At 46.8% G+C, this 57671-nt stretch carries 46 protein-coding genes and 1 riboswitch (2 of these 47 cut by a window edge); of the genes, 18 read left to right on the top strand and 28 right to left on the bottom strand.

Features of this window, described 5'->3' with window-relative positions:
- The 4 genes from K5Q99_RS02010 to yfaE form a co-directional block, all read left to right on the top strand.
- Positions 1 to 79, top strand: partial view of an HAD family hydrolase gene (locus K5Q99_RS02010; protein WP_220775874.1) — the 3' end only. 593 nt of this gene lie to the left of the window's left edge; only the last 79 of its 672 coding nucleotides appear in the window; its start codon lies beyond the left edge, outside the window; its stop codon occupies positions 77 to 79.
- Positions 80 to 603: 524 nt separating this feature from the next.
- Positions 604 to 2892 carry a class 1a ribonucleoside-diphosphate reductase subunit alpha gene (nrdA, locus tag K5Q99_RS02005; RefSeq protein ID WP_220590317.1) on the top strand — a complete coding sequence of 763 codons (2289 nt, stop codon included), beginning with the start codon at positions 604 to 606 and terminating at the stop codon, positions 2890 to 2892.
- Positions 2893 to 2975: 83 nt separating this feature from the next.
- A complete protein-coding gene (nrdB, locus tag K5Q99_RS02000) occupies positions 2976 to 4106 on the top strand; it encodes a class Ia ribonucleoside-diphosphate reductase subunit beta (RefSeq protein ID WP_106650583.1) in 1131 nt (376 codons plus the stop codon).
- A gap of 37 nt (positions 4107 to 4143) precedes the next feature.
- Positions 4144 to 4578, top strand: a complete 435-nt coding sequence (gene yfaE, locus K5Q99_RS01995) for a class I ribonucleotide reductase maintenance protein YfaE (RefSeq protein ID WP_106651827.1) — start codon at positions 4144 to 4146, stop codon at positions 4576 to 4578.
- Between the two features lie 37 nt (positions 4579 to 4615).
- Here the strand turns inward: yfaE and K5Q99_RS01990 are convergent, their stop codons facing one another.
- Positions 4616 to 5098 carry a YciI family protein gene (locus tag K5Q99_RS01990; RefSeq protein ID WP_220775873.1) on the bottom strand — a complete coding sequence of 161 codons (483 nt, stop codon included), beginning with the start codon at positions 5096 to 5098 and terminating at the stop codon, positions 4616 to 4618.
- A gap of 149 nt (positions 5099 to 5247) precedes the next feature.
- On the bottom strand, positions 5248 to 7266 hold the full coding sequence (locus K5Q99_RS01985; RefSeq protein WP_220775872.1) for an NADPH-dependent 2,4-dienoyl-CoA reductase: 2019 nt from the start codon (positions 7264 to 7266) through the stop codon (positions 5248 to 5250).
- A gap of 165 nt (positions 7267 to 7431) precedes the next feature.
- Between K5Q99_RS01985 and sppA the strand changes: the two genes are divergently transcribed.
- Both sppA and ansA read left to right on the top strand, forming a co-directional pair.
- A complete protein-coding gene (gene sppA, locus K5Q99_RS01980; protein ID WP_220775871.1) occupies positions 7432 to 9279 on the top strand; it encodes a signal peptide peptidase SppA in 1848 nt (615 codons plus the stop codon).
- A 137-nt stretch (positions 9280 to 9416) separates the two neighbouring features.
- A complete protein-coding gene (gene ansA / locus K5Q99_RS01975; protein ID WP_006086774.1) occupies positions 9417 to 10430 on the top strand; it encodes an asparaginase in 1014 nt (337 codons plus the stop codon).
- 132 nt (positions 10431 to 10562) lie between these two features.
- Here ansA and K5Q99_RS01970 read toward each other — a convergent pair whose 3' ends face one another.
- From K5Q99_RS01970 to K5Q99_RS01920, 11 genes are all read right to left on the bottom strand, one after another.
- Positions 10563 to 10844 carry a YeaC family protein gene (locus K5Q99_RS01970; protein ID WP_106650587.1) on the bottom strand — a complete coding sequence of 94 codons (282 nt, stop codon included), beginning with the start codon at positions 10842 to 10844 and terminating at the stop codon, positions 10563 to 10565.
- Positions 10841 to 11158: a zinc ribbon domain-containing protein gene (locus K5Q99_RS01965; protein WP_220775870.1), complete on the bottom strand. Its 318-nt coding sequence runs from the start codon at positions 11156 to 11158 to the stop codon at positions 10841 to 10843. Before K5Q99_RS01965 ends, K5Q99_RS01970 begins: the two co-directional genes overlap by 4 nt.
- Positions 11159 to 11170: 12 nt before the next feature.
- The gene (locus K5Q99_RS01960) at positions 11171 to 12298 is read right to left on the bottom strand and encodes a M14 family metallopeptidase (RefSeq protein WP_220775869.1); all 1128 of its coding nucleotides are present in this window, start codon (positions 12296 to 12298) and stop codon (positions 11171 to 11173) included.
- 225 nt (positions 12299 to 12523) lie between these two features.
- Entirely contained in the window at positions 12524 to 13204 is a 681-nt protein-coding gene (gene ssoR, locus K5Q99_RS01955; protein ID WP_220775868.1) for a response regulator transcription factor SsoR, read from the bottom strand.
- A gap of 261 nt (positions 13205 to 13465) precedes the next feature.
- Positions 13466 to 15985, bottom strand: a complete 2520-nt coding sequence (locus K5Q99_RS01950; protein WP_220775867.1) for a TonB-dependent receptor plug domain-containing protein — start codon at positions 15983 to 15985, stop codon at positions 13466 to 13468.
- Between the two features lie 994 nt (positions 15986 to 16979).
- Positions 16980 to 17984 (bottom strand): Holliday junction branch migration DNA helicase RuvB, encoded by a 1005-nt coding sequence (gene ruvB / locus K5Q99_RS01945; protein WP_006081741.1) that lies wholly within the window; start codon positions 17982 to 17984, stop codon positions 16980 to 16982.
- A gap of 44 nt (positions 17985 to 18028) precedes the next feature.
- A complete protein-coding gene (gene ruvA / locus K5Q99_RS01940) occupies positions 18029 to 18646 on the bottom strand; it encodes a Holliday junction branch migration protein RuvA (RefSeq protein ID WP_106650592.1) in 618 nt (205 codons plus the stop codon).
- Positions 18643 to 19164, bottom strand: a complete 522-nt coding sequence (gene ruvC / locus K5Q99_RS01935; RefSeq protein WP_006081743.1) for a crossover junction endodeoxyribonuclease RuvC — start codon at positions 19162 to 19164, stop codon at positions 18643 to 18645. Before ruvC ends, ruvA begins: the two co-directional genes overlap by 4 nt.
- A 119-nt stretch (positions 19165 to 19283) precedes the next feature.
- Entirely contained in the window at positions 19284 to 20030 is a 747-nt protein-coding gene (locus K5Q99_RS01930; protein WP_220775866.1) for a YebC/PmpR family DNA-binding transcriptional regulator, read from the bottom strand.
- Positions 20031 to 20338: 308 nt separating this feature from the next.
- Entirely contained in the window at positions 20339 to 22117 is a 1779-nt protein-coding gene (aspS, locus tag K5Q99_RS01925) for an aspartate--tRNA ligase (protein ID WP_106650594.1), read from the bottom strand.
- Positions 22118 to 22301: 184 nt separating this feature from the next.
- A complete protein-coding gene (locus K5Q99_RS01920) occupies positions 22302 to 25112 on the bottom strand; it encodes a diguanylate cyclase domain-containing protein (RefSeq protein WP_220775865.1) in 2811 nt (936 codons plus the stop codon).
- Positions 25113 to 25262: 150 nt separating this feature from the next.
- Between K5Q99_RS01920 and cmoA the strand changes: the two genes are divergently transcribed.
- From cmoA to K5Q99_RS01900, 4 genes are all read left to right on the top strand, one after another.
- Positions 25263 to 25994 carry a carboxy-S-adenosyl-L-methionine synthase CmoA gene (gene cmoA / locus K5Q99_RS01915; protein ID WP_220590329.1) on the top strand — a complete coding sequence of 244 codons (732 nt, stop codon included), beginning with the start codon at positions 25263 to 25265 and terminating at the stop codon, positions 25992 to 25994.
- On the top strand, positions 25991 to 26983 hold the full coding sequence (gene cmoB, locus K5Q99_RS01910) for a tRNA 5-methoxyuridine(34)/uridine 5-oxyacetic acid(34) synthase CmoB (RefSeq protein ID WP_220775864.1): 993 nt from the start codon (positions 25991 to 25993) through the stop codon (positions 26981 to 26983). The genes cmoA and cmoB overlap by 4 nt, the downstream gene beginning before the upstream one ends.
- A 294-nt stretch (positions 26984 to 27277) precedes the next feature.
- Positions 27278 to 29137, top strand: a complete 1860-nt coding sequence (locus K5Q99_RS01905) for a M3 family metallopeptidase (RefSeq protein WP_220775863.1) — start codon at positions 27278 to 27280, stop codon at positions 29135 to 29137.
- A gap of 203 nt (positions 29138 to 29340) precedes the next feature.
- Positions 29341 to 30249 carry a LysR family transcriptional regulator gene (locus tag K5Q99_RS01900; RefSeq protein WP_220775862.1) on the top strand — a complete coding sequence of 303 codons (909 nt, stop codon included), beginning with the start codon at positions 29341 to 29343 and terminating at the stop codon, positions 30247 to 30249.
- Between the two features lie 40 nt (positions 30250 to 30289).
- Here K5Q99_RS01900 and K5Q99_RS01895 read toward each other — a convergent pair whose 3' ends face one another.
- The 8 genes from K5Q99_RS01895 to K5Q99_RS01855 all read right to left on the bottom strand — a co-directional run bounded on the left by K5Q99_RS01895 (position 30290) and on the right by K5Q99_RS01855 (position 41851).
- Positions 30290 to 32770, bottom strand: coding sequence for a putative metalloprotease CJM1_0395 family protein (locus K5Q99_RS01895; RefSeq protein ID WP_220775861.1), 2481 nt, complete (start codon positions 32768 to 32770; stop codon positions 30290 to 30292).
- Between the two features lie 5 nt (positions 32771 to 32775).
- Positions 32776 to 33039, bottom strand: coding sequence for a chemotaxis protein (locus tag K5Q99_RS01890; protein ID WP_113940374.1), 264 nt, complete (start codon positions 33037 to 33039; stop codon positions 32776 to 32778).
- A gap of 102 nt (positions 33040 to 33141) precedes the next feature.
- A complete protein-coding gene (thiH, locus tag K5Q99_RS01885) occupies positions 33142 to 34257 on the bottom strand; it encodes a 2-iminoacetate synthase ThiH (protein ID WP_220775860.1) in 1116 nt (371 codons plus the stop codon).
- Positions 34254 to 35018 carry a thiazole synthase gene (locus tag K5Q99_RS01880; RefSeq protein WP_220775859.1) on the bottom strand — a complete coding sequence of 255 codons (765 nt, stop codon included), beginning with the start codon at positions 35016 to 35018 and terminating at the stop codon, positions 34254 to 34256. Before K5Q99_RS01880 ends, thiH begins: the two co-directional genes overlap by 4 nt.
- 1 nt (position 35019) lies before the next feature.
- The gene (gene thiS, locus K5Q99_RS01875; protein WP_220775858.1) at positions 35020 to 35223 is read right to left on the bottom strand and encodes a sulfur carrier protein ThiS; all 204 of its coding nucleotides are present in this window, start codon (positions 35221 to 35223) and stop codon (positions 35020 to 35022) included.
- Between the two features lies 1 nt (position 35224).
- The gene (locus K5Q99_RS01865; RefSeq protein WP_373316991.1) at positions 35225 to 38005 is read right to left on the bottom strand and encodes a ThiF family adenylyltransferase; all 2781 of its coding nucleotides are present in this window, start codon (positions 38003 to 38005) and stop codon (positions 35225 to 35227) included.
- 2 nt (positions 38006 to 38007) lie between these two features.
- Complete coding sequence (gene thiC, locus K5Q99_RS01860; protein ID WP_246604359.1) at positions 38008 to 40149, bottom strand: phosphomethylpyrimidine synthase ThiC; 2142 nt, start codon at positions 40147 to 40149, stop codon at positions 38008 to 38010.
- Between the two features lie 201 nt (positions 40150 to 40350).
- A riboswitch (TPP riboswitch) is annotated at positions 40351 to 40449 on the bottom strand.
- Positions 40450 to 40615: 166 nt separating this feature from the next.
- The gene (locus tag K5Q99_RS01855; RefSeq protein ID WP_220775857.1) at positions 40616 to 41851 is read right to left on the bottom strand and encodes a hypothetical protein; all 1236 of its coding nucleotides are present in this window, start codon (positions 41849 to 41851) and stop codon (positions 40616 to 40618) included.
- 507 nt (positions 41852 to 42358) lie between these two features.
- Between K5Q99_RS01855 and trhA the strand changes: the two genes are divergently transcribed.
- Entirely contained in the window at positions 42359 to 43042 is a 684-nt protein-coding gene (gene trhA / locus K5Q99_RS01850; RefSeq protein ID WP_106650605.1) for a PAQR family membrane homeostasis protein TrhA, read from the top strand.
- Positions 43018 to 43104, top strand: coding sequence for a pentapeptide repeat-containing protein (locus K5Q99_RS22850; protein ID WP_373316990.1), 87 nt, complete (start codon positions 43018 to 43020; stop codon positions 43102 to 43104). Before trhA ends, K5Q99_RS22850 begins: the two co-directional genes overlap by 25 nt.
- Before the next feature lie 55 nt (positions 43105 to 43159).
- Here K5Q99_RS22850 and K5Q99_RS01845 read toward each other — a convergent pair whose 3' ends face one another.
- The 3 genes from K5Q99_RS01845 to K5Q99_RS01835 all read right to left on the bottom strand — a co-directional run bounded on the left by K5Q99_RS01845 (position 43160) and on the right by K5Q99_RS01835 (position 45532).
- Positions 43160 to 43723, bottom strand: coding sequence for a tRNA-uridine aminocarboxypropyltransferase (locus K5Q99_RS01845; protein WP_106650607.1), 564 nt, complete (start codon positions 43721 to 43723; stop codon positions 43160 to 43162).
- Between the two features lie 188 nt (positions 43724 to 43911).
- The gene (locus K5Q99_RS01840) at positions 43912 to 44442 is read right to left on the bottom strand and encodes an NUDIX hydrolase (protein ID WP_106650608.1); all 531 of its coding nucleotides are present in this window, start codon (positions 44440 to 44442) and stop codon (positions 43912 to 43914) included.
- 283 nt (positions 44443 to 44725) lie between these two features.
- Positions 44726 to 45532 carry a tRNA (adenine(22)-N(1))-methyltransferase gene (locus K5Q99_RS01835; RefSeq protein WP_220775856.1) on the bottom strand — a complete coding sequence of 269 codons (807 nt, stop codon included), beginning with the start codon at positions 45530 to 45532 and terminating at the stop codon, positions 44726 to 44728.
- 255 nt (positions 45533 to 45787) lie between these two features.
- Here K5Q99_RS01835 and K5Q99_RS01830 point away from each other — a divergent pair, with 255 nt between their 5' ends.
- Positions 45788 to 47896 carry a glycoside hydrolase family 97 protein gene (locus K5Q99_RS01830; RefSeq protein ID WP_220775855.1) on the top strand — a complete coding sequence of 703 codons (2109 nt, stop codon included), beginning with the start codon at positions 45788 to 45790 and terminating at the stop codon, positions 47894 to 47896.
- A 174-nt stretch (positions 47897 to 48070) separates the two neighbouring features.
- Here the strand turns inward: K5Q99_RS01830 and K5Q99_RS01825 are convergent, their stop codons facing one another.
- Positions 48071 to 48220, bottom strand: a complete 150-nt coding sequence (locus tag K5Q99_RS01825; protein ID WP_220775854.1) for a hypothetical protein — start codon at positions 48218 to 48220, stop codon at positions 48071 to 48073.
- Between the two features lie 50 nt (positions 48221 to 48270).
- Here K5Q99_RS01825 and K5Q99_RS01820 point away from each other — a divergent pair, with 50 nt between their 5' ends.
- Both K5Q99_RS01820 and K5Q99_RS01815 read left to right on the top strand, forming a co-directional pair.
- Entirely contained in the window at positions 48271 to 49203 is a 933-nt protein-coding gene (locus K5Q99_RS01820) for an AraC family transcriptional regulator (protein ID WP_220775853.1), read from the top strand.
- Between the two features lie 37 nt (positions 49204 to 49240).
- Positions 49241 to 49690, top strand: a complete 450-nt coding sequence (locus K5Q99_RS01815; protein WP_220775852.1) for a carboxymuconolactone decarboxylase family protein — start codon at positions 49241 to 49243, stop codon at positions 49688 to 49690.
- Between the two features lie 102 nt (positions 49691 to 49792).
- Here the strand turns inward: K5Q99_RS01815 and K5Q99_RS01810 are convergent, their stop codons facing one another.
- The 3 genes from K5Q99_RS01810 to K5Q99_RS01800 all read right to left on the bottom strand — a co-directional run bounded on the left by K5Q99_RS01810 (position 49793) and on the right by K5Q99_RS01800 (position 52326).
- A complete protein-coding gene (locus tag K5Q99_RS01810) occupies positions 49793 to 50800 on the bottom strand; it encodes a class I SAM-dependent rRNA methyltransferase (RefSeq protein ID WP_220775851.1) in 1008 nt (335 codons plus the stop codon).
- Between the two features lie 213 nt (positions 50801 to 51013).
- On the bottom strand, positions 51014 to 51883 hold the full coding sequence (locus K5Q99_RS01805; RefSeq protein WP_220775850.1) for an alpha/beta fold hydrolase: 870 nt from the start codon (positions 51881 to 51883) through the stop codon (positions 51014 to 51016).
- A 149-nt stretch (positions 51884 to 52032) separates the two neighbouring features.
- Complete coding sequence (locus K5Q99_RS01800) at positions 52033 to 52326, bottom strand: YciI family protein (protein ID WP_113940359.1); 294 nt, start codon at positions 52324 to 52326, stop codon at positions 52033 to 52035.
- A 551-nt stretch (positions 52327 to 52877) separates the two neighbouring features.
- Here K5Q99_RS01800 and K5Q99_RS01795 point away from each other — a divergent pair.
- The 3 genes from K5Q99_RS01795 to umuD form a co-directional block, all read left to right on the top strand.
- Complete coding sequence (locus K5Q99_RS01795; protein WP_220775849.1) at positions 52878 to 54551, top strand: MFS transporter; 1674 nt, start codon at positions 52878 to 52880, stop codon at positions 54549 to 54551.
- A gap of 149 nt (positions 54552 to 54700) precedes the next feature.
- Positions 54701 to 57277, top strand: a complete 2577-nt coding sequence (locus K5Q99_RS01790) for a glycoside hydrolase family 15 protein (protein WP_220775848.1) — start codon at positions 54701 to 54703, stop codon at positions 57275 to 57277.
- Positions 57278 to 57472: 195 nt separating this feature from the next.
- Positions 57473 to 57671, top strand: the 5' portion of a protein-coding gene (gene umuD, locus K5Q99_RS01785; RefSeq protein WP_220590351.1) for a translesion error-prone DNA polymerase V autoproteolytic subunit. Its footprint extends 221 nt past the window's final position; only the first 199 of its 420 coding nucleotides appear in the window; its start codon is at positions 57473 to 57475; its stop codon lies off the right edge, out of view.

Genomic DNA, 57671 nt, shown 5'->3' with positions numbered 1-57671 from the left:
ACCATCGCAGTGGCCTGCCCACGCGCATTTTGCCAGCCCTACTGAGTTACATCAGGCATTAGCCGACGCATTCGCCTGAAAACTCACCCATAAAACGGTTAACAAACTTCACTTTTGCACTCGAAGATAAACCTTTTACAAAAGTGACTATGCAGACGCACATATGTATGTTTGCCTGATTTTTACCTGCGAATAAAATCAGGCAGCGAAAGGTCGGCGGATAAAAGATCGGCACTTGTGCGCGATCGCGATCTAAAGAAAAGATCGCCTAAAAATCCCCCATGAGTGCGACACGCTAACCTGAAATTGAGCTTCAAGGTTAGTCGTTACTAACGCTAAGGCTTATCCTCAACTTATCCACAAGATGTCCCCTGAATTCAGACTTGCAAATAGGGTCAAACCTCACTATCTTGTATCCCAGATAATTTAAAACACCATATCTTGTGTATAGGTAGCAATCAGACACACTAGAAGCTCGCCGCTTAATTGACTCGTTTTCAACCAGTCAGCAGTATTTAAGGGACGGTTATTGATTGTTTTACAAGGATACGTACGGTGAACTTGCTCACCTAAATAGATATAAGAACCAAGGCCTATCTCCAAATGAATAGCACTATGACAGTCACAAAACGCTGTGGCGATCGTGAGAATATCGATCTCGAAAAAATACACCGCGTAATTACTTGGGCAGCCAAGGGATTAAAAAACGTTTCTGTTTCTGAAGTTGAACTTCGCTCGCACCTACAGTTTTTCGATGGCATCCCAACCGAAGCCATCCATGAAACCATTATCAAAGCGGCTGCGGATTTAATTTCTCCAGAATCACCGGACTATCAGTTCCTCGCCGCCCGTTTAGCGGTGTTTCATTTGCGTAAGAAGGCCTTCGGTCAATTCGAGCCGCCAGCATTGTATACCCACGTGACGAAATTAGTTGAGCTTGGCAAGTATGACATGCACATTCTGCAAGATTACAGCCGCGAAGAACTCGACGTGATGGATACCTATATCGACCATTGGCGCGATATGGACTTCTCTTACGCAGCGGTAAAGCAGCTTGAAGGCAAATATTTAGTTCAAAACCGTGTGACACACGAAATCTACGAGAGCGCGCAGTTCCTCTACATTTTGGTCGCGGCCTGTTTGTTTGCCCGTTATCCAAAAGAAACGCGCCTGAAATACGTTAAAGATTTCTATGACGCGGTATCGACCTTTAAGATTTCGCTGCCAACGCCAATCATGGCTGGTGTGCGCACGCCAACACGTCAGTTCAGCTCTTGCGTACTGATCGAATGTGGTGACAGCTTAGATTCAATCAACGCGACAGCTTCGTCGATAGTGAAATACGTCAGTCAACGTGCGGGTATCGGTATTAACGCTGGTCGTATTCGCGCCTTAGGTAGCCCAATCCGTGGTGGTGAAGCCTTCCACACCGGTTGTTTACCTTTTTATAAGTATTTCCAAACCGCAGTTAAGTCTTGCTCTCAAGGCGGCGTGCGTGGTGGTGCTGCGACCCTCTTCTACCCGATTTGGCACTTAGAAGTCGAATCTCTGCTGGTATTGAAAAATAACCGCGGCGTTGAAGATAACCGTATCCGTCACTTGGACTACGGTGTGCAGTTGAACAAAGTCATGTATCAACGTCTGATCAAGGGCGAAAATATCAGCCTGTTTAGCCCATCAGATGTACCTGGTTTGTACGATGCGTTCTTTGAAGATCAAAATGAATTCGAACGTTTATATGTGCAATACGAGCAAGACAGCAGTATTCGTAAGAAAACCATAAAGGCAGTTGAGCTGTTTTCACTGATGATGCAAGAGCGCGCCTCAACCGGCCGTATCTACATTCAGAACGTGGATCACTGCAACACCCATAGCCCGTTCGATTCTAAAGTCGCGCCGATCAGACAATCTAACCTGTGTCTTGAAATCGCCCTGCCGACAAAACCATTGAACAACATCGATGATCCTAATGGTGAAATCGCGCTTTGTACGTTGTCAGCACTCAACTTAGGTTCAATCAAAGAATTATCTGATATTGAGCCATTAGCCGACCTCGCGGTACGCGCACTGGATAATCTGCTGGATTATCAAGATTATCCTATCAAGGCAGCACAACTTGCCTCGATGAATCGCCGTACCTTAGGTATAGGCGTAATTAACTTTGCTAACTACTTAGCGAAAAATGGCATGAAGTATTCCGATGGCAGCGCGAACGATCTGACCCACAGAACCTTCGAAGCCATTCAGTTTTATTTACTGAAAGCCTCGATGAACTTAGCCAAAGAGCAAGGTGCGTGTCCGTTATTCCACGAGACCACGTACGCTCAAGGTATTTTGCCAATCGATACTTATAAACGTGACCTAGATAAAATTTGTGCCGAACCATTGCACTTAGACTGGGAATCACTGCGTAGCGATATCAAGCAATATGGCCTGCGTAACTCGACGCTGTCGGCATTAATGCCATCAGAAACCTCGTCGCAAATCTCCAATGCGACCAATGGTATCGAACCACCGCGTGGCCTTATCAGCGTAAAATCGAGCAAAGACGGTCAGCTAAAACAAGTGGTACCTGATTTCGATACGCTGAAAGATAGCTATGAATTACTATGGAAAATGCCAAGTAATGATGGTTACTTACAGCTAGTGGGCATCATGCAGAAGTTCGTTGACCAAGCGATTTCGGCTAACACTAACTACGACCCTTCACGTTTTGAAGGCCGTAAAGTACCGATGCAAACTCTGCTGAAAGATTTGCTCAATGCTTACAAGTTAGGTGTGAAAACGCTTTACTACCATAACACTCGCGATGGTGCATCGGATTCACACGATGACATCACCAATTTAGAGAAAGAAGACGACGGTTGCGCCGGCGGCGCGTGTAAAATCTAGTCTTTAACGTTAACGCGGCTCTTACAAATAAAAAGTATAGGGATCCCGATTGAGTGGATCCCTATCCATTGGAAAATAGCACCATGGCCTACTCTACCTTCTGTCAAACACCCAACGATGCCACCCGTGAACCTATGTTTTTAGGTCAATCGGTCAACGTGGCTCGTTACGATCAACAAAAATATGAAGTGTTCGAAAAACTGATAGAAAAGCAGTTATCTTTCTTTTGGCGACCGGAAGAAGTAGACGTCAGTCGCGATAAGATTGACTACGGTGCATTGCCCGATCATGAAAAACACATCTTTATTTCGAATCTGAAATACCAAACCCTGCTCGACTCGATTCAAGGTCGCTCGCCCAATGTGGCCTTTTTGCCACTGGTGTCGCTACCTGAGTTAGAAACTTGGATTGAGACTTGGTCTTTCTCTGAGACGATTCACTCGCGTTCATATACCCATATCATTCGCAATATCGTTAACGATCCGTCAGTGATCTTCGACGATATCGTCGTGAACAAAGAAATCTTAAGCCGTGCGACCGATATCGCCGCTTACTACGATCACTTAATTAAATTAACTCAAGTGTTCCACTTACTCGGCGCGGGGACCCATGTTATTGATGGCAAAGAAGTCATAGTCAATACCCGCACCCTGAAAAAAGCCTTGTACCTGTGCATGATGTCAGTCAACGCACTAGAGGCAATTCGTTTTTATGTTAGCTTTGCCTGCTCCTTTGCCTTTGCTGAACGTAAACTGATGGAAGGTAACGCGAAAATCATTCGCCTTATCGCCCGTGATGAAGCACTGCACTTAAACAGCACTCAGCATATTTTAAGCATTATGCAAGGTGGTAAAGACGATCCTGAAATGGGTGAAATTGCCGCAGAATGCCAACAAGAAGCCTTCGATTTATTCTTCAAGGCAGCAGAGCAAGAAAAAGAATGGGCAAAATACCTGTTCAAAGACGGCTCTATGATAGGTTTGAATGAACAGATCCTTTGCCAATACGTTGAATTTATTACTAACCAACGCATGAAGTCGGTGAATCTGCCGCAACCTTATCCTGAAATAACCAATCCATTACCTTGGATGAAAAACTGGTTAGAAAGCGATGCGGTGCAAGTCGCGCCTCAGGAAGTGGAAGTATCTTCATACTTAGTCGGTCAAATCGACTCAGCGGTTGATGGCGATGAATTCCTCGACTTCGATCTCTAAGACGCTCAAAAGTGACGTTAAAAATGGCATTACAACAGTGACATCGAAAAAACGGCCACAAAATCTGTTCGCGAAGGCGCCAATCGTGCGCCTTCAAGGTCAACCTGTGTTGCTCTTTACCGAGCAACAAGGCACCTTGCTGCAAGCGCTCGAAGCCAAAAAAGTCAAAATCTTCTCAGAATGTCGCAACGGTTTCTGCGGTGCCTGCAAAACACGCGTCATCAGCGGAAAAGTCAGCTACTTAAACGAACCCTTAGCCGAACTCAAACATGATGAATGTTTGCCCTGCTGCTGTGTACCAACCGAAGATTTAGAGCTGGATCTATCACCTGAAGGGGCAGCTGTCGTCACCTATGCAGCCAAAGGGTCACAACACATGGGCCGCAAAGGCCATTCACCAACACAGAGCGCTATATCCCACGGTTCAAAGCCGCAAATCTCGCCAACATTCATCGAAGTGTGCGAAAAATAACCTCTGAGTCTGATAGGGGCTAATTGATCCTCGCGGTTTAAATGTCTTTTTTCGCCATCACCCTATGCAGCTCATTGACCTCAGTCAGCGCCGCACTGCCATACCAAGGTAATAATTCCAGCACTAGACTGCCCGCTTGAATTGCAGGATCGGTTTCCGTTAAGGCTTTTGCCTCTTCAACCGTAGTAACGTCAAAGACATAAATACCGCGTAATTCGCCATCGTGTAAAAAGGGCCCCGCCAGCACTAATTTGCCCTCATTGGCAAGGCGGGTGATATTGTCCAAATGCGCCCTTTGCAATTGTTCGGCCTGTGCCTGTGTTCTATCCCGATTAGGGCCCCGCTTTAAAAAAGCCATTACATAGTGCTTCATATCGTATTCATCGGCACCAGCATTTTTAGCACGCTGCTCGTCAAACGGTGGAGTACTGTGGGCCGAAAAACTCACCATTAATCCCCATAATAGGCAAGTGATAAGGCTGATGGTGATCTTAGCGTTAAAGACAGTGTTAAGCTGCATAGCGGTTCCCTCTGCGTGGGTTATGGGCGAGTTATGTTGCTTAATTTAAGCATTTAAACCTTAGCGTATTTGCGGCAACTATGTTGAAAGGCAATAAAAAAGCCTGATTAAGACTCAGGCTTTAGATGCTATATGGGCTTTTAAAATGACTATAAACGCATCGCCAGTTCGGCGCCTTGGCGAATCGCCCGTTTAGCATCAAGTTCTGCGGCGACATCGACACCGCCAATTAAATGCACTGGCATGCCTGTCGCTTTCATCTCATCCACCAAAGTGCGATTCGATTCTTGGCCAGCGCAGAGGATAACATTATCCACTGGCAATACTTCTGCTTGCTCGCCAACGCGAATATGTAAACCCGCGTCATCAAACTTGTCGTAACTCACGCCTGTTTTCATCTTCACATCATGTTGCTTAAGCACAAGACGGTGGATCCAGCCGGTGGTTTTACCTAAGCCCTTGCCCATCTTCGACGTTTTACGTTGCAGTAAATAGACCTTACGATGATCGGTATTGTCGGATTGAGGTTCTGTTAGGCCGCCCGCATGCTGGTAAGTTTTATCTATGCCCCACTGTTGCAGCCATTTATCTGGGTCCAAGGTGCTAGATTGGCGCTCACATAAGTAATGCGCCATATCAAATCCGATACCGCCAGCACCAATCAAGGCTACTGTATTACCGACAGTCACTTCACCCGAGAGCACTTTTTGATAATCGACCACCCGTGGGTCATCAAAGCCGGGTAAGACTAAATCACGCGGCACAACGCCTGACGCTATCACTACTTCATCAAATTTTTCGGTCGCCAATACGCTGGCATCGAGGCGAGTGTTTAATCTCAGCTCCACCTTATGCAGCTTAATTTGATTGATAAAGTAACGGATAGTCTCGTTAAACTCTTCCTTTCCTGGGATTTTACGGGCGAGATTAAACTGTCCACCCACCTCGGATTTCGCTTCAAACAAGACAACATCATGGCCACGCATGGCGGCATAAACAGAAAATGCCATGCCCGCAGGACCTGCGCCCATCACCGCGATACGTTTTTTATTGGCTGTAGGTAAGAAGTTGATTTCAGTCTCATAACAGGCACGAGGATTCACTAAACAGGTTGCGCGCTTGAGGGAAAAGGTATGATCAAGACATGCTTGGTTACAGCCAATACAAGTGTTAATCAGCTCTGGTGTGTTCGCCGCGGCTTTATTGACAAACTCAGGATCGGCAAGAAAAGGCCTTGCCATCGACACCATGTCAGCTTGACCAGAAGCAATAATCTGCTCGCCGATTTCAGGGGTGTTAATGCGGTTCGTCGCAATTAAGGGCACAGAGACAGATTGTTTGAGCTTTTCAGTTACCCACGCAAAGGCACCGCGGGGCACACTCGTCGCAATGGTCGGTACACGCGCTTCATGCCAACCAATACCGGTATTTAGAATGGACACGCCAGCTTGCTCTAACCACTGGGCGAGCTGCACCACTTCATCCCAAGTTGAGCCATTATCCACCAGATCGAGCATAGATAAACGGAAGATAATGATGAAGTCTTTACCGACTTTTGCCCGTATCGCGTTAACAATCTCAATCGGGAATTGCGCCCGCTTTTCAAACGCACCGCCCCATTCATCGGTGCGGGTGTTGGTGCGCGCACTAACAAACTGATTGATCAAATAGCCTTCAGATCCCATCACCTCAACGCCATCGTAACCGGCTTTCTTGGCAAGAGCGGCTGAGCTGGCGTAATCCTTAATGGTCGAACGCACTTGACGGCTGGACATGGCAGACGGCGTAAAAGGTGTAATGGGTGATTTAATTTTGCTCGGTGCTTGGGAAAAAGGATGATAACCGTAGCGGCCCGCATGCAAAATTTGCATGCAGATCTTACCGTCGGCCTCATGCACCGCCTGCGTGACCACACGATGCTTACCGACTTGCCAAGGAAAACTCAGCTGACAGGCATGGGGCGTAAGGCGGCCACGAAGATTAGGGGAAATACCACCCGTAACAATCAAACCCACACCGCCCAGAGCGCGTTCTTTGTAGAACGCTGCCAGTTTCTCAAATCCGCCCTTTTCTTCTTCCAAACCTGTGTGCATTGAGCCCATAAGCACGCGGTTTTTGAGCTGGGTAAATCCCAGATCTAAGGGTTCTAATAAATGGGGAAACGACATTCAAACATCCTTTTAAAACAAGTGATTTAAATCAGCATACCTTGAGTCAAATCTAAGCTCAACCGTTGGATCGAGGCCATTAGTCAAAATCCTTTACAATTGTGTTTAGCCTGTAGCGCCATTTTCAGTTAGCATTGGCAGATTGGACTTATAAAGGAGTGGCAGATGTCCGCTAACCCATCGTTTTTCAAGAGAATATGTTTGTTTATTTGGCACACACTGAACGGGACGCGTAAACTTATCCTCAATCTGATCTTTTTTGGCATCTTAGCCGCCATTATCATCTCCATTGGCAGCAGCGAAGATATCCAAGTTGAAGATAATTCAGCACTGGTGCTTAATCTGGCTGGTTCGATTGTCGATCAGAAACAACAGGTCGATCCCTTAGAAGCCGCATTCAAGCAAGGCAATAATGGCAATGCCGATGGGGAAATCCTGCTCGCCGATGTGCTATATGTGATTGATAATGCCGCGCAAGATCAAAGGATAAGTACCCTAGTACTTGATCTAGCCGATCTCAAACGTGCCGGGATCAGTAAGCTGCAATCTATCGGAGATGCACTTAACCGCTTTAAAGAAAGCGGCAAAAAAGTGGTCGCCATCGGTAATTACTACGAGCAAAATCAATATTTCCTCGCCAGTTTTGCCGACACCATTTACCTCAATCCCCAGGGCGGCGTGTCGCTTGATGGCCTGAGTATGTACAACCAGTACTTCAAATCGGCCTTAGATAAACTCAAAATTAAAGCGCATATTTTCCGCGTAGGGACCTTTAAATCCGCGGTTGAACCCTACATGCGTGACGATATGTCCGACGCCGCTCGCGAAGCCAGTAGCGCACTTTTAACCGATGTATGGCAAAGCTACACCCAGACAGTCGCTGGTAATCGCAATATTGAGCCTAACTCGCTGGTGCCCGATGCAAGCACTTATTTGGCAGAGCTCGATAAAGCTAATGGTGACTCTGCTACAATGGCCATCAACATGAAATGGGTCGATAACTTAGCTACGACGGAAGATTTTCGTCAAACCATGCTAGAAACCGTTGGCAAAGCCAGCAGTGGTGACAGTTTCAAGCAAGTGAGTTTTTACGATTATTTAACCTTAGTGACGCCATTGCCAAGCTTTGTTGAACAAGACAGTGTCGGCATTATTGTCGCAAGTGGCACGATTCTGAATGGTACTCAACCTGCGGGCCAAATTGGCGGCGAAAGCACTGCCGAGCTGTTACGTAAAGCGCGTTTTGATAAACACGTTAAAGCCTTAGTACTGCGTGTCGATAGCCCTGGCGGTAGCGCCTTTGCCTCGGAGCAAATTCGTCAAGAATTACTGGCACTTAAAGCAGCGGGTAAACCTGTCGTCGTCAGCATGGGCAGTTTAGCGGCTTCAGGAGGCTACTGGATTTCGGCCAGTGCCGACTACATCTTCGCAACGCCAACTACGCTTACGGGCTCGATTGGGATCTTCGGCATGATCACCACCTTTGAAGATTCTCTGGCCAGTATAGGCGTGCATACCGATGGCGTATCAACCTCTGAATGGGCAGGATTGTCTGTGACACGCACGCTGTCACCGCAAGTTGAAGCGATTATCCAACGTCATATTGAACGTGGCTATTTAGACTTTATCTCGCTGGTCGCCAAAGAACGTAAAATGACCATAGAACAAGTCGATAAGATTGCCCAAGGCCGTGTTTGGAGCGGAAAAAAAGCCCTTGAGCTTGGCTTAGTCGATGAACTGGGTGATTTAGATGAGGCGATTGCTAAAGCCGCTAAACTCGCTGATATGACACTATTTGATACCCGCGTTATCGAACAAGAACTGACACCCGAGCAACGCTTTATGCAACAGATGTTTGCCTCAGTATCGAGCTACCTGCCCGCCTCACTCAGCCAGTCATCGATGTTAGAGCAAATGCTAGCGCAATGGACCAGCAGCTTAAAAACGTTAACCTCTTTTGATGATCCAAATAACGTCTACATCTACTGCGATACTTGCAACATGATGAACTAAATCTGCCAGCGTCTAGGTTGCAGCTCGCAACTTCAAGATGATGACAAAGACAAAGCCCGGATCTCCGGGCTTTTTTATTGGGTTTATGTCAGTTAAATCGTATAATTCGGCCACTTGAAGCTAAGAAAACGACAAGAATGACTAAACGCTCCATTTATGTTGCCTATACAGGCGGCACCATAGGTATGCAAAAAACCGATAACGGCTTCGTCCCCGTTGCGGGATTCCTGACTCAGTGCGTGCAATCTATGCCCGAGTTTTACCATGAAGAAATGCCGACATTCGTGATCCACGAATATTGCCCACTTATCGACTCTTCCAATATGGCGCCGACTGATTGGCAGATGATCGCTGATGACATACAAGCTAATTACGATAAATACGATGGCTTTGTGATCCTCCATGGCACAGATACCATGGCGTATACGGCTTCAGCGCTGTCGTTTATGCTGCAAGGCTTGTCAAAACCTGTGATAGTAACGGGCTCACAAATTCCCCTCGCCCAACTGCGCTCAGACGGACAAACCAATTTATTAAATTCACTCTATATTGCGGCGAATTATCCGGTCGCAGAAGTGTGTTTATTCTTCAACAACAAACTCTTTCGAGGTAATCGCTCGACGAAGGCCCATGCCGACGGTTTCGATGCTTTTGCTTCGCCTAACTTCCCGCTACTGCTAGAAGCTGGGATCAAAATCAATCTGCGCGCAGGCAAAATCACCGTTGCCAACGATACCCCATTGGAAGTGGCGCATATTAGCCCGCAGCCTGTCGGTGTGGTGACCTTGTATCCAGGGATCTCGACCCAGATTTTTGAGAACATTCTGCAGCAGCCGGTTAAAGCCCTCATACTACTGACATTTGGTGTGGGTAACGCGCCGCAGGATGCGGCCTTACTCAAAACCTTAAGGCAAGCGGATGAACGCGGCATAGTGCTGGTGAATCTTACCCAGTGTTTCCAAGGTAAGGTGAATATGGGCGGCTACGCCACGGGTAATGCGCTCGCTAAAGCTGGCGTGATCAGTGGCGCCGATATGACCATAGAAGCAGCCTTAGCTAAACTGCATTATTTACTATCTAAAAATTTGCAGCCAGCCGAAATAAAAGCGGCCATGTTGCAAAATCTAGTCGGTGAACTGAGCATAGATTAACGCCATAGTCTTTAAATATTTCCCTTATTGCTCAATCACTTGTCCCGTCCTAAGATAGGTAACAAAAAAGCCCATTTAATATGGGCTTTTTGAGTTTAACTCAGATTAAACGGCGTCAAACTAATGAGTAAGTTACAAATCTTGTACTTTAAACTCGGCAATTGACTCACCGCGGAATTGCTTTTTCAGCTCAGCTTTAGACAGTTCATTGATTTTACCGTCAGGCGCAATTGTGAAATGCTCAGTTTGCTCAAGCTTTCGGGCTTGATACAACATCACGACCTGCAGGGTAGAATCACGCTGCGCTTCACTTAGCACAGTGCCATCTTCCCACTTACCCAGCTCTGCTGCACTACGAAGCCTTTCATAGACTTCAATGGGCATTTGATCGATCACTTGATTAATATCTGTCATACACTTTTCCGCTTATGTAACACGATTCTGACTCGTGTGATGAGATAACCCACAAAACCAAACACGAAGCATATTCCGGCAATGTTCGCCCGCATACCTTCGGCAGGTTCACCACCCCAAAACCAAATCACCACGCCTGCAATAAACAAGGTCATAGCAACAAAACTCTGGTTCATTAAGCTGCTGGACTTTTGAATATGACTAATGCACGTTAAGGACTCATTGTCACCATTGGTGCTCGCTTGACAATGGGGACATGAAGGCGCCTTACTCGACATCCGCTTGCGACACACTGGACATTCAATTAATGCCATATCAGCCTCGCCCTAACGTAACTTATCAACAACGGCGAGAATGGCAATAAGCGATGCTTCACCTAAATAAATACTGCGCTCTGGCGACCAACCCACAAAAGGATCGGCCAGATTGTTATTGTCTTTAAAAGGCATTTCGAGGGTATTGGATAAACACTCGAAGGTCTGAGCGACCCAATTAGAGGCAACCGTTAGATTCGCTTGGCCTGGCTCGTCTTTGTCATAGCCAAACTGAGTTTGGAAATCGGCACTGGCTAAGGTCAATGCTTGGCTGAAATCAGCTTGCAGCTGCGCCAGCTTATCATTGTGGGCAGGCACGCCCTCGCAACCCGCTAAAAATACATAAGGTAAGCCTTCATCGCCGTGGACATCATAAAACAAGTCGACACCGGTTTGCTGCATCTTGTTGACGACGTGGTACACCTCGGGACTCTTTTCTAAACTCGGCGTTTGCCACTCGCGGTTAAGATTGATGCCAATCGCATTGGTACGCAAATGGCCTCTGACACTGCCATCGGGATTCATGTTCGGCACTATATAGAAATTGGCTTTGTCGAGCAGCGCTTTGGCAGCTGGGCAATCATTATCAAGTAACCGATTCACTAGACCTTCGACTAACCATTCAGCCATGGTTTCGCCCGGATGTTGTCTGGCGGTGATCCAAATATTTCGCTTAGCAGCATCACCATCACCGACTTTCATCAAGGTAATATCGCGGCCATCTAAGGTCAGCCCTAAATGCTCTAAATTGACATCAGGGTGTAACTGGGCGCCGCTGAGCAAATCTAAATGGCGCTCATAGCTGTATGGCGCAAAGTAAGCGATTTGAATCGCATCGCAGTCCAGCTCTAAGCTAATGCTCAGTTTGCCGTCTTTATACTGTGTAGGAATACGGAACCAATGCTGGCGATCGTAACTGGCCACTGCCTGATAATCTTCCCAACCCTTGGTATAAGAAGCAGTGCCCGCGTTAATAATATTTAAGGTGTAATGGTTACCCACCTCACCTTCGAATCGAAAATTGAACCATTGATAAAACTCGCCGCCCGCATCGGGACGAATAGCCAGTTGAATATCGTCTTTATTATCAAGATTGACGACTTGGATATTTCCGCCATCAAAGTTGGCACTGATCCGCATATTGATTCCTAATAGGTTGTTAAAGCTAAGGGCTCTTAATGGCACGCGGCGTATAGCACGCGGCACATTTTATTATATGGCCGATAGGATAAACCAAAACATCCCAAGGGGAAAACGAAAGCCAGAAAATTCCATCAAGGCCCGTTACAGTCGTCCTTTTATTAACCAAGATTTTCGCCAAACTTCTACAAAATCTTGCCACTAACGAGACACCAAAGTATGACGTTAAGCCATGAAGCTATAACCTTGGCCTCGAACTGTATTGATTAAGTTACGCGGCAAGCTGATGTTGGCCAATTTACGGCGCGTGTTACTAATGTGCATATCAAGATTGCGGTCAAATCGGCCCAGATCTTTTTGTAACACTGAACGCTGTAACTCTTGCTTAGTGATGACCTGGCCTTTTCTTTCAAACAAATATTTAAATAATTTAAATTCAGTTTGGGTCAAATCGACATAACGGCTGCCAATGGTGATCCTATAACTCATATCATCAAAGTTAATCACTTTCGCTGCTACAGTCGCTATTTGCGGCGATTGAGATTGACGAGAACAAAGACGCCGCTCTAAAGCACGTAAGCGAACAAATAGCTCTTTGATGCTAAATGGTTTACTCAAAAAATCATCGGCACCTAATTCATAGCCAGTGATACGATCGTCTTCATTATCCCGTGCCGAGACCATCAATACCGGCGTTGAGCATTCCCGCGCTTTTAACAGCTCAAAACCATTCATTTGCGGCATGACCAAATCGAGCACTATGATGTCGGGTGCAAAACGTTCAATACATGCCAGACCATCGACACCATTCACCGCACATTCAACTTCATGTCCTTGCGTGCCCAAGGCATCGGCCAACCAAGCACTAAACAAGGGATCATCATCGACTAAGAGTATTTTACTCATCCTTAAAACCCAAACGAGAATCCATATCATTTATATTAGCATGCGAATCGAAATGACTCTAGGCCTATTACATTCGTTAAGAAATGTGATGTTGAAAACTGTGAACAAAATACGAGATGAAGGGAAAATTAAACAAAAATTGGCTATTTAAAAGTGATGAGTTAAATGACGTTTAACTACTCAAAAATCTGTATCAGATTCCATTTCACAATAAAAAAGCGCCCTAAGGCGCTTTTTAAACACTAAGAGTATTAACTTAGCTTAGAACTTAACCGTTACACCACCGTATATTACACGACCGATAGTGTCATATACTTGTGGAACTGTGCCACCATCACTACCGTTAGAAACACGTGATGGTTTTTCATCAGTGAAGTTTTTCACACCTAAACTAACAGTTGTCATATCAGTGATGTGATATGTTCCAGAAATATTGTGATATAGCACTGAGTCAACATCATAGCCTTTCGCCAAGTCTGTCATCTCACCAATATAGCGGTTGAAGTACATAACACTCCAATCATCTTGACCAGCTGAGAGACTGAAGTTATTACGAACCTTAGCGTAAGCACCGAAGTTACCGTCGATAGTATCAGTGTAATCTTTATTATCCTGCTCAAAGTTCAATAAATATGTCGTGTCATTGCTGATTTTCCAATCCAAACCTAAGCCTTCAAAGTTATAGGCTAAGTTAAAATCAATACCGCTAGTATCTTGATAACCTACGTTGGTTAACGCATTCGTTAGATTACGTAAGTCACCTTCTGGGGTAATATTAAACGTTTCACAAGCTGACGTAATGCCATCTTTACAATCATCTAAGCCAGCCTGAGTATCTAAACGGGCGATAGCGTTATCCACTTTGAAGCGCCAGTAGTCTAATGTCAGAGACATACCATCAAGATAGCTTGGCGAATACACTAAACCAGCCGTATAAGACTCTGACTCTTCAGGCTTCAAATCTGGATCAGAAGTACGGTTTACCAAAATTTGTCCTGGCTGTTCATCATCTGACAACCAAGGATTTGTAAGGTAATCAAACGATCCCGAATTACCACCATATAATTCAGCAACACTTGGCGCACGGAAGCCTGTAGCCGCAACACCCCGAACCATTAAGTCATCTGTTGCAGTGTATGTTAAACCAATTTTCCAAGTGGTCGCTTTACCGAATGTTGAGTAATCGTCTAAACGCAGCGCGAATTCACCCGTTAATTTCTCGGTGAAAGGCACACTTACTTCTTGAAAAATCGAAATAACGTTGTAGTTACCATCGGTTGGATCTTGCTGTGCTGCAGTGCTTTCACCTGCGACAACAATTGGATCGGGATTATAGAAACCACTCTCACGGCGGTATTCAGCACCAATCGCAAAACCAACGGCACCCGCTTTTAAATCAAACAACTCACCATTCAAGCCGGCAGATAATGTCTGTTGTTCATTACCGCCATTTGCAGCCTCTGTATAACCAACAGCATCTTTCATCGCTTGTGTAAGTGGTGCACCACTTAACCAAGCATCGGGATTAGCATAAATAGCGTTACGCATATCGCTAGCATTGATAGAGTTCTCTACTGCGGTTTCTGCTTTGTTCTTACCAAATGTATAAGTAACATCCCAGTTCATACCTGTATGAACGTCTAAAGTACCCGCTAGACCACCTGATAAACGCCAAGTATCAGTATCCTGAGTATAAATACGAGGACCTACATCATTCATACGTCTAGCATAGAAAACTTGCCCATGATCATCAGGCTTAATACCTGCAGCAATCATATCACTATCAAGTGTTAAACACTTTAATGGATCTGCATCTGGTTGACCACAGACATCAAGATATAGCTGTGCAGGTTGAGCTGCCATTTGCTGATGAGAACGACGGTTGGTATAAATAGCATCTGCAGTTAACACAACATCATTACCCAGCTCTTGAGTCATGTTAGCAAATAAACTGCGACGTTCACTTGGTGTTTGATAGTAGCTATCTTGGGTGAAATCATAAGTCTCTGTTTGTGCTACCCAATTACCATTAGCATCTTGAACCATACCATCTAGTGAACCCGTTGGTATAATTCCACTCGCACCAGGTTTAGTCCAATCACGATCAGATTGGATCACACCACGTCGGTCAGAAAAAGCGGCACCAAAGGTGTAATTACCACCATCGGTGTTAAAACCGTATAGCGCACTGACATCACCACTTTCGCCATCGCCTTTGTCTGTACCACTGCCGTTAAAATCGAACTGGAAACCTTCAAAATCTTTCTTCGTGATAATGTTCACTACACCAGCAATGGCATCAGAACCGTAAACCGCTGATGCGCCGTCTTTCAGAATTTCAACACGCGCAATCATAGCGACTGGAATCGAGTTAAGATCCACTGCACTATCGGCGCCTGAACCTGAGTTAACCATGCGGCGACCATTCAATAACACAAGCGTACGTTGTGAACCCATACCACGTAAGTCAACTTGGGCAACACCGTCAGCACCGTTGTTTGTCGTTGAACCTACGGCAGCACCTGCCATTGAAGTTTGTACTTGTAGCATCTGGTCTACAGAAGTGAAACCTTCTGCTTTAATCGCAGCAGCATCGATAACGGTTACAGGAGAAGCTGTCTCCATATCTTGGCGCTGAATGCGTGAACCCGTGACTTCAATACGTTCAACTTTTGCTTTTTCTTCCGCAGCAAATGCGCTTGACGTTACAAATGCACCTGAAGTGATAGATGCAACGATAGCTAAGTTAATAGCTGACGCGACTTTGGTTCTTTTGATCATGTATGAATGCTCCCTAGATCTTACTATTATTTTTATGCTTACAGCTTGTACAACTATTGATGTACTAGTGTTGCACTCGATACTGAGGATTCACTTTAACTCCGTCAACACTCAAAATATTAACCAACGAAAAAGTAATGTTAAAAAATTTAGGTTACTTTGTTTTTATTTATGACGCATATTTTCAATAAAACTTAAGCATCATATTTTATTAGAAGTTAAATCTTAATGATGACAAGTAATAAGTGATTAACACTGTTAACGAGTTACTTTTATGAAACATATTCAGCGTCAAAAAATGTGACACGGATCACATTTAATTGTTCTGGCGAGAACCGTAAACTGGAATGAGATACTGATTAACCACCACTTAAATTGCATACCCATGGACATTAATAACTTACATGCAGCTATAACCATGGAGATAATCTCGCTAAATCAGTGCGTAACAAAAGATACAAACAGCATCAGTTGTGCTATTTATGCACACAAATAAAATCACCCTCGAAATTTAAACAATATTGCTACAAATTATTCCGTATACCAAACCCTAGCAAAAGATAGCTGTAGTGAGTATTTGTGTTGAGGATTTAGTAACCTAAGGCAAATTATTAAATTAAGTTAATCTCAGAGTAAAAATCGATTTTGATAGTGGATAGTTCATATTTCGGCTCAATAAACAAACTAAATAGATACATTTGTTAATTAATTTAGGTTCACGTCAATTAACTATAAATATACAGTTTTCTGTATAAAATCTATTATAATCGTCTAAATACTGAGCTTAAAAAGACGGGGCATTCTGGAATGCTGATACAACTTAATGATGAGAAACTCATAGCTATCAAGTTTTAAAAAGTCTTATATTTAACGCCATTTCAAACGCTATTCGATTTGCCAAAATCTCACCCCTATTGTAACCAAAGTTAAATCTCACCCATAAAAAAGCGACCACTTAGGTCGCCTTTCATTATCGGTATTATCAAGCAGATGGTTATTCAGGTTTGATCAACTCAAAATGCTGGTATGCCCGTGCGGTTGCAATTCGGCCGCGGGGCGTACGTTGGATAAACCCTTGCTGGATCAAGAAAGGTTCTAACACATCTTCAATGGTTTCACGCTCTTCGCCGATGGCTGCGGCTAAGTTGTCTAGTCCTACTGGTCCACCCATAAATTTATCGATAATAGCCAGTAACAATTTGCGATCCATATAATCGAAACCTTCACTATCCACATCTAGCAAGTCTAAAGCGTGTTCGGCCACAAACTTAGTGACGGCACCGTCATGCTTCACCTGCGCGTAATCCCGTACGCGGCGCAGCAATCTGTTGGCTATTCTCGGTGTACCGCGTGAACGGCGCGCGATTTCAAAGGCGCCTTCAGCATCAATATCCAGCTCCATTACCTGCGCCGAACGCGTGACTATGGTGCTTAAATCTTTGATATTATAAAACTCAAGCCGTAGTGGGATCCCAAAGCGCGCCCGAAGTGGTGAGGTTAACGCACCTGCCCGTGTTGTAGCGCCTACTAGAGTGAACGGCGGTAAATCAAGCTTAATAGAACGCGCTGCTGGCCCTTCACCTATCATGATATCCAGCTGATAATCTTCCATCGCCGGATACAAAATCTCTTCTACCACAGGGCTTAATCGATGGATTTCATCGATGAACAACACATCACCGGATTCAAGATTGGTCAAGAGGGCTGCAAGATCGCCCGCTTTTTCAAGCACGGGGCCCGAGGTGGACTTAATATTCACTCCCATCTCGTTCGCCACAATCATAGCCAAGGTGGTTTTACCCAGTCCTGGCGGACCGTAGATCAACATATGATCTAAGGCTTCATTACGATTCTTTGCCGCTTGAATAAACACCTTAAGTTGCGCCCGAGTGTCATCTTGGCCCGTGTATTCATCGAGCATTTTAGGGCGCATTGCCCTGTCGATGGATTCATCTTGAGCTTGGATCTGCGGCTGGATGAGTCTATCTGCCTCAATCATTATTATTCCTTCTCGCAGCTTTCATCTTAATTATCATCATTCAATTAAAGCATCGACTTAAGGGCAGCTTTGATCAGTGTTTCTGAATCCATGCCCTCTTTGTAGGCTGCAGAAACCGATTTGCTCGCCTGCGGTGGTTTATAACCCAGCGAAATTAAAGCTGAAATAGCATCTTCTTCTGCGCTATTGACTGTCGGCGCAGGAGAGTAATTAGATTGCAGCACAAACTCACGCTCTGAGCCTGCAGAGGCTTCCATCAAGCTCTTGAGCTTATCGCGCATTTCAACCAGTAACCGCTCAGCGGTTTTCTTGCCCACACCCGGTAATTTCACTAAGGTCACTATGTCATCGCGCTCAACGCAACCCACAAATTCTGCGGCTGTCATGCCTGATAAAATGGTCAGCGCGAGCTTGGGACCGACACCATTGGTCTTGATCAGTAAGCGAAATAACGCCCTTTCCTGCTTAGTGATAAAACCATAGAGAAGCTGCGCATCTTCACGCACCACAAAATGGGTGTAGACCATAGCTTCGTGATTAACTTCAGGCAGCTCATAAAAGCTAGTCAGCGGCATCTGCAACTCGTAACCCACACCATTAACATCGATCAAAATTTCTGGTGCTTGTTTCTCAACGAGCACTCCCCGTAAACGACCTATCATCTGTACCGTCCGTATGTTCTTGCCGTTGCCCGGCCACTCAATGCAATTAAACTCTGGCTGGTGTGATAATGACACACAGCAACACCGAGTGCATCTGCGGCGTCAGCTTGTGGGGCTGCTGGTAATTTAAGTAGTTGTTGGATCATGTGTTGTACTTGGGCTTTCTGTGCTCGCCCCGTACCCACAACTGCGCTCTTAATTTGCGTCGCACTGTATTCGGCCACAGGTAAATTGGCAACTGTGGCAGCAACAATGGCCGCGCCGCGTGCTTGGCCTAACTTGAGCGCAGAATCGGCATTTTTTGCCATAAATACGCGCTCAATTGCAAATTCGTCCGGTTGATACTGACGAATAATCTCAGTGATCCCATCAAATATTTGCTTGAGCCTACCAGGCAGCTCTTCAGACGAAGTGCGAATACAACCACTGCCGAGGTAAATCTGATGCCGTCCCTGACATTGGATCACGCCGTAGCCTGTGATCCGCGAACCTGGGTCAACACCTAAAATAATTGCCATTAAATGCCTTATAAGGGATCTGAATTGTCGTCTCAGTTCATAGGTAAACGTGTATTCAAAGTTAGCGTGTTCGAGCTGAAATTACCTAAACTGACACCCAAATCCAGCTCACGGCCAATCTAACCTAGGTTTGCCATCACGTCATCGGAGATTTCCGCATTATGATACACTTCTTGCACATCGTCGTGATCTTCAAGGGTATCGATAAGGCGCATAAATTTTTCGGCTGTGTCAAGATCAAGCTCAGCTTTCGTTGAGGCTATCATAGCGATTTCAGCGTTATCTGCCACAAAACTAGCCTTATCGAGTGCCTCTTTGACCGTATAGAAATCAACGGGATCGGTGAATACATCTATAGCACCATCATCATAGCTGACAATATCTTCCGCGCCCGCTTCAAGCGCCGCCTCCATTAGTGCATCTTCATCGGTTCCCGGCGCATAGGATAACACCCCACGTTTAGTGAATAGATAAGAAACCGACCCATCCGTGCCTAAGTTGCCGCCCGATTTACTAAACGCATTGCGCACACCGCTCACCGTCCGATTACGATTGTCCGTCATGGTTTCGACCATCACAGCGGTGCCGCCTGGGCCATAACCTTCATAGAGAATGGTTTCGAGTTGCTGACCTTCTAATTCACCGGCGCCGCGTTTAATCGCGCGCTCAACCGTATCGCGGGTCATATTGCCGCCGAGGGCTTTATCAATGGCGACACGTAATCGTGGATTGGAATCGGGATCTGAGCCGCCTTCACGGGCTGCGACGGTTAATTCGCGAATGAATTTAGTAAAGAGTTTACCGCGTTTAGCATCTTGAGCTGCTTTACGGTGCTTAATGTTGGCCCATTTACTGTGACCTGCCATGGGAAGTCTCCTTAACTGAGGTGTCATCGCATAGCTTATCAAGAGCCGAAGTGTAAGGATTGATTAACGGCTATTTAGGATTGAACAAATAGATATTGATAAGCAAAGAAATGACGGTTCACTAAAACAGACCGAGGCTTGCGCCTCGGTTTTCGGTACTATTTAAACAGTAACTGACAAGGACTAATGCTAATAGACTAACGCCAATCGACTAATGCCAATCGACTAATGCCAATCGCCTTTCACAAAACGAGTTACACAACGTCGACTTGAATAAGGTCGATTTACAAAAATCCTTTCACGAAAGATCAGTCTTCCGCTTTAACGGCTTTCTCAACCACGGCAATGCCAAGTTCAGCTAACTGCTGCGGATTGGCAAATCCTGGTGCGTTAGTTAGCGGGCAAGCGGCTGTGGTGGTTTTCGGGAACGCCATCACATCACGGATTGAGCTTGCGCCTGTCATCAGCATGATGATGCGGTCTAAACCAAACGCTAAACCTGCATGTGGCGGTGTGCCGTAACGCAGCGCTTCTAACAGGAAGCCGAACTTCTCTTTAGCTTCTTCGTCGGTAATGCCCAGAATACGGAATACCGCAGACTGCATTTCTTGGTTGTGGATACGCACAGAACCACCGCCTAATTCGCAGCCGTTTAATACCATATCGTAAGCATCAGAAACGCGATTGGCTGGGTTAGCTTCAAGTTCTGCTGCGGTTACGCCACGCGGTGCGGTGAACGGATGGTGAACGGCATGGAAGCTACCGTTGATCTTCTCAAACATCGGGAAGTCAACCACCCACAGTGGACGCCATTGACCTTCAAGTAAATCAAAGTCTTCACCGGCTTTAAGACGCAGTGCGCCCATGGATTCGGCAACCACAGTCGCTTGATCTGCACCAAACAGGATAATGTCGCCAGTTTGCGCTGCCGTGCGGCTCACGATTTCATTGACTATGCTTTCGTTTAAGAATTTCAGCACAGGTGATTGAATGCCTTCTAAGCCAAGGCTTAGGTCATTAATCTTCATCCACGCTAAGCCTTTAGCACCATAAATGCCAACAAACTTCGTGTAATCATCGATTTGCTTACGAGACAGTGCAGCGCCGCCTGGAATACGCAGTGCAGCAACACGACCTTCTTCATCGTTAGCAGGGCCTGAGAATACCGCAAATTCGACTTCTTTGAGTAAATCGGCAATGTCCACCAGCTCTAAGGGGTTACGTAAATCTGGCTTATCTGAACCGAAACGACGCATCGCTTCGTTGTAGGTCATGCGTGGGAACTCGCCCAGATCGACGTTCAGCATTTCAAGGAATAGACCACGCATCATCTCTTCGGTTTTCGCCATCACTTGCTCAGAGCTCATGAAAGACGTTTCGATATCGATTTGGGTGAATTCTGGCTGACGGTCGGCACGTAAGTCTTCATCACGGAAGCATTTTACGATTTGATAGTAACGATCAAAGCCTGACATCATCAGTAACTGTTTAAACAACTGTGGTGATTGTGGCAAGGCAAAGAACTGACCTTTATAAGTACGGCTTGGTACTAAATAATCGCGGGCACCTTCTGGGGTTGCCTTGGTCAGGATCGGGGTTTCTATGTCTAAGAAACCGTTTGAGTCGAGGAAACGACGCACAGAACTGGTGACTTTAGCGCGGAAAATTAATCGCTGCGCCATTTCTGGACGACGTAAATCTAAGTAACGATACTTAAGACGTTGCTCTTCGCTGTTGTTCTGGTAGTTATCCATGCTCAATGGCAGTGGATCGGCAGCGTTGATGATCGTCAAGGCTTGGCCTAAGACTTCAATTTCACCTGTCTTCATTTGACCATTGACTTGGCTATCAGGACGGGCGCGAACGAGGCCTTTAACCTGAACGCAAAATTCGGCGCGCAGCGTGCTGGCGACATTGAACACCTCAGGTAAGTCTGGATCATAGACCACTTGGATCAGACCTTCTCTGTCTCTTAAATCTAAAAAGACAACGCCACCCAAATCACGGCTACGATTAACCCAACCTACCAAGGTAACTTCTTGTCCAACGTGAGACTTATTGACGTCTCCACAATAATGACTGCGCATCTAACTCTATCCTTTATCCGGAAACCGGTGCTTTGGAAATAATCAAAACGAGATAAAAGCGGCATTATAGTAAAATAATGCCGATTACCAAAGTACTTCACACTTAGGCGGTGAAGTATCAAACAGTTTTACGCCCTTGACTAGAGGCGAACGCACTATCTGAGCATGAGCGTTCAAAAAAACATCAAGCTGAGCGATAACAACGCCCGCCGCAACTTTTTGCTTGGTACATCAGCTGATCGGCTTTTTTCAATAAACCTATTGCGGTATCACCATCGCGGGGATAAATCACCACGCCAATACTAACCGCTATGCTGACACTGACGCCTTGAATAAGCAAAGGGCTCGACAGTGCCTGTAGAATATTATCAGCAACTTGGGTTGCTGCATCGAGATCTTGCACACGATTTAACAGGATAACAAACTCATCGCCGCCAAATCGCGCCACGGTATCTGAGCCACGGATAACCTTGGTTAACTTTTGGGCAACTTGTACCAGCAATTCATCGCCAATCGGGTGACCATGTTGATCATTAATCTGTTTAAAGCCATCCAAATCGATGAATAGCAAGGAAAAGTGTGCTTGCTCGCGCTGATGGGACAGCAAAGCTTGCGCTAATCTGTCATCGAGTAAGGCGCGGTTCGGTAACTGAGTCAAAGCATCGTGGTTCGCCACATGCTGCAAACGTTTTTCAGCAACTAATCGCTGGGTGATCTCACGATTTAAGCGGCGATTCACGAACAACACCGCCACCATCACTGAGCATAAGACTATTACGCCAAATACGATATAACGCAGCCATTGCAGATAGTTAGCGCTTTCTGTCGCCACTGTAAATGATACCCAGCGCGTATATATTTTTTGTTGATGTTGAGCATCAACCAAAGCCAAGGCTTTGTTAATCAGCGGCACCAGCGGCGCAAACTGAGGATAAACACCAATATGGCTATGTTGATCGGCAAGATCGCTCAGCAGCGACATTTTCAGTGTCGGATAGTGGCTGGTTTTAAGCTCAGAAGCCAACGTCACTACTTTATCGATAAACACATCCGCATTGCCATTCGTCACCGTCGCCAATCCCGCCTGCGTGTTTGGCACTATCACTAACTTGAGTGAAGGTTCCAGACTCATCAATTGTGCCACCAAATGATAGCCTTCGACCACAGCCACTCTTTGCCCTGCGAGCTGGGCAATATTGAATACCGAGACTTGTTCTAGCTGCGACACTAAGGCCCACGGCGATGGCCAATAAGCCTCACTAAACGCTAAACGCTGCTGGCGCTCCGCCGTTTGGGCGACACTGCCAGCTAAACTCACCTCGCCCTTTTGCAACGCCTCGATTAACGAATGCCAATCATCAAAGCCAACGGGCGTGAGCTTAAGTTTGAGCTGTTCCTTGAGTAATTTGACGATATCGCTGTTGATCCCCGCAAACTCACCCTGTTCATCCATAAATTCCATCGGTGGCCACTGCTTTAGATAACCGACTTTGAGTTCGCCGACACTTTCCACATAGGCCTGCTCAGCGGGACTTAAACTGACATGGCGCTCAGCTTGGATAAAAACATGATCTTTTGGATTGAGCATCCATTTATTTTCAATATCGGCAAATTCTTGATTGCTAATATTATTAAAGCCATTAGCAATCCGCTGCGTCAGGCCCGGATCATCACTGCGGGTCAACACATAGATGTTGGTGCTAAATTCGAGTTCGGGATACTGACTAAAGTCAGACCAGCCTTTATTGAGCAGCAAATAATGGGATGTCCATGCACCCGAAGCCACAAAGCCGACAATCTCACCCGATCTCGCGCCCGCGACCATAGCATCCATATTGTCGTAATAGCGCAATGCCACTTGGGGTAAGGCTTTACGTAACTCTACGAGATAAGGCGCCGTCGGCACCACCCCGATACGTTTGCCTTTTAAGCTGTCTAAATCGGTTAACTGTTGCTGATAGAGAAAGAGTCGACTCTTAACCGTATATAAATGCCAAGCCCGACTAAGCCCCGTTTTGACATCCTCGCTCTCAGGATAACCAATATGGGCATCGGCAAGACCACGGCGAACATCATCCACGCTGGAGTTCATATCGCCAGAAATATAATCAACGGCGATACCGGTTTTCTCAGACCAAAGCTGCCACATATCTACATACAAGCCATGGGGTAAGCCATCAACACCTAAGTCCACAAAAGGCTCGACGCCCAGTTGCATGGAAATAACAATCCCAGCTTGTTGACGTTGATAACCAAGCCATCGTCGCTCCGTTTGCTGGATAAAGTGTGCATCGAGCGCGGTGAAACCTTTATTGATCCTATCGACCAAATCAAGATTGCCTTTTTTGACCGCAGGAACAAATTGCATCGCCTTAATTTGGATACGCGCCGTATTGGGATAATTCGCGGCAATCTCTTGGGATGAAGCGGGATCTTTCAAATAACCTTCTAAGCCCGCAAACACCATAATCTCGCCAGCGGCGACCCCAGCGAGTAATTTCTCACGACTTTCGTAGCGTTTAAACACAAGCTGAGGTTCGATACGGTGCAATTCCGCTTCGTGAGACGAAGCCGATACCACACCAATTTGAAAGGGGATCAGTTCTTTAATGGACTTTTTACCCTGCAGGGATTTATGCAAATACAAAAAAGTCCCCACATCGGCGATGGGCACAGCAAAGTCGAACTCTTGCTCACGCTCAGTGGTTTTCCCCATGCCGATATGCACTTGCGCCTTACCTTGCCGCAGTTGGTCAAGGGACTCGTGCCAGTGGCGCGCCACAAAAATCACTTGGGTATGGCTTTGTTTCGCCCATTCTTTCCATAAATCGACCAGTAGTCCGGTCGGTTCACCATCGTTGTCGACATATTGATAGGGAAAACTATCTTCACCCATAACGAGGATTAATGGCTCATCGGGCAATGGGCTTGCCTGCCCTGTTATGCTCAAAAAACAGCTGCACAAGATCACAATTAAGTGGATCACAAACTTCAAGTTGAGCCCTTAGTACTTGATGTACATGTAACGATTTTGTTATCTATGGCGTATTAGACAAAAATTTATCGCAAATTACCAGTATGAGACTTGCTGCTAATCAATGGGATTCGTTAAAATGCCGAGTTGAATTCCCATGAAAAATCACAGATGAACGTTTCTCAAGACACTATCTACGCTCAAGCGAGCGAGCATATTAGCGATTTCCAGTTTGATAACCGTGTAGCAGGCGTCTTCAGTGACATGATCCGCCGCTCTGTGCCTGGATATACGCAAATTATCAATACCATAGGCGATTTTGCAGATCGTTTCGTCATGCCAAATACTCAAATTTACGATTTGGGTTGCTCACTCGGTGCCGCGACCTTAAGTATTCGTCGCCAAATCCAAGGTCGCCAATGTCGCATTATCGCCGTGGATAACAGTGAATCTATGGTTGCCCGCTGCCAAGAAAACCTGAATGCCTATGTTAGCGATACTGACGTCGATCTGATTTGCGGTGATATTCGCGATATCGATATTCAAAATGCCTCACTGGTGGTACTCAATTTCACCTTGCAATTTTTACCGCCAGAAGACAGAGAAACCCTGATAGCCAAGATTTATCAGGGCCTAAACCCCGGTGGGATATTAGTGCTGTCAGAAAAAATTCGCTTCGAAGATGCCCCGATCCAAACCCTATTGGAAGAGCAACATTTAGACTTTAAACGCGCTAATGGCTACAGCGAACTCGAGATCAGCCAAAAACGCAGTGCGCTGGAAAATGTCATGAAGCCTGACACCTTAACCACGCATCAACAACGCCTAACCAGCCAAGGCTTCAGTCACTTTAGTCTCTGGTTCCAATGCTTTAATTTTGCTTCTATGGTGGCCATCAAGTGATCAGCTTTAGCTCGTTTTACCAACAAATCGCCGATTCAAATCTACAGCATTGGCTCGAAACCCTGCCGAGCATTTTAGGTAAGTGGCAACGGGAACATAAACACGGCAACTTGCCAAAGTGGGAAAAAGTGCTCAACAAGCTGCACTATCCTGCTCCCGACCAAGTGGATTTTATCGATAGCGTGACCGTCGGTAGTGGCGAGCAACTGAGCCCAGGCGAAAAAGAGAAGTTAGAAAACCTACTGCGCCTATTTATGCCATGGCGTAAAGGCCCCTTCCACATTCACGGTATCCATATCGATACCGAATGGCGCAGTGACTGGAAATGGGATCGCGTAAAGCAACATATTTCACCGCTGAAAAACCGTACTGTGCTCGATGTCGGTTGCGGCAGTGGTTATCACATGTGGCGCATGTTGGGCTCAGGTGCCAAACGTGTCGTCGGTATCGATCCTTCACCGTTGTTTTTATGTCAGTTTGAAGCGGTAAAACGGTTAGCGGGTACACATCATCCCGTGCACTTGTTGCCCCTTGGCATTGAAGAGTTGCCACCGCTCGATGCATTCGACACCGTTTTTTCCATGGGCGTTTTGTATCACAGACGCTCTCCTATCGATCACTTGCTACAACTGCGTGATCAGTTGCGCACCGGTGGTGAGCTAGTGTTAGAAACGTTAGTGATAGATGGCGACGAAAACGCCGTACTCGTGCCTCAGGATAGATATGGCAAAATGAATAATGTATGGTTCATTCCGTCAGTTGCCGCGCTCATGCTCTGGTTAAAGAAGTGTGATTTTACCGACATACGTTGTGTCGATACCGATGTCACCGCCCTTGCTGAGCAACGCCGTACAGACTGGATGCCCAACGAGTCACTGGTTGAATACTTAGATCCTAACGATATCACCAAAACAGTTGAAGGTTATCCTGCGCCCAAACGTGCCACGATTATCGCAGTGAAAAATCAACCTAATCAAGATTTAACCTGACCTTTTCAGTCTGAAGCCAGCAAATATCAGCCATAGCGTCCTCAATGTTCGAGTGGGTAATGGCTGATATCAATTGCCGAAAGATCACTATTCCTCTCGTTTATCTGGAATATAGAAGTGTTCAGCCGCTCATTGTGACTCCTTCCTGAATAGCAATACATTTGCGACTCTCACCCTTACCGTTGACATCGATAACGGAACAGGGTTTCATGCATAACAATGACTTGAAGCTAGCTCAATTAGATACTAAGCCAAAGTTAACTCATTCCATCACAAATGCAGAACACATAACCCATGTTAAAACCCACTTTACTGGTTAGCCTGCTTGGCTTGAGCCTTTATGCTACAAATGCCGCCTACGCGGCGCCAAGTCCTGTCCCCCTCTTAGTGGAGCAATGTCTGCGTTTGCCAAACATTGAGCTTGCATCTGCCTTCGCCAACGCACGCTTAACAACAGCACAATTAACCTTGGCTCAGCAGGCGCTTATTTTTGAGCAACAGACGATAGGACTCAATAATATTAACGATAGACTCAACTATTACCGTGGGTTTAACTTACCAAGTGAGGAACGCGAGGGTCTACTGCAATGCCAGCTACACCTCGCCGACACCCTGTCGCAACTTCTCAGCCAAACAGAATTTAGCCAACTGGCTTACGCCTTAGCCCAAGGTAATGCAGAACAAATACTACTGAGCCAACAGCTTAAACAATTGCTACAACAACATTGGCGCGCCGAGGAGAAAGCGAAATTACATACTGCACAAGCCAGCATAGGCCAAGGGTTAGGCAGTCAACAATTTAGTCTTGCCTTCAATGACAGCCAATGCCAACCCGAAGCGACTCAGCAACAACATCATCTGCATAAAAAAGGTGATAGAAGTGATGAGCCGAAGCCCGACAGTTCAAAGCAGAGCGACTTTTCTGGCACTATCGCCAGTTACTTACTAGCGCAAGAAAACGCCGTATGTCGCCAAAATGTATGGCAGGCCTACCAAGCCAGAGCCAGTGAAACCAATCAAACGGCATTACAGCGAATTGCTGAGCAGCGCCAACAAGCCGCCACTGCTGCAGGCTTTACCGATTACAGCGCCTTAGCGCTTAGTTCGCAGCAGTTATCGTCCCCTACCTTAGTCAAAGCCTTTCTTGATAGCCAAACCCAAGATTTGCAAGTGGCTCCCTGGGATATTGGACGTACACTGTCACAACAAGCATCAGCCAAAGGCCCCACATGGCAGACCTCAGACCTCTTGAGTCGCAGCTTTACTTATCTGCAAGTGTTTGGTTTACAGTTTGAGACCATAGCAACCGCCAACGCCGAGAAAACACCAACCGCTCCTAATCGGCCGCATATTGTCAGGGTCTACCACCAGCAAAGATTGCTGGGTGAAATCTATGTGGCGTACAACCAAAATCCACAGCAAAGTAGTCAACAGCAGACATTGCGCCAAAGTGTACTCGGCCAGCAATTTGGACAACAGGCGTTGGATCTTAAGCCGCAGCTGAGTAACTACAAAGACATTGAACAGTTAACCGAATCCATCGCAGAAGCAGTGGCGTCCCTTGCTAAAGCGAGCCATTTCTACCTCAACAATGCCATGGGGCAGAGTCAGGATAGCTATTTTGTAGCGAGTCTCTGGTTAGCTGAAGTGCTGCGCCATCAACTCTTTCCGCAGTTTGAACAAGATTATTTACACGAGCGTGAAACATTAGCTAAAGCTTATTCGAAACAGCTCAAAGTTTTTCGAGCTAAGGTTGCAGTTAACTTTTACCAAGACGCAAATTCACAAGTCTATCCTGATATCGGTGCAGAGTTTAATGCCAGCTTTGGCCAAGATTGGCCGCAAACCAAGGATTATCCCTACAGCTTTAATGCTATCGCCAACGAAGGGCCACTCTACTACCAATCACTCTGGCAAGCATCGTTAGCGAAGCTGATTGATCAAGCCACATTAAGCTGCCAAGACAAACTTCAATTATTCAATTTGTTAGTCATCAATGAAGACGCTTTAAACCTAAGTGAACAATTGAGTGCCATCATTGGTGCGCCCGTTGATAGCGCTTCGCTGATCCAAAGACTCTCAGATAGCGATTCGGAACATGCTAGTAATTCTGGCAATCAAGCTTTCGAGTCCACAGGATCTTGTGCGTTTTAAGTGTTAATACTTAGGATGTGTTTGTGACTCGGTCGGGCGCAAACACAGCAAATCGTCATGATTTGCCTCTCTATCCCCTCAATCACTTAGCGCGACATAGCTAGCAGTATGTCGTGAGAATGACTGACTCTATGATATTTAATTGAAAAAGTCGTAAGAAGTGGCCACTATAAGCCTCAATCTATCGTTTTTTTGAGATTATAATGACTCGAGCTAAATCTACCTTAGAACAATGGCGTATTTTGCAAGCTGTGGTCGATTATGGCGGCTATGCCCAAGCGGCCGAAAGACTCAACAAGAGTCAATCGTCACTTAACCATGCCGTTGCCAAATTACAGCATCAGTTAGGTATAGAACTACTCGAAGTCAAAGGCCGTAAAGCCTATCTCACCCAGCAAGGCGAAGTACTGCTGCGCCGCTCACGGCATGTCACCCAAGCCGTCAATGAGTTAGAACAGCTCGCGAGTAACCTCGAACAAGGGTGGGAACCTACACTCACGCTTGCCCGCGAAATTATCTATCCGATGGAAAGTTTAGTGTGTGCCCTCAATGCATTTCTACCCCACAGCCGTGGCACACGCATCATCATGCTGGATTCTGTGATCACTGGCACCCAAGAGCTCATTCTGCAGGGTAAAGTCGATATTGCAATCTGTGCAGGGGTACCGCCTAAAGGGTATTTATCCGAACCCTTATGTGAACAAGAACTCTTCCTCGTCTGTCATCCAAGTCACCCACTCGCAGACTTAGGCACAATTGAAGACGATAAACTACTGGCACAGTATTTACAGTTAGTGATCAAAGATACTGGCGTGCAATCCAATATTGATATCGGCTGGCTCAAAGCTGAGCAGCGCTGGACAGTCTCTAACTTCCACGAGGCAAAAGTCATTCTTAACCAAGGTATTGGCTTCTGTTGGGTCCCCTCTTTCTTAGTCCAAGAGGAATTAGCTTCCGGCAAGTTAGTGCGTTTACATCTTGATGGCAGTCAAAAACGCCGCATCATGTTGAGCCTAGTGATCCCCAATAGGGATCAACAAGGACCAGCATCCAAACTGCTTGCCTCTTTGATTTTACAACAACATGGAATTGAACCGACGAACAGCAACTAATAGCATGAAACCAAATCATGGGAATTGTTAAAGCTTAAACTTACACACTAAAATCAACATAGCGCGCTGGGTGCTTGCCCAAGTATTGCGGCTGGATCAATCCTGCTCCTTGCGATGCATTATCTTCAGCACTTGACACACTCTGCAGTGACGCACTTCGATTTTCACTTGCACTGAAACTTGATGGCGGCGCGTTTATCTTGCTGGTATCTTTTGCGGCCAGAATTGGCAGAACAGTAGCGGATTGCGCATGATTAGACAGCTCATTTACAGGGGCGAGATTAGAAGGCTGCATATCGGCTTGCGGCGTTACGTCAACGCGGACTGAAGGCCCAATACTGGCTTGTGCAACCGCTGCATAATAACGACTTGCAGTGCTATCGGGTCTTGGAATAAAACGGGTAGCTAAATTCACAGTACTTGATGCTTCTCCAAATGCTAAGGTTGCAGTCGGCGGCTCAATGGTTTCCACTGTCGTTGACGTATTGACTGAGCCGCTAGTACTCGAGGTATTAGACTGAGTTTCCGAACTAATACCAGAACTTGTGTCAGTCGTCGCAGCAGTTTTGGCCGTCTGCGCTTCAATCCTTTGAATGAGCTTGTCGACTGCATCTGAGACTGGTGTTGAGACGACACTTTGGGGCTGAGCAATATTACCTGACTCATCAACGTCTCCCGTCACTACAGGTGTATGTTTTTCTAACGATGGCAACTCTTTGATTTGTGCATCTGCGTCTATTAATGTTTGAGTCGTTTGCAAGTCAACAATTTGTTGTTGTCGCTCCTCTGCCAGCATCACTTTAGCTTCATTCATTTTTTGCAAGGCTTCAGCGGCAACGCGAATATCCGCAGAAGAAGGATCAACCGGAGCCATTGCCGCCGCGTACACTTGTTTCATTTTGTTTATCGTTGCGAGTGGATCGCCTCCGACAGCAGAAACATCAATCTGCACTTCACCATCGGTGGCATAACGTTGGCCATCGGCACCCTTCTCATACTTAAAACTCGGACTCTGAGCGTATTGCCCGCCGACCGTGGCATGGGCATGTTCATGGGCTTTAACCTCAGAATCTCTGGCTTTAAGTGAATCAAGCTGTTGTTGCTGCTGTGCCTGCGCTTTTTCTTGGGCTTGTGTCTCTTGTTCCTGAGATTGCTGTGCCTGTGATTGCGCTTGTGACTGTTGTTGCTTTGCTTGTTCTGCTGCCACAGCTTGCTGTTTCTGCGACGCTTCTTCCTGTGCTTGCTTTTCAAGCTGATTATCATTTTTAGCAAAAACAGCGGCTAAGGCTTGCTGGCGATCATCGGGGTTAGACGCTATAGCAGGATCTTCTACCTGACTGACTTGAGCCTTAGCGTCACCGAAAACCTGAGTAAATTGTTCCAACACTGTCGGTTGAGCCACTTCATTGCGAGCGGATTGATCTACTGCTTTTGCAGCGTTTGACTGCTCAACAGTCACTGTACTCGCTGCTGAACTATTACTACTACTTATATTTCCAGAATTTCCAGAATTTCCAGAACTGTTATTTACAGAGCTATTATCTAAAGACGTGGAGGAGTCAACTAACGCAGCTCCAGTAAAGACAGTTTGTGGCCCAAACACTGCGGCTAAATCAGGCGTTATTGGAGAAACACTGCCCGTACTCGATGGATTAAAAGCGGGAAGATCTGTGCTACTCGTGCCAATTGAAGAACTCGTAGGCGTAAAAATATCAGCGGCAATACTGCTCGTGACACTAAGACTCGGACTTGTTGTAGATAAGGCGTTTGCTCCAAGGCTAGTTCCTATAGTACTCGTGATTGATGACAATGCTGGAGTCGACACAGGTGTAGCAATTTGTCTCCCACGCATACCAGAAATGGACCTTGGCCCCGTTAACAAGCTAAAACTGGCATCAGCATGCAAACTTGCCCGATCTTTTAACCCATTGACTTGAGCAACATTTGTTTGAGGAGCATTGGCTTCAGGAAGAGTAATCTGCGGCCTTGATTCAGCAAAAGGATTGGCCTTTAGTGCTTGACTTGCGCCATTGAACGCTGGTGGTAGTACAGGCGTAACATCCGCAATTGCAAGCGGCGCTTTTAAAGCATCAATACCTGCGACATTTGAACTTATGGGTGTCGCGGTATTTGTATCGCTGAATAAAGGCGTTGATGATATAGCTGCAGGCATTGCAGAAAATGTTTGAGCGCTCGATTGCAATGAACTAGCAGCCGAAGAACTTGCATTAAAAGATACATTCGGTGATGAGTGGAAAGATTGAGAAACGTAAGTTACTAATGGAGCAATAGCCGCAGCTTTAACCGGAGCGGTTGAGGTTCCAGTTAAATGTGGTTCATAGGCACCACTCGCTTCAAGTTTTGCGGAGCCTGCTTGAGTGCTGACTCCTTGATAAGTGCTATTAGCGTGAGTCTTGCTTTGACTGTGACTTTGGCTTAAATCAGTGCTTAGCGTCTTATCATGTGCCGAAAATGAAGAGGATGGCGCTCCAACCTTAGGTGATAGCGCCACTACTGACATGATGTTTACACCTTAATGTTAATGATCGAACCTATCGTTTCTGAATCAGTTTCAATCACCTCTGTAGAGGCTTCACCTTGTCTTAATGACTCATTTGCCGCCAATAATGCCGAGGTTTTATCGGGCTGGGCAACATCTCTGGCAGGCTCTGCCGGAGATGCACTTTGCGTCGGTGTCGGTTTAGCCACATCTATTGTTGCTTGAGTGAGCCCAGATTGCGCACTTTGCAAGCCTTGCAGACCGGATGAATAAGCAGATTGGATTTGCATAACGGTATTCCTGCACGCTGTGATTAATGGGTTAATTATTAACCAATGGCTTACAAAAGTACAGGTTTTATCCGCATTCTCGGCCTTAATTTACTGTCTGTTCTATTTAGTGATCCAATTAGCTTCCCAATCTTTAAATACCGGATTAAAACCCTGCAATTGCATCTGTTTAATCACTTGCTCGACGCTGCGATCATCGCTTATCTCAAATTGATCGAGTTGACTGTCGGGTGCTTGATAGCCGCCCGGTTGTGTCGAACTACCCGCACTGATTTGAGTAATTCCAAGTGGCAAAAGATTATCCCTCAGCTCAGGGCTTTCCCTTGTCGACATACTGATATCAAGCTGATGATTAAAAAGTCTAAATGCACAAATCATTTGCACTAAACCTAGATCCGATAGCATGACTTTTGGGGTGATCCCGCCAGTACAAGGCCTTAACCTTGGTAGCGAGATACTAAAGCGGGTGCGCCAATAGCGCCGCTCTAAATAGTCGAGATGATATCCCATCATTAACGCATCTAAACGCCAATCATCCAGCCCCAGTAATACCCCAAGACCAATTTTATCAACGCCCGCCGCCGCAACTCTGTCAGGTGTTGCTAAACGATAGGCAAAATCCATTTTTTTACCTCGCGAATGGTGACGAGCATAAGTCTCGGGTTGATAGGTCTCCTGATAAATCATCACAGCATCTAAACCTAGCGCGACTAACTGGCGATAATGATCCTCACTCATGGGCTGGACCTCCATCGCCACATGGCTAAATTGCTGCTTTACCAGCGGCAACATTTGCGTGAAATAATCGATACCAACCTTAGTTTCATGCTCACCCGACACCAGTAAAATAGAATCAAAACCTCTGCCTTTGATAATAGCTATTTCAGCCATCAACTCCTGTTCATTCAAGGTCTTGCGTTTGAGTTTGTTACTCATGCTAAAACCACAGTAATCACATTCATTAGCGCACAGATTCGAGACATATAGCGGTAAATACATGCCCAGATTCGCGCCAAATCGCTGCCGCGTAAGCGCCGCAGAGTGCTGCGCCATGGTTTCGATATAAGGCTCTGCCGCAGGTGATAACAAGGCCAGTAAGCTGCGCAAATCCCCTGCTGGAGTCACTAACGCCCGTTCGACATCTTGGGCTGTGCAAGAATACAAATCGAGTAACAGTTTATCCCGTGGGATCTTGGCAAATTCCGCTACAAAACTCATTGGTTTAAAAATCCCGTCAGAGGACTGGTGTGTACGGCGCCCGTTTGTACTCGTCCAAGCCCTGCTTCAAAGGCCCGTCTGCCACATTGCACCGCCTCTTTAAAGCACTCGGCCATCACTATCGGCGACGCGCTGCTGGCGATAGCTGTGTTAACGAGCACTGCATCGGCGCCCAGCTCCATTGCCCGCGCAGCCTGCGAAGGCGCGCCAATACCGGCATCGATCACCACTGGCACCCGCGCCTGCTCTATAATGATTTTTAAAAAGCTTTCAGTGACTAAACCCTGATTACTGCCAATCGGACTCGCCAGTGGCATAACCGCAGCGCAGCCTACCTCTTCTAAGCGGCGGCACAGCACAGGATCGGCATGCACGTAGGGCATCACGATAAAGCCTTTATCACAGAGGATTTTAGCCGCGGCTAAGGTTTCAATCGCATCGGGCATCAGGTACTTAGGATCGGGGTGGATTTCGAGCTTAATCCAATGAGTTCCCAGCATTTCACGGGCAAGCTCAGCCGCAAACACCGCCTCCTTGGCGTTTCTTGCCCCCGAAGTGTTAGGCAATAGCCGGACACCCGCTTGACGTAACGGCGTGAGTAAATCATCAAGTTCCATTTTAAAATCAATTCTTTTCATCGCAACTGTCACTAACTGCGATTTTGAAGCCGTTATCGCCTCAAGCATCACTTGGCTATTGCTGAATTTTCCCGTTCCGGTAAATAACCGTGATTCAAATTCCACATCGGCAATCTTTAACATACTATCCTCCCGCCACTGCAGAAAAAAGTTCCAATTTATCTTCATGTTGGCAAAGAATAGACTGCCAACGATTACGCGGAACCACCTCTGCATTGAGCACGATAGCGACCGAATCGAGGGCGATATCTTGCGCAAGAACCACAGCCGCGAGCGACGTCGGTTCAGTTAATGGCTGCGGGACATTATTTATGTGAATTAAAATCATATCAAACCTCAAAACAATACATCTTAGTTGATGGATGAACCTCTTTTGGACCACACACGTCACAGTGGGGGTCCCGCGTTAATGCCGCCGCTGTCCATGTAAGGGATTTCGCATCGAAGCGCCAAAAACGACCCAACAAAGTATTTCTCGGTGCGACACGACCGATATCCACACTCAGTAAGAGTTGCATGGCGACTAAGGATTGCATTGACGCCATCACGCCCACGCTGGGGCCGAGTACGCCTTGGGAGCTGCAACTCTGCGGCACTCTCGTCTGTGCGGGGAAAATACAGTGATAACAACCACCGGAGGGAAACAGCATTTGATCTACCGCGAACAATTGGCCGCTAAATGCTGCGATTGACGCACTGACTAAAGGCAAAGCCGCTTCGATACAGCTGCGATTGATGGCTTGGCGAGTCGCAAAGTTATCAGTGCAGTCAAGCACTAGCACGTTTTTACCCTGTTGCTTTGCCTGAAAAATACCCGCGAAGTGATGAGCAGCAGTTTCTGTATTAAATGCTGTTTCATGGGCAGTTACAGTGCACTGCGGCGCTAAGTCATTAAGCTTTTGCTTGGCAACTCGCGCCTTATTGAGCCCGATATCGCCATCGCTGAATAGCAATTGTCTGGGCAGATTCGATACTTCAACCTTATCCATGTCGATTAAGATCAAGTTGCCAATGCCAGCACAAGCCAGATACTGCGCCGCCAATTGGCCTAAGCCGCCAAGCCCTACAATAACAACGCTGGCATCAGCCAGTTGCCATTGCCCTGCCTCACCCACTTCTGGCAGTAAAACTTGCCGGGAATAACGCATAAAATCGGCATCGCTAAGTGTTTTGCCACTGACTGTCTCGCCATGATAAAGCGGTTTATTTGTGCTCATATTTGGCATGCACTTAGCACCCCAATATGGCTCCCAAGCTTGGCTAAGCACTGCAAACGCCGCGACTGGATCCTGAGCCTCGGTTATTGCCCGCACCACAGCAATATTGGCCACACCAGTGGCTTTCACCTTTGCTAAATTATCTAAGTCGATGCCGCCAATAGCGACCAAGGGATAATGGTCCTTGAGCAAGGCCACATAATGTGTGAGTTTTGCGAGCCCTTGGGGCGCTGAAGGCATTTGCTTCGTCGTGGTTGGGAATATATGCCCAAGCGCTATGTAGGATGGCGAGTATTGGTGCGCCAATAACAGCTCGAAATAGCTGTGACTCGATATGCCTAGCGCAAGTCCCGCCGCTTGAATGGCGGCTAAGTCAGCTACAGCGAGATCTTCTTGGCCTAAATGTACCCCAAAAGCATGATGCTTTATCGCTAACTGCCAATGATCATTGATAAAAAGCTGCGCATTAAAATGCTTACCTAAGGCAATGGCCGTTTGAATTTTTGCCTCTAATTCAGAGCCAATTAACTCAGGTTCGCCTGACTTAGATTTGCCTGACTCACATCTACCTAGCGCAGACTTACCTGAATCAGATTCGGCTAACCCTGCAGCAGTTGACCCGCTGGTATCGGTTTTTATCCGTAACTGCACGGTTTTAACACCCGCAACTAACAAACTTTCCAGCATGATTAAGTCACTCACCACGGGATAAACACCAAGATCGGCATCGAGCACTTTAAAACCGTGGGATGAGATGTATTGAGCTGGCGTCGAAGTTATTCTTACCTGAGCGGTTGCCTGATCTGTTGCGGAAAAAACTGTTGCAACTAAGTCATTACCAACATCAAGATGTTGGTTGAGGTGATAACTAATAAAATTACCATCACACAGCCTTATCTTGGCATAGCGGGACAAATCATTAGGCCAACCCGTTCGGGCCAACGGCCCTGGACCTTGCCCTAAACCAATCGCCGCGCTTAAGCCTTGACTCACATAGGCTTTGGCAACCACCACCGCATCTTGCAATACAAAACCTTGCGCTAACACGGCGGCAATGGCCGATGACAAAGTGCAGCCGCTTCCATGATTATGACGGGTATTAACCCGCTGGCTGGCTAACCAGAAGCGCGCATTTTGATGCAGCTCAGAGCTCGCGCGCACTCGATGACAAACTAGATAATCCTCGGCAAGCTCAAGATCCCAGCCATTGCTATCAAGAGTGATAATATGGGCTTGAGTTTTAGCATGGGTATCATCAAGAATGTCAGTGCTGCCAAAGCTCACATCGCCCCCTTTAGCGAGCACACTGCAATCTAAACTCTGGGATAAAGCCTGTGCTGCAGTAGCGAACTGCGCTTTAGTCGATACATCACTTTGAGTTAACCGCCCAAGTTCAAGCACATTGGGCGTGATAAGTTCGATTAAGCCTTTGAAAGGATTAAAATCTAAGGCTGATTTGGCCGCACTTTTTATATCCTGACAGTTATCTACTGCTAATGCATCGCCACAACTGGCGACCATCACAGGATCGACAATTACAGGCACTGATGGATAGTGGATTTTAAAACTCGCGATCCAATCTGCCAGCAATGCGACTTGAGATTGATCTGCCAGTAAGCCGATTTTGATCGCTTTGGGTGGCAAGTCGGAAAGTAGAGTCGTCAACTGAGCCATTAACATCGCCGCTGATACGGGCTCGACTAAAGTGACCGCCACTGAGCTTTGCGCCGTCACTGTGGTGATCACGCTGCAACCGTGGCAGCCCAAATCCTGAATCGTTGCCAAGTCCGCCTGAATACCGGCACCGCCGCCGCTGTCTGAACCGGCTATAGTCCAGACAAACGCGGGGCGCTCGGTATTCATGGGCAATTTCCCCCCATGAATACCCAGCATCATTAGGCTTCCTCAGCTTCGGCGACGAGCTTGTCTTTAACGTGATAAATCTCGGCGCCCGAGGCAGCAAATTGTGCCGATTTTAGCGCCATTGCCGCTTCCAACTCCTGCGGCGTCTTGATTGTGACTTGCATAGCTTGGGCAGCCGCTTCAACTTGCTCCGCCTTCGCTTGTGCCGCCTCTAAGCCAGCGGCATAGGCGCGAACATCTTGGGTGATTTTCATCGAACAAAATTTAGGGCCGCACATAGAGCAAAAATGCGCGACTTTAGCGGATTCCTGCGGTAAAGATTCATCGTGATAAGCACGCGCGGTGTCAGGATCGAGTCCTAAATTATATTGATCTTCCCAGCGGAATTCGAAACGCGCCTTTGCCAGCGCATTGTCACGAATTTGCGCACTCGGATGACCTTTCGCCACATCGGCGGCGTGGGCGGCAATCTTATAAGCAATCAAACCTTGCTTAACATCTTGTTTATTCGGTAATCCTAAGTGTTCTTTTGGCGTGACATAACACAACATGGCGCAGCCGTACCAAGCAATCATGGCCGCGCCTATGCCGGAGGTGAAATGATCATAGCCAGGTGCAATGTCGGTGATTTGTGGGCCAAGGGTGTAAAACGGCGCTTCATCGCAGTGAGCTAACTGCTTGTCCATGTTCTCTTTAATGAGCTGCATCGGGATATGTCCCGGCCCTTCGATAATGGTTTGTACGTCGTATTCCCACGCGATTTTGACTAGTTCCCCTAAGGTTTCAAGCTCTGCAAACTGGGCAGCATCATTGGCGTCGGCAATCGATCCGGGACGCATACCATCACCTAAAGACAGGGATACATCGTAGGCGACGCAAAGCTCACAGATCTCACGAAAATGGCTGTAGAGGAAGTTTTCCTTGTGATGACTCAGGCACCATTTGGCCATAATTGAACCGCCGCGAGAAACGATCCCAGTAACACGTTTAGCCGTCATCGGCACATAACGCAGCAGCACACCAGCATGAATAGTAAAGTAATCAACACCTTGCTCAGCTTGTTCAATCAAGGTATCGCGGAACACTTCCCAGGTTAAATCCTCTGCCACGCCGTTCACTTTCTCCAGCGCTTGATAAATCGGCACTGTGCCGATGGGCACTGGCGAATTACGGATTATCCACTCGCGGGTCTCGTGAATATAACGCCCCGTGGATAAATCCATTACCGTATCTGCGCCCCAACGGGTTGACCAGACGAGCTTTTCCACTTCTTCCTCGATGGAAGAGGTCACCGCAGAATTACCAATATTGGCGTTCACTTTCACCAGAAAGTTACGCCCGATAATCATAGGTTCGGCTTCGGGATGGTTAATATTCAGCGGAATAATCGCGCGGCCACGGGCAACTTCGGCGCGGACAAATTCGGCAGTAATCGGTTCGCCGACTAAGGCACCAAAAGCTTCGCCCTTGGCTTTACGATTGAGGATTTCATCCTGTACCTGCGCAAGTGCCATGTTCTCGCGGATCGCCACATATTCCATTTCGGGCGTGATAATCCCTTGACGGGCATAGTGTAATTGACTGACGCGTTTGCCCTGCAGCGCTCTGCGTGGGCGGACAATTGCACTCGAGCCTGCCTCAAAACGCAGATGGTCTAAACCGTCATCGGCGAGTCTTTGTTGGGTAAAGTCTGAGGTTGCGCAGGGTAATTGCTCTGTATCGTTGCGGGCTAGGATCCAGTTTTGTCTTAATTTACCAAGGCCTAGACGCACATTGATATCGGCCTCAGGATCGGAATAAGGTCCGGCGCAATCGTACACGCGGATTGGCGGATTTTTTTCCATGATAGGCGCATCATTTGTACCGCCGACAAGGGTGTCAGTCTGCAGAATCTGCCGCATGCCAACGCGAATATCGGCTCTGGAACCTTCGAGGTAAATCTTTTGTGAATTAGGATGTTGCAGCGGCGCTAACGTATCGATAAAGGCTTGGGCCTGCGCGCGGGTTTCGCGGCGACTCGGCGCCTTAGGCACGATTGATTGACTAGACTCAGCCGATTTATTAGGCACTGTCGATTTATTAGGGACTGTTGATTTATTAGGGATTATGGATTCTGGCGCTGTGATGTCTATTGCATTGGCAGCTACAGCTGGGTTTTGGTTTGAACTGGACATAAGCAATCTCACGTTAAAAAATGGAGTTGCTTGTCTGGAGAATTGCGTTGTTGATAGCTGGACATGGCAATCAATTTTTGTGACCAACACTGGCGTCAAAAATTGAGTTACCCTGCTCAATAACAATTAAATCTAAACATTAAGGCTTAAAACACTGCTGAGTAAACAGGTGTTTAATCCGGTTATTTTCGCGATTTAATGTGTGTTATTACGCTTGTTTCCTTCGCAGGTTTTAACCTGATCAGGTTCAACGGATCCCGAATAAACGGTCTCAGCCAAGAGGCACTCCGACAAGATGAGTGCGCAGTATAGACAGAAGCGGCAGCAACAAACAAGGAAAAAGCAATTAAAAATCTTAACCACCAATCCAAAATAAAGATTCATAATTAATTGTTTTTAATTGATTAAATAAAATTAAACTAAAAAATCTATAATTAGCATGAAAATAGATCATAAAAGAAAGCAGCTATTGATGGGGTTTGAGCATCATTTTATTTAATCGAGATTGAATGGCATCATCAATAGCTTGATTGATTTTTTTGCCACTGCAGTTAATGGGAAAACCTAAATTTTCGGCGTTAGGATTAACTTGAGTGCCGACTTGTACCACGCGATAACAAGTATCCCCTTTACGCACAATACGATTTGGATCTAAGGGTAAATCTAGACTCGTTGTGCCACCGAAATCATCGGCGTTAGGGACAAATAGCACCTCCATCTCTGGGCTCATTTCACTCATATTCGATTTCAGGGTGAATTTATCGGCCTGTTCAATGACGAGATCATCGAGCGCTTGCTCGCGCTGACGTTCAAAATATTGCTGCGTGAATAAACTCATGCTTGAGCTTGTCGCTATTGTGCTCTCACCTTCTGCTGCGGGTAAACTCTTAGCGCCAAGCTGCGGCTTTATTTCTGTGGTATCAAGCGTATTAGTTGGTTTTTTTGCCGTCACTTCAGCGGGCTGTACTTCACTTTGGGCACTTGATTGAGTTCTCTTTGATTGAGATTGGTTCGATTGATTGATGTCCGGTTTAACCGTATCTGGCTTCACTTTTCCCTGCTCTACTTTTTCCGCTTCCACTTTTTCAGAGACGGCTGTTTCAGGCATGACCTTTTTAGGCGTTGGTTGAGGCTTAATAGGAGTTGTAGGCGTGGGAACAGTTGTAGGCGTAACAGAACTTGCCGCTTCAGTCTTATCCTCGGCCTTGCTCTCTCTTTCTAGTGCAGCGCTTTCAGCCTTCTCTACCGCGGGAGCATAAATAAAGTAAGCTTTGAGCGCCGCCACTTTTGGTCCACGGCTTTCTGTTTCTGTTAATCCAAAGGGATTTAACTGTGGGCGCCACAAAATACAGATAAGTAAAAATAAACACACATGTACTAACAGCACAAAAAATAACAGACTTAATCCTTTGAAATACGGCTGACGAGCACGCAAAACGGATCCCGCCCCCAATGCCTGAGCATAGGTTTGTAACGTACAAGACAGTTCAAATTGGGATTCTAATTTAGACTCAGATGCCAAAGCATCACCCTGATCACTGAGGTGATCATCAAATGCAATAAAAGTCTCGCATTCTGGCGATGTGACCGATGACGATGTGACCGAAATAGGCAAATCACTATCAGCATCATCTCCAATCGCTATTGCTGTAGGAGATACTGTCAATAAAGGCGCGGCTTTGGGTTGACGTTGAAAAGGCAAAATCCATCCTTAGGTTTTGTGTAGTCTCAATTGATTTCGATGATGCTAAACGTGGAACCATTGCACTCTAATTCAATATCAATCCAATATCGGGTTACTGAATATTGAAAGCAAATTATCCAATGATTGCATTTACTTGCGAGTGCTCAACGCAGATTAGAGGAGGCAAACAGGGTAAAGTTCAACGCGAAAGCAACACGTTACAAGCGCAGTGCTAACGCCAATGCTTAATTAGACACTTGTCGGTTTAGGCAAATAAGGCTGGGAATTGGGATCACAATCGCGCTAAATTGAAGGGCAAATGCTTGTTAACTCTTACGTCTTTAAGCGGATAACATCATCAATGCGATACGCTGACAGGAATACAAGACGGCGTTAAAAAGATAAAAAGGTGAATACAATAGAAGCCAGTTACCAATTTAAGCTTACAGGTGTACGCTTAAATATGGTGATTTATTTTTCTAACTGATAGACTCAGTCATTATCGTTTGCGAGTGTGTATCTACCATGTCGAGTCAAAGTGTTATAGAACAGCAAAACCCAGCCAATATACCTGCTAAATCTGGGCCATACAGTATTAAAGAAGAGATCGCTAACAGTGTATCCCATGGCTTAGGCGTTATCGCAGGCGTAGTGGCATTGGTACTGATGTTACTCAAAGGGCAAGATCACCTAACGCCAATTCAACTAACAGGCGTTGCCATTTATGGTGCGAGCATCATAGTGCTTTTTTTATGCTCGACCTTATACCACAGCGTTAGCCATTCGGGCTGGAAACATAAACTTAAGATCGCCGATCACTGCGCAATTTACTGTTTGATTGCAGGAACTTACACACCTTTAATGCTGATAAGCCTACAAGGAGCGCAATCGATAGTGATTTTAACGGCGATTTGGTCGCTTGCGATTGGTGGGATCTTATTTAAAACGCTATTTATTCACAAATTCAAAAAGTTAAGCTTAGTCTTGTATCTCGCAATGGGTTGGCTATGTGTGACTGTGATGGGCGATTTAACGGCGGCAATGTCGGAACTGGGGTTTAATCTATTGATCTTAGGTGGGTTATTTTACACCTTAGGCGTTGTATTTTATGTTGGAAAACGTATTCCATTTAACCATGCTATTTGGCATTTATTCGTGCTTGGCGGTGCCATGAGTCACTTTCTGTGTATTTATCTGACTGTTATTTGACTGGCTCTAATTTAACTGACTCCAATTTAACTGACAGTGATTTATCTGTGAGTCAAAACTAAAAGTCGTTAATTATCTATTCAAGTGTTTCCTCGAACGCTTTCTCAAACACCGCAATCAAGCACGGCTGTTCAATTCAGCAAACAGCGACGCTAATAGCGTCGCTTGTTCTGCTCTGCCACACTGGCGCCAAAGCGCAATAATACATTCAGCGGTGCACAAGCCCCCTTCTTGCTGATTACGCCGCAATATAAAGGTGGATTCAGGCATAAATGGCGGCAAACTGACTCGTGCAGCTGTTTTAAGATAGGGGCTCTGGCGCAGCATCTTACGCGCCTCCTGCCAGGTCGCATCTAAAATAACCACTTGGCTCGGCATTTGATGTGCTGCAATGACTGTGGATTGCGCAGGCGCTAACAAGACTTGTGCGTTCGATAGCGCTGGCTCAGCTAACACCGTATCTAAGGCATTATGATCAATGGGCACAGCAGGCTCAGTATCACTTGCTGGAAACAACAATTTAGCCTGCTGGGATGCGAGCATTGCCACTAAATCGTTATCAGGTGCCGTTCTCGACCAGACAATGCTTTTCACCTCTTCAGGGAATGCGGCTAACGCGAGTTGGCCAGTATTCGTTTTGCGGGTTAACTCGCGTTCGTGGGTCAATAAAATAATCTGCATTGCCTTCCTTGCTGCGGCAAAAGAGTGAGAAATAGCCTTAAACGTCCACTGAGTCAGGTACAGGCTCGAAGCACATCCGCTTAAAAGATCAGGTTAAAATAACCGTGTTCAATTGCCAAAAAATTAAGAAAATCAATTTAGTCGTGAAATAAAATCATAGATTAATGCTTTGATTTAAAAGATAAAACTTATAGAATTTCCAATACTATCTGTTTTAGCAGAAAAGTTTCACGCTCTATTGATTGGCCTTTATGGGGATGATTACGCTGAATATCTTCGTTATGAGCGATAGCTTGATGAATATTAAGCCATTCAGGCCGCATGCCATTTTTAATCTCATGGGCTTCTAATCGAGTCTCACCTAAACCACGTTCGCCCAGTGCGGTGTCGATATGGCACACATAACAGAATGACTCCATGTGCACTACGTTCGCCCCTTCACGGTACCAAGGCCGAAACTCTTCGTAACGACCAAAGGGGGCTAACACTTGAATGTCTAAGGCGCCGGTTTCTTCCTGTAGCTCGCGGATCAGTCCATCTTCGAGGCTTTCGCCGTCGTCAATTCCGCCGCCGGGTAAGCTATAGTCGCGGTATTTTTGGGTATAAAGTAGCAAAATATCTTCACCCGATAACACTATCGCGCGGGCAGCTCTGCGGTAAAAAACGCGTGCCGTCTGTAGGTTAACCGCAGGATCTTGGGTGGTTCTCAATAAACGCATAGTCGTAGCCATTTGCCGAAAAGGAGTCGCAGCATAAACGAAAATGTGCCAAATGCAGATCAAAAACTGTTGCAGAGGCAAAAGTCATATTCAGTCCAGTCCGAGCGATTAATAGGTTTTAGCGATTATAAGATTGATTATTAACGGTTTAGACTAAACTCGTTTTACTCATGATATTAACAACGCGAACGCTATGCATCCTCTCTTTCGCCTGATTTTCATCTTAGCTGCTCTTCTTAGGTTCTCAGCGTAATTCCCAAGCAGCAAAAAGACTCAAACTCACTTATGCTCCCCCATGTTCACTCAAGATCAGGGCCAATTGCTGCTGATAGGCATCAATCATCGCTGGTGTTTGCTTATGCGCCGGCATGCGCTGGTAATGACCAATCAGCTGCGACAGATAGCGCTGTGCTCGCGGCAAACTTGTTTCATCTAACGTCTGCCACATTAACGAACCTGTAGCACTGATAGGCAGACCATTTGGCTCCACGATTGTAGTGACATGGAGGATTTCGTAGAAACGTTGATTCTCTTCCAATAAGTGTTCCGACTTCAGCCCTAGCCCTAAGGCTGTGAGTGATTGCCTAACGTAATAATTATGATGCACGGGACACAAAATAAACTCGAGGTGGCGCTGTGGGTGTTGAACTAAGATTGCCCGCACTAAGTCCACCAGCAATTCACCACCCACACCAGCGATAATAATCAACTGTTTATCTTGGACACGGGTTTGCCCGAGCGGTAAAGCCGCGACATCGAGACAATGCACTTGCCACTGAGTATGACAATATAAGTTTGAGTTTGATTCTGGGTTTGACTGTAGGTCTATGTCTGGGTTTAAGTCTGGATCTGAGTGTGGCGCTAAATTGGGATTAATGCCTGATATCTCTGCGGGGAAGAAACGCTGCAACCGCAGTTCAAGCGCCTGCATCAGCGAAGGCACACAATCGACAAAGTGCACTTGGCGGGCAGCGCTTCTTTCTAACAACAGCATACCGAGCAAACCATGATCGCAGCAGCAATCCCAAATATGATCGTAATGACCACTGATCATGCTGTTTATCTGTTGTAAACGTTGGCTAATTTTCACGGTTTGACCTTACTGCTGCGGCTCCAAATGCTGTAAATCCCACTGTAAATTGCATTTTTACGCAAAAATAAAGCGCGCATTTTACCCGAGTCAAACGCAAACCACATCTTTTGTTCGTGCCCTCGCAGTGCTTCTCGTCACTCCTGTTAGCCCACGCCTTAATCTGGTGAATACGTATGCAAGCCGTTGCGGTTAAAAAGCCATCACCACTAGTATGCTGTGAGTCACATTCATTATAAAAACAAGGATCAAGGAATGTTCATCGAGACGAACCCTACTCAGTTAATTGCCCGCCCGCGTTCAGCGCGCCAAAAGCTATCGCAAGCACTATTGAGCCCCACACTTATCGCCCTTGCGGTCACGAGTCTCTTTAGTGCCAACGTATTTGCCAAAACCGTTACCGTCAGCTCACCCAACCAACACATTCAAATCAGCTTGAGTGACGATACTGGCCGCCCCGAATATAAAATCGATTTTCACGGCAAAACAGTCATAGAACCGAGCCGCTTAGGCTTAGTTTTTCAATCCCTTGGCGAACTCGGTCAAGGATTACAGATTAACAGCAGCGAGAAAAAAAGTGCTGATGAAAAGTGGCAACAACCCTGGGGCGAGCAGGAATGGATCCGCGATCAGCACAATCAACTGAGCGCGGTATTAAGTAACGGCAAGGTGCAACTCGAAGTCGAGTTTAAAGCCTTTGACGATGGGATTGGCTTTCGCTATCACTTAGCCCAACAAGCCGCCCTGCCCGCCAATTCGCCGCTCTCCATCACAGACGAGTTAACCGAGTTCAATGTCGGCCAGAGCGATAAAGCCACAGCATGGTGGATCCCTGCCCGCGGCTGGAATCGCTACGAATATTTGTATCGCACCACAGCGCTTAAAGACGTCGATAGAGTCCACACGCCCTTCACCTTTAAACTCGCAGATGGAACGCACTTAAGTATTCACGAGGCCGCCTTGGTGGACTTTGCCGCCATGACCTTAGATCAACAGCGCGATGGCAAACTTAAGGCGGACCTCACACCTTGGTCCGATGGTATTCGTGTCAAAACCCAAGTGGGGTTTTATACGCCGTGGCGCACCATTCAAATTGCCGACAACGCGACTGGACTGCTCAACTCGCACCTTATCCTTAACCTCAATGAGCCCAATAAACTCGGCGATGTCACTTGGGTAAAACCGGGGAAATACGTCGGTATTTGGTGGGGAATGCACTTAAACGAAAATACCTGGGGCTCTGGCCCAACCCACGGCGCTACCACCAGTGAAACAAAGCGCTACATGGATTTTGCCGCTAAATATCAGTTTGATGGTGTATTGGTAGAAGGTTGGAATGAAGGTTGGGACGGCGATTGGTTCCACAATGGCGATCAATTTAGCTTTACCAAGGCCTATGCCGATTTCGATCTGCCCGCCATCACCGCCTACGGCGCGAAAAAAGGGGTGCGTTTAATCGGCCACCACGAAACCGCAGGTTCAGCCACACATTATCGCGATCAAATGGCTGATGCCTTCGCCCTGTATGAAAAACATGGCGTGACCCAAGTCAAAACCGGTTATGTGGCTGACGGCGGACAAATCAAACGTATCGATGAAAACGGCATCACCCGTCACGAATGGCACGATGGACAGTTTATGGTCGGCGAGTATTTGCAAAGCGTCACTGAAGCCGCGAAACACCATATCAGCATCAATAGCCACGAGCCAATCAAAGACACAGGCCTGCGCCGAACCTATCCGAACTGGATCGCCCGCGAAGGTGCCCGCGGCCAAGAGTACAATGCTTGGGGTAGCCCACCAAACAGCCCTGAACATACGGCCATGTTACCTTTTACCCGTATGCTCGCGGGTCCAATGGACTTTACTCCGGGGATTTTTGACTTAGCACCTAAGGGATTGGATGCAGAAAACCGTGTGCAAACCACTTTGACCAAACAGCTCGCCCTGTACGTTGTGCTCTATAGCCCAATCCAAATGGCAGCAGACTTACCGCGCAATTATGAAAAGCACTTAGATGCCTTCCAATTTATCCGCGATGTGCCCACGGATTGGTATCAGAGTGTCGCACTTGCCGGTGAAGTCGGTGACTATGTGGTCTTTGCTCGCCAAGCGAAGGATCAAGGTGATTGGTACTTAGGCGCACTCACGGATGAAACCGCGCGCAAGATCACGGTTAAACTGGATTTCCTCGATCCCAAAAAACGTTATCAAGCGCAGATTTACCGCGATGGTGCAAACGCCGATTGGAAAACCAATCCCTATGATTATGTGATTGAAACCCTTGATGTGAGTGCTAAAGACAGCCTAAACCTCACACTAGCCAGTAGTGGCGGTACGGCAATACGCTTTAAAGCACTTTAGATTTCATCGTGTTCAGTTCAGCGCATTAACTTAAATGCTTAAGCGAGTATGAAAATACAGAGTAAAAAAACAGAAAGTCACCAAGGATGCACCTTGTCCCTGGTGACGTTTTATCGCCCACTAACATCTGTATATCCCAATACAAACGTAAAAGTTAACCATAGTTGAGGCGCCTTAGTTATGTTGGCCTAGATTCAGTTCGTGCTCATTGGCCGACAAATCGGTATAAATCGAATAAACAGGCTGTAAATGCCCTCGCAAACTCACCACATCGTAGACAGACCATGCCAGTCCAAGTTCAAGGCGAAGGCGTACAACCAACACAGGTGCAAAAATGCTTCAGTTAGATTAATCTGACCTTCCTTTACTTGCTTATGGTATTCAGCTTGCGATATCGGGCAAATTTATTAGAAATGCGCAGCTTTAAACGTTTCGAAACTGAACTCGCGCACTTAGGCTTTAGCCATTTTAAACCCTTAGCGCCACTTCGCCCTTGGGTGCAGCGCTACTTTCATTTGCGCGTTGCGACTGATTTACCGCAGAACATTGAACAGACATTTTATCCAGACGGCGGCACTAGCCTGCATTTCTATTTCCCAACGCCAACACAAACACTGACTCAAACGCTAACTCAAACGCTCAGCGGCGAAGAGCCTCAAGTATTGTTTCATTGTGGTCAGAGCCGACATTCCCACGCCTTTTTGCCAGGAATCGAGCTGATGACAGTTCGCTTTCACCCCGGCGGCACGTTTCATTTACTCGGCATTGAACTGCAAGATATTCTGTCTACTTCATCAGTGACGACTATTGATGCGACGCAATTGCAGCTAACGGGATTGGAGCAACTGTTATCACAACTGGCGGAAACTAATCAGCCGGCCCAACGCATCGCCCTACTTGAGCACTGGTTGTTGCAACTCTCCCTGCGGCAATTTACTGCGGTGTTAACTCGACATAAAAGCGCTATGGTTGGCTTAGTGCAGGCGAATTTACCAAAGCTTATTCAAACCCAAACCAGTTTAGAGGATTTCTATAAGCAACTGCCCTTAAGTCGCCGTCAGTTTGAACGAAGATTTAAACAAGAAACCGGATTGTCACCGGCGCAGTTACTGCAATTAAACCGAGTCAAAATCGCCCGAAACTTACTCAGCCAATCACCTAACCTCAGCCTAGTGCAAGTCGCATTCGATTGCGGATTTTACGACCAAGCCCATCTACATCAACACTTTGTAAGGGTGACACAGCAAACACCAGGACAATACAAAAAGCGTAAAATGTCGCAAATCTCCAATCCTAGGTCGCGCTAACCGCTTAGATTGAAGCCTCAGCTTATAGGAGGCTTTTATGTCAGAACGTATACCACGTCAGCAAATTTATCAGCTACAACCCGCACTCGCCAACGCACTGTTAAGCTTAGACAAAGCAGCTGGCGACTCCCACTTTTCGCCATTACTGATGCATTTAGTCAAGCTTAGAGCATCGCAACTCAATGGCTGCGCGTTTTGTCAGCGAATGCACGCAGAAGAAGCCAGAAGCGACGGTGAAGAACAGCTGCGTTTAGATTTACTTGCCGCTTGGCACGAGGTCGATGGACTCTTTAATGAACGGGAACGTGCAGCGCTGCTCTGGACAGAAATCTTAACCCAAGTTGCTACTGCGCCCGTGCGTGACAGTCAATATGCGGCGCTTACTGAGCATTATTCCGAGAAAGAAATTGTCGACCTCACCAGCTTAATCATTGCCATTAATGGCTGGAACCGCGTCGCGATTGCCTTCCACCTGCAACCCATCTAGCGGCACATCAATAGACAAATAAACAGGGCACCGCATCGGGTGCCCTGCTTATTGATATCACTGTGTCGTTCGTATCTCTATGCCATTCGTATTGCTATGCCGTTAGCTTAAGGTCAGCGCAACAATTTTAAGTGGATGATTATCATCGAATGACGGGAAATCCTCATGGGGATCGAGCCAAGTGTGCGCTGTGACTGTGCGGCCTTGTTTTTCAACGCAGCGCACTAAGCTATCGAACCAAGCTTGGCGTTCGACTTTCGCCACATTGTTGCAGCACACTATAGTGCCACCGACTTTGGTCGCCATTAATGCGGGCTTAAATAACCCTTGATAATCATTGATCAAATCGACAATACCGAAAGCGCTCTTGGCATAACGCGGTGGATCGAGGAACACCAGATCAAACTGGGTTTGCGCCAATTTGGGGTAGCTCGGTAATTTTTGATTGCGGCGCCCTCCCACACTCAAACCAGCCAATTGGCGCAGGGCCGGAAACGCATCACTCTGCACAAACTCACACACATTGGACACCTGATTTAACGCCGCATTCGCCTTGCCCGTGGCTAAGGCAAAGGAAGAAAAGTCGACGTTCATCACCCGAGTCGCGCCGCCGATGGCTGCCGCAGTGCCAATACCACAGGTGTAGGAAAACAAATTCAGCACGGTTTTATCTTGGCTGTGTGCCCGCACATATTCACGGCCAATGCGCATATCGAGGAATAGCAGCGGATCTTGCCCTTCGTGGCGCAGTTTAGTGCTGAACTTGATGCCATTTTCCAGCATGACTCGCTCAGCACTTGCAATCTCTGTCAGTGCGGGTGATAACGCGTTCAATACCCGGGAATTGCCTAATGAGCGGTCGTTATACACAATCGGCAAATCGGCCTGTTGCAGCAAAACGGCACTCACATCGGCTAACTCTTCGTCGGTTAGGGTCTGATGAAAACTCTGCACTAGCCAAGTATCGCCGTAACGGTCGACATTCAAGCCACTCACGCCTTCGACTGTGCCATGGAATACCCGAAAACAATCGGTTTGATCCTGTTCTGCTTGTTGTAAAAAATCATGGCGTTTCGCCAGAGCCGTCGATAACAGCGTTTGAATAGACATAAAAAGCGGGACTCGCGCAGCGGAAACCTGCGTAAGGTTTCAAGAAGGAAAACGGCATAATAACAAACTAGCACTCAGAATATCGGATAAATTCACCCTGCCAGTGCGAAAAACAGGCTTTAAAAAGTGCATAGTAGGACAACGACCTAGCTTGATTGCCTTCATTCACTTTTTAGCTTTAGTCGTTACGGCTCAATGCATGCTCAAACTCACCTATGCCTCCCGTTTGCGATTCAATTCACTGAGTCCTTGATGGATAAGGCTTAAGCAGGCAGAGGGATCTTCTAACGGCAACAGATGCCCATATCGCTGATCTTCTAAAAACACTGTGTTTGGCGTGAGTTGTTGCCAACGCTGCCAAGTCGCTTCAGAAAAGAACACTGACGGTTTCCCTCGGATAGCGACGCAGGGAAGCTTTATCTGCCGCAATATCGATAATACATTCGGCGGCTGGGTGTAATTATGCGCTTCCCACCGTTTAGGAAACTTCAACGTGAATTGGCCATCATTGTGTTGATAAACCCCGAATTGGGCTAAGGCGGCAAACGCCTCATCATCAAAGCGTTTGTATAACTTACTCATTTTGCAATATTCAAGGAAATGCTCACGACTTTCCCACGCATCGCGCTTTTTTAAGGTGTTTTTGGCGGGCGCGGTCAAATTCATTAATGATTTAGGCATTAACTTGGCAAACCAAGCGATAGGGCGCGACACCATTGCAGGTTCAATAAGTATCAGGGCTTTAAACAAATCGGGTCTTTTGTTCGCGGCAAGAATGGTGCTGGTTGCCCCCATCGAATGACCCATTCCCACAATCGGCGCATTGCAATGCCGTTCAATATGCAAGATCAAATCATCGGCATAGAGCTGCCAATCTCGGCGCTTTGGCGGCAAACCAACATCGGGCCATGTCGGCCTTAACTCGAGTGCATTAAGGCTAAACGCTTGCTGCAACTTGGCCAATAAGGGCGCATAAACACGTAATGCAAAACCATTGGCATGGTAGAAATGTACGCTTTCACCAGTATAAGAAAAGGTTTTAAAAACCTTAGCCTGTTGTAATTCAGTCCAAATTTGATCCATCAAATCCTACTTATCGCGCCCCACTGTACTAGTTCAACGGATTCAATCGCACCAATCTCAGCCGCTAGGCACCTTCCGCTCAAGCTACAAAATCTAGCGACGAAATCAAACCTGTCGATATCAGTCCTTACGACAGCCTTAAAAGGTCATTAAATCACTTCAATTAACGACTCTAATCCGGGCGCGGTTTTAGTTGGCACAAACTCTATCACCTCAAACTCGGCAACATCGGCAATGCAGAACGGATCTTGCTGCAAAATAGCCTCTAGCGCCGCACGACTATCAGCCTTAGCGAGGATAACGCCGCCAGTACGTGGTACTTTACGACCCGAGGCAATAAAAGTCCCTGCAGCATAATTCTCATCAAGGTAGGCAATGTGCGCGGCTAAATGTAACTCCACTTCGGCAATCGTTTTTTTATAGGTGAGCGAAACAACAAACATAGGTATCCTCTTATTCACAAGTTTGGGGCATAGGGTTCGCCCCCTGCTGACTATATAGTGCGGTCCTAATATATAGTGCGGCCCTAAAGTGTCAAATGAACTTACCCGTCGCACAAGTTAAAAATGGTCAATAGTAGGTTGCATGTCTGTTTACCGCGAGTTATCAACCCATGATGAATACGTATGTAAGCGGTTGTGCACAAATCCACGCCGAGGCTACTATAAATCCGCTCGTTTCACCCTCTGCTTGTGGGGTTTGAAATCTGTGAGGTCGTTTCTGATAGTGCTACAAGGATTGCTATCAGGCTTAAGTTCTTTCTGCTGACTGGCTTTGGCCACTCACTTGGACTAACCCTTTTGAATTAAGGTGTTAAGTCCAAATGTGAAATGAATTTATCGGCGAATATGCTTCTGAGGGAGAGGTATATTCGCCATTTTTTCACAGAGCAGACGCATTCATAGCATGTGCGAAACCATCCATTGCTCGGCAAAACAATTAAAACAATAAGCACTCAAGGCAGAAATACTGCCGGCAACAGAAAGGAAGTTCAATGTCTTCGAATCATCAACAGGCGAATCAACAAGATAGCCATCAAGCTGTCGTGCCTCAGGCGCCGCATTCATTCAAGCAACAACCTGAACTGAATTTCTGGCAAATTTTTAATATGTGCTTCGGCTTTTTAGGCATTCAATTTGGTTTTGCCCTGCAAAATGCCAACGTCAGCCGCATTTTTCAAACCTTAGGCGCCTCTATTGATGAGATCCCCATTCTGTGGATTGCCGCGCCGCTAACGGGTTTGTTGGTTCAACCTATTATTGGTTATTTGAGTGATAAGACCTGGGGACGCCTTGGCCGCCGCCGCCCTTATTTTTTGATTGGTGCGATTTTTACTACCCTCGCCATTTTTATCATGCCGCACTCGCCTACCCTGTGGATTGCCGCGGGCATGTTATGGATCATGGATGCTTCGATCAATATCGCCATGGAGCCGTTTCGCGCCTTCGTCGGTGATAATTTACCGAAAAGCCAGCGTACCCAAGGCTATGCTATGCAAAGCTTTTTCATCGGCATTGGCGCTGTGGTAGCGTCAGCTTTACCCTATATTTTGACTCACTTTTTTAATGTCGCTAATACCGCACCAGCGGGTGAGATTGCCGACTCAGTGCGTTATGCCTTCTATTTCGGTGGCACAGTGTTATTGCTCGCGGTCACTTGGACTGTCGTATCGACAAGGGAATATTCTCCCGAAGAGTTAGCCGCCTTTAATGCTAAACAAATCGATGCTGAGGATGAAACCTTATCCCGTATCCGCAGCGCAAAAAAATATCAATTTGCGTCCTTCGTGTGGATGGGGCTCGGTGCCCTGCTCACCTTCGCTATTTGGGCGCAGGATTTAGACAAGCAACTGTATATCTTAAGCTTAGGGATTTTCGCCTTTGGTCCATTGCAACTGTATTGCGCGCTGCGTTTAGGCAATTCGCAACCCGCTGAACGCCATAAGCTCGGCATGGTATTTAGCGTGGTCGATGACTTATTCCATATGCCCAAAGCCATGCATCAACTGGCGATTGTGCAGTTTTTCTCTTGGTTCGCACTTTTTGCCATGTGGATTTACACCACTGCCGCCGTGACGTCTTACCATTTTGGCAGCAGCGATGTGTTGTCCCAAGCTTATAACGACGGCGCAGATTGGGTCGGCGTACTATTCGCCTCCTACAATGGTTTTGCCGCCATTGCCGCGATTTTTATTCCTATGCTGGCTAAGCGTATCGGCATCAAACTGACCCACACAGTCAATATGTTCTGTGGCGGTATAGGTTTGATTAGTTTCTTCTTTATTAAAGACCCAAGCCTGTTATGGCTGCCTATGATAGGTGTCGGTATTGCGTGGGCGTCCATTTTATCTGTGCCCTACGCCATGTTGTCGGGCATGTTACCCCCGCAAAAAATGGGCGTTTACATGGGGATTTTTAACTTTTTCATCGTCATCCCGCAGCTTCTTGCCGCCAGTGTGCTGGGTTTAGTGCTCAATGGTCTGTTCGATGGTCAACCTATTTATGCACTGATCACAGGTGGCGTCTTGATGATGTGTGCAGGCATTGCCGTATTATTTGTCGACCAAGACGTTGTCGAACAAAATAACCCAAATAATCAAAGTGCAGCGATGAACCGCAAGACCCACTTAATCACGAAAGCCACAGGCAAATTAACAAATAAAAGTTAGCTCTTTATAGCAACGATATACATTAGGCGATATGCAGCAATGCATGTTAAGCGCGGTGAATTCGGTCATTTGGCTAATCACAGCAGCATAAAATATCTTTATCAATTTCAATCACTATAAAAATAAAACCATTATTTGGGGAGAACGAGATGGAATCGAGTCCTACGCCGCAGCAGGATCTGCACACCAACCAAAACCGTCACACACAAGCGTTAACAAAGCGCAGCCGCCTAGCGCTTGCCGTCGCCGCAAGTCTATTAGGGACAATAGGATTCACAGCCTGTTCACCCACATCGAATTCAGCAACAACTGCCACAAGTGTGAATGCCGCGCCAAGTGTGCAGCAGGTTGCGCCCGGCGCACCGGGTAAAGCGCCGACTTGGGCATTTTCGGGTAAAACCGGTATTGGGACGTCTTACGAGCCTTACACCCAAGGTCAATACCAAGATGCCAAGCAAAATCCCATTAGCCACGTTTGGTTCTCCCTCGCCCAAGGTATTTTAACCGAAACCATGTATGGCCTTATTCACAATGCGCAGCTCAAAGAACTGCAATTTGTGATCACGGGCAATGGCTTTGTCGATACCGAAAAAGATAACACCATCAGCAGCATAGAATATTTAGATACCGATGCTAACGGTCGCCCACAATCCCTTGCCTATAAAATTATCAATAAAGATGTTGAAGGTAAGTATCAGATTGAAAAGCATATCTTTACCGATCCCGACCGCGACACCCTAATGATGCGCGTCACTTTTACCGCCTTTGAAGACGGCATTACGCCGCATTTGTATGTCAATCCGCATATCGATAACGCGGGCGCTAATGATATCGGCCGCATCGACACTCATGCAGACAATCATGCCAACACTCATGCTAATAATCAGGCGCTAGTGGCCTATACCGCAGCCAAAGACAGCAGCGTGATGACGGTAAAATCCGATCTGAATTTTGTGCAAGCCACCACTGGCTTTGTCGGCGTCTCCGATGGCCTAGCCGATTTGGCCGATAACGGCACACTCGATACGCCCTATCAAACGACCAGTGCGCAAGATAAATCGACCGTCGGCAATATCGCCTTTACCGCGAGTTACCCTACGCTCATCAAAGCCAAACCCGTCACCTTTAATCTCGCCATCGGTTTTGGTAAAGATGAAGCCCAGAGTTTAGCCAATGCCGATGCCACTTTGGCCGCAGGTTATGATGCAGTGCTCAGCGCCTACAAAGGCGATGCCACCCATATCGGCTGGCATGATTACTTAAGCTCACTGCCCGCCATCGCTAACATGGCCAACAACACGACCGATAACGGCAAACTGCTGTATACCAGTGCTATGGTCTTGAAAGCGCAGGAAGATAAAACCTATGCGGGCGCACTTATCGCTTCACTTTCTAACCCTTGGGGCGATACGGTTTCGGCAGCCGTGCCGAGCACTGGCTATAAAGCGGTATGGCCGCGCGACTTTTATCAATGTGCCATGGCCTTCCTCGCCATGGGTGACACGCAAACGCCCAAGGTGGCCTTCGAATACCTGAAAAAAGTGCAAGTGACCGAAAAGACGCCCGGCTTTACGGGTACGCCCGGTTGGTTCCTACAAAAGACCCATGTGGATGGCCAAATTGAATGGGTTGGCGTGCAGCTCGATCAAACCGCCATGCCGATTATGCTCGGCTGGAAACTCTGGCAAGCGGGCGTGCTCAGCCCTGATGAGATCAGTCACTGGTATCAAGAGATGCTCAAAGGTGCAGCGGACTTTTTGATCAGCGGCGGTGAGGTCAATCTGGATTGGAATCACACCCAAATCACCCCGCCCAAAACCCAGCAAGAACGTTGGGAAGAACAAGCGGGTTACTCACCCTCAACAACGGCTGCCGTGATCGCCGGTCTTGTTGCCGCGAGTGAAATTGCCAAAGAAGCCAAGGATCCCGACTCCAGCAGCCGTTATCTTGCCGCCGCCAAAGGCCTAAGTGATAGCTTAGAAAAACACTTAGTCACCACCCAAGGGCTATTGAAGAACAACGCAGGCGTCAGCGCGCCTTACTATTTACGTTTAAGCCCGAATGGCGAGCCAAATACTGGCGATACACTGGCGGCAAATAACGGTAAGCAAGGTTTAGATCAACGCCAGATCCTCGATGGCGGATTTTTAGAACTGGTACGTTATGGCGTGCGCGGTGCAACTGATAAGCTCATCAATCAAAGCCTTCAATTAATTGATAACACTGAACTTGAGCACAACCTACGCATTAAATACGAGTTCACCGCCAAAGATGGCAGCAAAATCCCAGGCTTTAGACGTTATGGCAACGACGGCTACGGCGAGGATACGGTGACTGGCCATAATTATGCGGAGTCGGGCAGCAACAGCGCCGATCAACGTGGCCGAGTCTGGCCCTTCTTCACTGGCGAACGTGGTCATTTTGAATTAGCACTCGCCCAAGCAAAAGGCGAGCTAACAGGCAATAACGCCCAGCAAACCAAGCAGCAGTTGATCAACACCTATGTGCAAGGCATGGAAACGTTTGCGAATGCTGGCATGATGTTACCCGAGCAAGCGTGGGACGGTGTCGGCGATGCCACCCGCTACCATTACCAACTCGGACAAGGCACCAACTCAGCCACGCCGCTAGCCTGGACCCATGCCGAATACATCAAACTGGTGCGTTCTATGACCGACGGCCAAGTCTGGGATCACTACCCTATCGTCCCAGCGGCATTGAAATAGTGTATTGAAATAACATATTAGTCGAACTACAAATTCGGTATATCGCTGGCTAGAACAACTCTCATAAGTTGTTCTAGCTTTTTTATAGGGGTTTTATAATGCTTGATTTAGCTCCTACTCTCCCCACATAAATTCTTTCGATAAGTTTCATTGTTAGACTATACTGTTCATACGTACAGTATATTGTGATTTATTATGATGATCCTAGGCCGCTTCGCCAAACATACCCAATATCGGCTTTCGCTATTTAGCTCCTTGATTGCCGCAGGATTTCCGTCACCTGCCCAAGATTATGTAGAACAAACATTAGATCTCAATGAGTTATGCATCAAACACCCCGCCGCCACGTTTTTTGTCAAAGTCCAAGGGGATTCGATGATCGACGCGGGGATTT

Source organism: Shewanella hafniensis, from assembly GCF_019655335.1.
Classification (GTDB): Bacteria; Pseudomonadota; Gammaproteobacteria; order Enterobacterales; family Shewanellaceae; genus Shewanella; species Shewanella hafniensis.
This window is presented reverse-complemented; position numbering and strand designations above follow the sequence as displayed.

Coding starts and splice junctions, on each gene's coding strand:
- K5Q99_RS01830 (WP_220775855.1), top strand. CDS start 45,788: ATGTTCATCGAGACGAACCCTACTCAGTTAATTGCCCGCCCGCGTTCA.
- cmoA (WP_220590329.1), top strand. CDS start 25,263: ATGAACGTTTCTCAAGACACTATCTACGCTCAAGCGAGCGAGCATATT.
- ruvA (WP_106650592.1), bottom strand. CDS start 18,646: ATGATAGGTCGTTTACGGGGAGTGCTCGTTGAGAAACAAGCACCAGAA.
- K5Q99_RS01820 (WP_220775853.1), top strand. CDS start 48,271: ATGGTATTCAGCTTGCGATATCGGGCAAATTTATTAGAAATGCGCAGC.
- K5Q99_RS01800 (WP_113940359.1), bottom strand. CDS start 52,326: ATGTTTGTTGTTTCGCTCACCTATAAAAAAACGATTGCCGAAGTGGAG.
- K5Q99_RS01990 (WP_220775873.1), bottom strand. CDS start 5,098: ATGCAGCTTAACACTGTCTTTAACGCTAAGATCACCATCAGCCTTATC.
- sppA (WP_220775871.1), top strand. CDS start 7,432: ATGTCCGCTAACCCATCGTTTTTCAAGAGAATATGTTTGTTTATTTGG.
- aspS (WP_106650594.1), bottom strand. CDS start 22,117: ATGCGCAGTCATTATTGTGGAGACGTCAATAAGTCTCACGTTGGACAA.
- K5Q99_RS01965 (WP_220775870.1), bottom strand. CDS start 11,158: ATGGCATTAATTGAATGTCCAGTGTGTCGCAAGCGGATGTCGAGTAAG.
- ansA (WP_006086774.1), top strand. CDS start 9,417: ATGACTAAACGCTCCATTTATGTTGCCTATACAGGCGGCACCATAGGT.
- K5Q99_RS01805 (WP_220775850.1), bottom strand. CDS start 51,883: ATGGATCAAATTTGGACTGAATTACAACAGGCTAAGGTTTTTAAAACC.
- K5Q99_RS01960 (WP_220775869.1), bottom strand. CDS start 12,298: ATGCGGATCAGTGCCAACTTTGATGGCGGAAATATCCAAGTCGTCAAT.
- K5Q99_RS01950 (WP_220775867.1), bottom strand. CDS start 15,985: ATGATCAAAAGAACCAAAGTCGCGTCAGCTATTAACTTAGCTATCGTT.
- thiC (WP_246604359.1), bottom strand. CDS start 40,149: ATGTCCAGTTCAAACCAAAACCCAGCTGTAGCTGCCAATGCAATAGAC.
- K5Q99_RS01845 (WP_106650607.1), bottom strand. CDS start 43,723: ATGCAGATTATTTTATTGACCCACGAACGCGAGTTAACCCGCAAAACG.
- K5Q99_RS01895 (WP_220775861.1), bottom strand. CDS start 32,770: ATGTCAGTAGTGGCGCTATCACCTAAGGTTGGAGCGCCATCCTCTTCA.
- K5Q99_RS01795 (WP_220775849.1), top strand. CDS start 52,878: ATGTCTTCGAATCATCAACAGGCGAATCAACAAGATAGCCATCAAGCT.
- K5Q99_RS01930 (WP_220775866.1), bottom strand. CDS start 20,030: ATGGCAGGTCACAGTAAATGGGCCAACATTAAGCACCGTAAAGCAGCT.
- ruvC (WP_006081743.1), bottom strand. CDS start 19,164: ATGGCAATTATTTTAGGTGTTGACCCAGGTTCGCGGATCACAGGCTAC.
- K5Q99_RS01810 (WP_220775851.1), bottom strand. CDS start 50,800: ATGTCTATTCAAACGCTGTTATCGACGGCTCTGGCGAAACGCCATGAT.
- K5Q99_RS01815 (WP_220775852.1), top strand. CDS start 49,241: ATGTCAGAACGTATACCACGTCAGCAAATTTATCAGCTACAACCCGCA.
- K5Q99_RS01790 (WP_220775848.1), top strand. CDS start 54,701: ATGGAATCGAGTCCTACGCCGCAGCAGGATCTGCACACCAACCAAAAC.
- K5Q99_RS01890 (WP_113940374.1), bottom strand. CDS start 33,039: ATGCAAATCCAATCTGCTTATTCATCCGGTCTGCAAGGCTTGCAAAGT.
- K5Q99_RS01900 (WP_220775862.1), top strand. CDS start 29,341: ATGACTCGAGCTAAATCTACCTTAGAACAATGGCGTATTTTGCAAGCT.
- K5Q99_RS01880 (WP_220775859.1), bottom strand. CDS start 35,018: ATGTTAAAGATTGCCGATGTGGAATTTGAATCACGGTTATTTACCGGA.
- K5Q99_RS01840 (WP_106650608.1), bottom strand. CDS start 44,442: ATGCGTTTATTGAGAACCACCCAAGATCCTGCGGTTAACCTACAGACG.
- thiS (WP_220775858.1), bottom strand. CDS start 35,223: ATGATTTTAATTCACATAAATAATGTCCCGCAGCCATTAACTGAACCG.
- trhA (WP_106650605.1), top strand. CDS start 42,359: ATGTCGAGTCAAAGTGTTATAGAACAGCAAAACCCAGCCAATATACCT.
- thiH (WP_220775860.1), bottom strand. CDS start 34,257: ATGAGTTTTGTAGCGGAATTTGCCAAGATCCCACGGGATAAACTGTTA.
- K5Q99_RS01970 (WP_106650587.1), bottom strand. CDS start 10,844: ATGACAGATATTAATCAAGTGATCGATCAAATGCCCATTGAAGTCTAT.
- nrdA (WP_220590317.1), top strand. CDS start 604: ATGAATAGCACTATGACAGTCACAAAACGCTGTGGCGATCGTGAGAAT.
- ruvB (WP_006081741.1), bottom strand. CDS start 17,984: ATGATTGAGGCAGATAGACTCATCCAGCCGCAGATCCAAGCTCAAGAT.
- K5Q99_RS01985 (WP_220775872.1), bottom strand. CDS start 7,266: ATGTCGTTTCCCCATTTATTAGAACCCTTAGATCTGGGATTTACCCAG.
- K5Q99_RS01905 (WP_220775863.1), top strand. CDS start 27,278: ATGTTAAAACCCACTTTACTGGTTAGCCTGCTTGGCTTGAGCCTTTAT.
- nrdB (WP_106650583.1), top strand. CDS start 2,976: ATGGCCTACTCTACCTTCTGTCAAACACCCAACGATGCCACCCGTGAA.
- K5Q99_RS01865 (WP_373316991.1), bottom strand. CDS start 38,005: ATGCTGGGTATTCATGGGGGGAAATTGCCCATGAATACCGAGCGCCCC.
- ssoR (WP_220775868.1), bottom strand. CDS start 13,204: ATGAGTAAAATACTCTTAGTCGATGATGATCCCTTGTTTAGTGCTTGG.